The sequence below is a fragment of the Pseudomonas sp. A-R-19 genome (assembly GCF_019956575.1).
GTDB lineage: Bacteria > Pseudomonadota > Gammaproteobacteria > Pseudomonadales > Pseudomonadaceae > Aquipseudomonas.
Map to the genome: position 1 here is coordinate 1 of NZ_JAHBDR010000062.1, position 57,671 is coordinate 57,671.

Here is a 57,671-nt window from a genome sequence, read left to right on the forward strand (position 1 = left end):
GGCTTGCTCGCGAATGCGGTGTGTCAGTCAACATATACGTTGATTGTTACACCGCATTCGCGAGCAAGCCCGCTCCCACAGGAATTGGGTTCGATCGGTAAACCGCGACATGCCCAAGCCCCGCAAAATGGCGGTTATCTTAAAGCAAAACGGCGACCATTGGCCGCCGTTTAGTGCATCCGCAGAGATTTAGACCGCTGGTGCCGTTTCAGTCTCGACCGACGGTTTCGGCAGCGACGAGAGGAACGCCATGATCAGCGCCGCCAGGTACGGCAGCGACTGCACCAGCAGCATGGTCACCCAGAAGCGCATGTCATTGCTCGGCATGCCGTTCACCAGGAAGATCCCCAAGGCCGCGCTCCACAACAGCAGCATGATGAACATCTCTTCCCGGGCTTCCGAAATCGCCACCCAGAAGCCGTGGTTGTCGGCGTTTTTCGGTGTGCGGAAGAACGGAATGCTGCTGGTGAAGAAGCCGTACAGCACCGCTTTGGCGATGGTGTGGGACAACGCCAGGCCGGCCAGCGCCGCGCAGAAGGCATCTTTCAAGTTCACTCCAACCGCACGGCGGTAGAGGAAAATGATCTTGGCGACCTTGAACACGAACAGCGCCAGTGGCGGGATTGCGAAGATCAGCAGCGGCGGATCGACCCGTTGCGGCACGATGATCATCGCCGCCGACCACAACAGCGCGCCGACGGTAAAGAAGATGTTCATGCCGTCCGCGACCCACGGCAACCAGCCCGCGAGGAAGTGGTAACGCTGGCCCCGGGTCAGTTCGGTGTCCTTGCCGCGCAGCAGGCTGGCGGTATGGCGCTTGATGATCTGAATCGCTCCGTAGGCCCAGCGGAAACGCTGCTTCTTGAAGTCGATAAAGGTATCGGGCATCAGGCCCTTGCCATAGCTGGTGTGGTAATACGCCGCCGACAGGCCTTTCTCGAACACGCGCAGGCCCAGTTCGGCGTCTTCACAGATGCACCAGTCGGCCCAGCCCAGTTCCTCGAGCACCGAGCGACGGGTCATGGTCATGGTGCCGTGCTGGATGATCGCGTCGCGGTCGTTGCGGGTGACCATGCCGATGTGGAAGAAACCTTTGTATTCCGCGTAGCAGAGCTTCTTGAAGGTGCTTTCGTTCTGGTCGCGGTAATCCTGCGGCGACTGCACCACGGCGATTTTCGGGTCGGCGAAGTGCGGCACCATGTGCTTGAGCCAGTTACGGTCGACGCAGTAGTCCGAGTCGATCACGGCAATGACTTCGGCATCCTTGGCGGTGTGCGGGATCAAGTAGTTCAGCGCGCCACCCTTGAAGCCGGCCAGCGGTGCCACGTGGAAGAACTTGAAGCGCGGACCGAGGGTTGCGCAGTAGTCGCGCACCGGTTCCCAGACCGCCGGGTCCTTGGTGTTGTTGTCGATGATCAGGACTTCGAAGTCCGGATAGTCGAGGTTGGCCAGGGCGTTGAGGGTCTGTTTGACCATCTCCGGCGGCTCGTTGTAGCAGGGCACGTGAATCGACACTTTCGGGCGGTAGCTGGAATCGCCCTCCACCGGCAGGAATTCGCGGCGGCGCTTGTGCACCCACACCGCTTCGGCCAGTTCATGGGCTTCGGTCAGCAATACGATAAACACCCCGAGCGCGCCGAGGGCGAGCAAGAAGCCCACCGTCAGGCTGAACCAGGTGCTGTATTGCTGGCTGTAGTCGTAACCGATCCACACCAGCACCGAACCACACAGGAACGCAATGAAGGTCAGGAAGGTGCGGCCACGCTGGCGCAGGGCCGAGCCGTCGATCATCAGCAGGGTCAGCGACAACAGCGCCAGCACCACCGAACCGATGGCCAATACGCGCCACTGCGGAATCGCCACTACCGGGCCTTCGAAGTTGAACTTCTGCTGGCGCGCGGCGTTGAACACGCCCCAGTAGGCGCCGACGGAACCTTCGTCACTGGCCTTCCACGGCTGGTCAAACGCTTCGATCACGAAGTAGTTGAAGCCCTGGCGGTTGAGCTTGTTGACCAGGGTTCGCAGGTAGATCGCCTGGTCTGCCGGTGAGGCATCGGCGCCACCGCGCATGCGGCCGTTGCTCGGCCAGCCCACCTCGGACAGCAGCAGCGGCTTTTTCGGGAACATTTTTTTCAAGTCGCGGGCGCGGTCCAGAACGAACTGCTGGGCCTTGTCCACCGGGATAAATTCCCAGTACGGAAGGACGTGCGCGGCGATCAGGTCGACGTGCTTGGCCAGTTCCGGGTGTTCTTCCCAGACGTGCCACTGTTCGGACGTGGTGACCGGTACTTTCACGGCAGCACGGACACGGTCGAGCATCACGCTCAGTTCGGCGGCGGTGATTTCCTTGCGGAAGATCGCTTCGTTGCCGACCACCACACGCACGACGCTGCGCGAGGAATTGGCGATTTCAATGGCGCGGGTGATTTCCCGCTCGTTGCGTTCCTGGTCAGGGCTGATCCAGATGCCCAGGGTCACCCGTAAGCCGAACTCTTCGGCGAGTTTCGGGATGTCTTGCAGGGTGCCATCGACCGAGTAGATGCGGATGTTGTCCGTCAGCTTGCTCATGATCTCCAGGTCGCGACGCATTTGATCGTCGGTCGGGTACTGGTCTTTCTGCGGGAACTGGCCCTGCTGGAATGGCGAGTACGAGAAGCCGGAGATCTGTTCAGGCCAGTTGGGGGCGGTGACCGGGCGGTTGATCAGCGCCCAGAAGCCGGTAAACAAGGCAGCGATGGCGAGCACCACGACCAGGTTGAGTCCAAATTTACGCGATGACATGGCTATTTCGGGTTCCAAAGACTGTGGAACGAAGGAACGGTTGGCTGTCGCCAAGGGGCGCGCATCCTACACCGGGCATTCTCTGCTCGTACAGCGGACAGGGAATTGCACGACATTGGGCAGTTAACTTTCACATAAGTTCTTACACTTGCAGCTTGAAGCTTAAAACTTGTCGCTGCGTAGCCCTATAATGCGCGCCGGTTTTTGAGGTGTTGGTCATGAGTACAGAAGATCCGCGGTTTGCCGGCATCGCCCGTTTGTATGGCATCGAAGGCCTTGAGCGCCTGAGGGCGGCCCATGTGGCGATCGTCGGCGTCGGTGGCGTCGGTTCCTGGGCGGCGGAAGCCATGGCCCGCTGTGGCGTGGGCGAAATTTCGCTATTCGACCTGGACGACGTCTGCGTGAGCAACGCCAACCGCCAGTTGCACGCGCTGGACAGCACGGTGGGCAAGCCCAAGGTCGAGGTGATGGCCGAGCGTCTGCGTGGGATCAACCCGGACTGCACAGTGCACGCGGTGCCGGACTTCGTTACTCGCGACACCATGGCCGAGTACATCACGCCGAATATCGACTGCGTGATCGACTGCATCGACAGCGTCAACGCCAAGGCGGCGCTGATCGCCTGGTGCAAGCGTCGCAAGATCCAGATCATCACCACCGGCGGCGCGGGCGGGCAGATTGACCCGACGCTGATCCAGGTCTGCGACCTGAATCGCACGTTCAACGATCCGCTGGCTTCGAAAGTGCGCTCCACGCTGCGCCGCGACTACGGCTTCTCACGCACCGTGACCCGCCATTACAGCGTGCCGTGCGTGTTTTCCACCGAGCAGTTGCGCTACCCGAAACCAGACGGCAGCATTTGCCTGCAGAAGAGTTTTGTCGGCGATGGGGTGAAGCTTGACTGCGCCGGCGGGTTTGGCGCGGTGATGATGGTGACAGCGACGTTTGGCATGGTCGCGGCGACCAAGGCTGTGGACAAGATTGTCGCGGGCGTGCGGCGGCCGGCGGAGCGGGTGAAGCCTCAAGTTTGAGGTGGCTGCTGATGGCCTCTTCGCGAGCAAGCCCGCTCCCACATTTGATCTTCAGTGAATACAGTTTTTGTGTAGGACCGAAATCCAATGTGGGAGCGGGCTTGCTCGCGAAGGCGATTAACCAGCCAACTCATTCATCCGCTGAAGCACCGCATTCAAGCCATTGCTGCGCGACTCGGACAACTGCCGCCCCAGCCCAAGCTGATTGAACCAGTCCGGCAAATCCATCTGCTTCAACTCAATCGCCGACAAGCCGTTGACCCGCGCCAGCAGCAACGCCACCAACCCGCGAATCAACCGCGCATCGCTGTTGGCGCTGAACTGCCAATGGCCATCGCGCAACTCGCCCACCAGCCACACCTGGCTTTCACAGCCGTGCACCCGGTTGGCATCACACATCTGCGCATCGCTCAACGCGGGCAGGCGCTCGCCCCATTGCATCAGCAGGCGGGCGCGTTGTTCCCAGCCGGCGGCTTTCTGAAAGGTCTCGAGCGCCGTCACGGCATCGGCAGGCAAGCTCATCGCAATAGCTCCAGAGCCTGATCCAGGGCTTGAAAGAACCGCTCCAGGTCTTCGGAGTCGTTGTACAGCGCCAGCGACACCCGAATCGCCCCCGCCAGTTCAAAGCGTTTAAGCAGCGGCATGGCGCAGTGATGGCCGGCACGCACTGCGATCCCTTGTTCGGTCAGCAAATGCGCCAGGTCGGCGTTATGCACACCTTCGACGGTGAAGCTGGCCAGTGCCACCTGCGGCTTGCCCAGCAGGCGAATGCCGTTGCGCGCTTCAAGACCCTTGAGCAGGCAGGCATGCAGTGCCGCTTCATGGGCGGACACGGCGTCCTGATCGAGCCCGGCGAGGTAATCCAGGGTCGCTCCCAGGCCGATCACACTGGACACTGGCGGCGTCCCGGCCTCGAAACCCAGCGGGGCCGGGCGAAAGCGTGCGTCGTGATAATTGGCATCCAGCACCATCTCACCGCCGAACTGCCAGGGATGCAGCTGTTGCAGCGCGGTATTGCGCCCGAACAGCACGCCCAGGCCATCGGGACCGTAGAGCTTGTGGCTCGAGAACACATAGAAATCGCAGCCCAATGCTTGCACGTCGTGGCGGCCGTGGACCACGCCCTGGGCGCCGTCGATTACGGTCAGGGCGTTGTGCTCCTTGGCCAGTGCCAGCAATTCGGGCAGCGGCTGCCAGGCGCCAATCACGTTGGACAACTGGCTGACGGCCAACAGGCGTGTGCGTGGGCCGATCAAATCGGCGGCCGCTGCAAGGTCGATCACGCCGTCGGCATCCAGCGGCAGGATCACCAGTTTAAGGTCGCGACGGTGCGCCAGTTGCTGCCACGGCAGCAGGTTGGCGTGATGCTCCAGGGCGCTGATGACAATCTCGTCGCCCGGATTGAAAAGATGTTCCAGGCCGTAGGCCAGGAGATTCAGCGCGGACGTCGCGCCGTGGGTAAAAATGATCTGGCCACAATCGTCAGCATTGAGCCATTGCGCGACTTTGCGGCGACTGTCCTCGAAGGCCTGGGTGGCGTGGGCGCCGGGCAAATGCTGCGCCCGATGCACGTTGGCCGCGCCGTTGGCGTAGTAATGCGCCAAGGCATCCAGCAGGGCTTGAGGTTTTTGCGTGGTGGCGGCGTTGTCCAGATAGGTCTGGCCTTGCCGTTGCAGGGCGGCGATGGCCGGGAAATCGGCGCGCCAGGGGGAGAGCATCATCATGGTGTTCGCCTGTACGCCTGCCCCCTGTAGGAGCGAGCTTGCTCGCGATGGACGCGTGGACGACACGGGCTGTCTGATGCCGCGCGTTATCGTTGACGTCCATCGCGAGCAAGCTCGCTCCTACAGAGGTGCGGGTGGTCGTGTGGCTTAGTTGTGAGCGTGCAGCGCTTCGTTCAGTTCGATCGCCGATTTGTGGGTTTTGCATTCCACGGCACCGGTTTCCGAATTGCGACGGAACAGCAGGTCCGGCTGGCCAGCCAGTTCACGGGCCTTGACCACTTTGACCAGCTGATTGTTTTCGTCCAGCAGCGCGACTTTGGTGCCGGCGGTCACGTACAGGCCCGACTCGACGGTGTTGCGGTCGCCCAACGGAATGCCGATACCGGCATTGGCGCCGATCAGGCAGCCTTCACCGACCTTGATCACGATGTTGCCGCCGCCCGACAGGGTGCCCATGGTCGAGCATCCGCCGCCCAGGTCCGAACCCTTGCCGACGAATACGCCAGCGGATACGCGGCCTTCGATCATGCCCGGGCCTTCGGTGCCGGCGTTGAAGTTGATGAAGCCTTCGTGCATCACGGTGGTGCCTTCGCCCACGTAAGCGCCCAGGCGCAGACGCGCGGCGTCAGCGATACGCACGCCGGCCGGTACCACGTAGTCGGTCATTTTCGGGAACTTGTCCACCGAAAACACCTCCAGCAGCTCGCCGCGCAGGCGGGCTTCGAGTTGCAGCTCGGCCAGTTCGCTCAGGTCGACAGCGCCCTGGCTGGTCCAGGCCACGTTCGGCAGCAGCGGGAAGATCCCGGCCAGGTTCAGGCCGTGGGGCTTGACCAGGCGATGGCTCAGCAGATGCAGCTTGAGGTAGGCCTCGGGAGTGGACGACAGCTGTGCGTCTTCGGCCAGCAGGGTGGCGACCAGTGGCTTGTGGCTTTCGGCCAGGCGGGTCAGCAGGGCAGCCTGGGCAGCGTCGACGCCTTTGAGCGCTTCGGCCAGTTGCGAGGCTTGGGCAGTGCTGAACGCGATGGCCTGATTGCCTTCGGTGTAGCCCAGGATCGGGGCGATAGCGGCGATGACTTCAGCCGAAGGCTTGAGAACCGGGGCGGCGTAGAACACTTCCAGCCATGCGCCTTGACGGTTTTGAGTGCCGACGCCGAAGGCCAGGCTGAACAGGGTAGTAGACATGTTGATACCTCTAACAAAATGGAACGGGCTGCTTACTTGAGCGCGGCCGCGTAGATATCTGGCTTGAAGCCAATCAGGGTTCGGTCACCGAGATCGAGCACCGGGCGCTTGATCATCGAGGGTTGTGCGAGCATCAGTTCGATGGCTTTCGACTGGTCGAGATCGGCTTTACGTTCGTCTTCGAGCTTGCGAAAGGTCGTGCCTGCACGGTTCAACACCACTTCCCAGCCGTGCTCGTTGCACCATTGGGTCAGGTGTTCACGGTCGATACCGACCGCTTTGTAATCATGAAAGTCATAGCTGACAGCGTGTTCATCGAGCCAGGTGCGCGCCTTTTTCATGGTGTCGCAGGCTTTGATGCCGAAAAGGTGCAACGTTTTGCTTGAAACGGTCAAGGAATTGCCCCCTTTGCAGGTGCCGTAAATAAAAGGTGACGGATTATGCCATGGCCACTCGGGTAAAGCGCAAACCTGTGGGAGCGGGCTTGCTCGCGAAGACGGCGTGTCAGGCGATGCAGGTGTCGACGGGTACATCGTCTTCGCGAGCAGGCCCGCCCCCACAGGATGAAAACAGTGTTTCAGGGTGCGACATAGGTGCAAGGGCCACCGGCAGTCTAAGCGGCTAATATGGCACTTCAATGCGTCCGGGAATCCTGCTCAATGCAAACCGCTTACACCGTCCTGATCCTGTTGATGCTGGTCGGCGTTTCGCGCCTGATCGGACGGGTGATTCCGTTGCCGTTGCCGCTGGTGCAAATCGCCGCAGGGGCCTTGCTCGCCTGGCCGACGCTGGGGTTGCATGTGGCCCTGGATCCCGAGTTGTTCCTGTTTCTGTTCCTGCCGCCGCTGTTGTTCTCCGACGGCTGGCGCATGCCCAAGCGCGAATTCTGGCACCTGCGCGGCCCGATCCTGACCCTGGCGGTGGGCCTGGTGCTGTTTACCGTGGTCGGCGCCGGGTATTTCATTCATTGGCTACTGCCCGGCGTGCCGTTGCCGGTAGCGTTTGCCCTGGCGGCCGTGCTGTCGCCGACGGATGCGGTGGCGGTGTCGGCCATCTCCCGCAATAGGCTGCCCACGCCTTTGATGCACATCTTGCAGGGCGAGGCGCTGATGAACGATGCCTCGGGCCTGGTGACGTTCAAGTTTGCGCTGGTGGCGGCGGTGACCGGTGTGTTCTCGCTGGCCAATGCCAGCCTGACGTTTGTGCTGGTGGCGGTGGGCGGCCTGGCCGTGGGGGTGGCCTTGAGCTGGCTGGTTGGCCGTCTGCGGGCGTGGATGATTGCCCGTGGTTGGGATGATCCGGCGACGCACGTGGTGTTCATGTTGCTGCTGCCGTTTGCCGCCTACGTGCTGGCCGAACGCATGGAAGTGTCGGGCATCCTCTCGGCGGTGGCGGCGGGGATGATGCAGAGCTGGCTCGATCTGTTGCCGCGCCAGACCAATACGCGTTTGCTCAACCGAAGTGTCTGGTCACTGCTGGAGTTCGCCTTCAACGGCTTGATCTTCCTGCTGTTGGGCCTGCAGTTGCCGGACATCATCAAGGCCGTGGCCAGTCACGAAACCTCGCTATGGCCAACGTTGCTGTATCGCGGGCTGGACGTGGTGGCGATTTTCCTGGTGCTGCTGGCCTTGCGCTTCGTCTGGGTGCAGAGCATCTGGCGTTTGTCGGTGCTGCTGCGGCGTTTGCGCGGCAAGGGCGACGTGACCCAGGTGCCGACAGCGCGATCCTGTTGGTTGCTGACCGTGGGCGGCGTGCGCGGGGCCGTGACGCTGGCGGGTGTGATGTCGGTGCCGTTGTTGATGGGCGGGGAAGTGTTTCCTGAGCGCGACCTGCTGATCTTCATCGCTGCCGGGGTGATTCTTTTGTCGCTGATCGCTGCGTGCATCGCGTTGCCGATGTTGCTGCGGGGCATCGAAGCAAGTCCCGATGACAAGCGGCGCAATGAGGTGCGCGACGCCTGGCGCAAAACCGCCGAAGCGGCCATTCATGCCCTTGAGGCAGAAGAGGTCAACCCGCAGGACGCCGCTCAGTCCGCGCTGGCCGCTGAGCTAAAGGCACGGATAATGTCTGAATATCGGCACCAGTTGGAGGTGTTCAACGATTCCGCTGAAGCCCAGGCCCTGGCCTTTCAGATGGACTTGCTGGAGCGCCGTCTGCGTTTGAAGGCGTTGCGGGCGCAACGCCTGGAGTTGTACAGCCTCAGCCGTCATCACCAGATCGGCGATGACGTGTTGCGTGAGGTGTTGGGGGAACTGGATCTGAGTGAGGCGAAACTTGGCCAGGTGAAATAACTGCTGCTCTTGCAGGAGCCCGGCTTGCCGGCGATGGCGTCCTGCAAATGGCCATCGCCGGCAAGCCGGACGCCTACAGGTCTGCGGTTATTTGCGACGTTGAATGAAGTCGCGAATGCGCTCTGCAGCTTCGACACACTCGGCAAGCGGGGCAACCAGCGCCATGCGCACGCGCCCGGCACCCGGGTTGACGCCATCCACATCCCGCGACAGGTAAGAACCCGGTACCACGGTCACGTGTTCCTGTTCGAACAGGTCGCGGCAGAATGCAGCATCGTCCCCCGCCACATTCGGCCACAGGTAGAAACTGCCATCCGGCCGCTGTACGTCCATGACCGGGCTGAGGATTTCCAGCACCGCATCGAACTTCTCGCGATACAGCGCACGGTTGGCGCGCACGTGCACTTCGTCATTCCAGGCGGCAACGCTGGCCAGTTGCGTTTGAACCGGCATGGCGCAGCCGTGGTAGGTGCGGTAGAGCAGGAAACCCTTGAGGATGTCGGCGTCACCGGCGACAAAGCCCGAACGCAGGCCTGGCAGGTTCGAACGCTTGGACAGGCTGTGGAACACCACGCAGCGCTTGAAGTCCTTGCGGCCCAGTTCCGCGCAAGCGCTGAGCAGGCCTGGTGGCGGGGTTTGTTCGTCGAAGTACAGCTCGCTGTAGCACTCGTCCGCGGCGATCACGAAGTCGTGTTCATCGGCCAGGGCGATCAGCTTTTTCAGGGTTTCCACCGGAATCAATGCACCGGTCGGATTGCCTGGCGAGCACAGGAACAGGATCTGGCAGCGTTTCCAGATGTCCGGCGAGACGGCGTCGAAATCCGGATTGAAACCGTTTTCGTCCAGGCACGGCAGGTAATGCGGCTTGGCCCCGGCGAGGAACGCCGCGCCTTCGTAGATCTGGTAGAACGGGTTCGGGCTGACCGCCAGCGCGTCGTCGCCACGGTTGACCACGGTCTGGGTGAAGGCGAACAGCGCTTCGCGGGTGCCGTTGACCGGCAGCACGTTGCGCGCCGGATCGATCCAGCCGTTCGGCACGCCGAAACGACGCTCGCACCAGGCGGCAATGGCTTCACGCAGCTCCGGGATACCGAGGGTGGTCGGGTACACCGCCATTTTTTCCAGATTGCTGGCCAGGGCCTCGGCGACAAAGCTTGGCGAACGGTGTTTCGGCTCGCCGATGGACAGCGCGATCGGACGCTTATCCGGGTTGGGCGTGACGCTGCCGAGCAGGGCGCGGAGCTTTTCGAAGGGGTAAGGCTGGAGCTGGGACAGAGCGTTGTTCATCGGGGGCCTCTTTCAATGTGGGAGCAGTCTTGTGTGGCGAGGGGGCTTGCCCCCGTTCGGCTGCGTAGCAGTCGTAAAACCATGGTGTGCGGTGTACCTGATACACCGCGTGTGCAGGTTTTGGGGCCGCTTCGCGACCCAACGGGGGCAAGCCCCCTCGCCACAGGAAGTCCATTGCCACAGGGGGGAATGTGTTGGTTCAGATGCTGATGCGCGACAGTTTGATATCAGGTTCCTGGTTGACGCTCAGTTGTTCGACGATCGCATCCTGCAGGCGGCTGCACAGCAGGGGATCGGACAGCGGCTGATTGTTGGCGTCGGTAATGAAGAACACGTCCTCCACGCGCTCGCCGAGGGTGGCGATCTTGGCGTTTTGCAGCGACAGGTCGAACTCCAGGAAAATCGTGCCAATCCGCGCCAGCAAGCCCGGGCGGTCGGGGGCCGTGAGCTCCAGCACCGTCACCGGACGCTGGGCGTCGTTGTGGATCGTCACCTGCGGCGCAAAGGCGAAATGCTTGAGCTGGCGCGGCACCCGGCGCTGGATGATGGTCGGGTAGTCGTCCGGGTTGCGCAGGGCTTCGGTCAGGCCGTCGCGGATCTGTTTGACCCGCGCCGGGTTATCGCCAATCGAGTCGCCGTCGGTGTCGAGCACGATGTAGGTGTCGAGGGTGAACTGGCTGCTGGAGGTGATGACCCGGGCGTCATGGATGTTCAGGTTGAGCTGGTCCATCGCCGCCACGGTCACGGCAAAGAAATCGTGCTGGTCGGGGGCATAGATGAAGATCTGCGTGCCGCCCTCAAACTCGCGCTGGGTGGTTTCCTTGATCAGTACCAGCGGTCCGCCGTCGGCCGGTTGCTGGAGGATCGCATCGCTGTGCCAGGCCACGTCGCCGGCGGTGTGACGCAGGAAATAGTCATCACCCAGCTGCGCCCAGAGTTGCTCGACATCGTCCGGGTCGGTGCCGCCGCGCACCAGGATATCCAGGGCAGCGCTCTGGGTCTGGCGGATCTGCTCTTCGCGGTCCACCGGATTCTCCAGGCCTCGACGCAGGGCGCGCTTGGTCTCGGTGTAGAGCTGGCGCAACAGGCTGGCGCGCCAGGAGTTCCACAGCGTCGGGTTGGTGGCGTTGATGTCGGCGACGGTCAGTACATATAGATAGTCGAGGCGGGTTTCGTCGCCGACGATCTGGGCGAAATCGTGGATCACCTGCGGGTCGGACAAGTCCTTGCGCTGGGCGGTGGTCGACATCACCAGGTGGTTTTGCACCAGCCACACGATCAGGCGGCTGTCCCACACTGGCAGCTGATGGCGCTGGCAAAACGCCTCGGCGTCGACCGCGCCGATGTCCGAGTGGTCGCCATGCCGGCCTTTGCCGATGTCGTGGTACAGGCCGGCCATGTAGATCAGCTCGGGTTTGGGCAGCTTGCCCATGAGCTTGCTGGCCAGCGGGAATTTTTCCGACACCTGGGTGTACTGCAACTTACGCAGGTGTTTGATCAGGTTCAGGGTGTGCGCGTCGACGGTATAGATGTGGAACAGGTCATGCTGCATCTGCCCGACGATAAAGCCGAACTCGGGCAGATAACGCCCCAGGATGCCGTAACGGTTCATCCGCCGCAGGTTGCGGTGGATACCGATCTTGCATTTGAACAGTTCGATAAACAGGCTGGTGTTGCGAATATCGTTGCGGAAGTCGTCGTCGATCAGGTGACGGTTTTCCCGCAGCAGACGAATGGTGTCGGCGCGCACGCCCTTGATTTCCGGCTGTTGGGCCATCAATACGAAGATTTCCAGCATGGCGAACGGCGTGCGGCGGAACACGTTGTCGTTGCGTGCTTCGATGTAGCCGTCATGCAACTGGAAGCGCGAGTTGATCGGCTGCGCGGGCGCTTCGTCCTCCGGTGCGAGGATGACCTCTTCAAAGTGCTGGATGATCAGGTCGCTGAGCTGGGCGATGCTCATCACTACCCGATAATACTGTTGCATGAAGTTTTCGATGGCTTGCTTGGCGTCGTCGCCCTTGAAGCCCAGCAGCCCGGCAATGGTGCGCTGGTGATCGAACAGCAGGCGGTCTTCGGCACGACCGGCGAGCATGTGCAGGGCGTAGCGAACCTTCCACAGGAACTCCTGGGAGGAGGCGAGCAGGGCGTTTTCGCTCTCGACCAGGAACCCTTCGCCAGCCAGCGCCCGCAGGTTCAGGGTGCCGTACTGGCGACGGGCTACCCACAGGATCGTCTGGATATCCCGCAGGCCGCCGGGCGAGCCCTTGACGTTGGGTTCCAGGTTGTATTCGGTGTCGTTGTATTTGTGGTGGCGGGCCTTTTGTTCGGCACGCTTGGCCAGGAAGAAGTCCTTGCTCGGCCACATGTGTGCGGTGCTGGTGACATCCAGCATGCGCTGGCGCAAATGTTCGGGGCCAGCGATGGTGCGGCTTTCCATCAGGTTGGTGACAACCGTCAGGTCGGCGCGAGCCTCGACGGCGCACTCGTCGACCGAGCGAACGCTCTGACCGACCTCCAGGCCAATGTCCCACAACAGCGTCAGGAAACGCTCGATGGAATCGCGGAAAACTTCGTGGTCGGCGCTGTCCAGCAGGATCAGCAGATCGATATCGGAGTAAGGATGCAATTCACCACGGCCGTAGCCGCCGACCGCGACCAGGGCGATGTCGGCGTCCTCGCTCCAGTCGAACTGGTTCCAGGCCTTTTGCAGGATGTTGTCGACGAACCAGGCGCGATCCTCAATCAGCCGGCGAATGTCGCGGCCGCCGCGAAAGCGCGTGTCGAGCACTTCGCGGGCCTGGCGGATCGCCTTCTTGAAGGCCGCGATCGGGCTTGCCTTCAGGGCCAGTTCAGCCTGGAACTGGCCGCGGTCGAAGAGTTCGGGATCCACCTGCGGCATCGATTGGCTTTCCTTTCTATAGGCGATGTACGGTAACGGGATCAGGCCGAAACGCGAGGGATGGTGTCATCGGCGCGCAGGGTGAAGATCTCGTAGCCGGTTTCGGTCACCAGCAGGGTGTGTTCCCACTGGGCCGAGAGCTTGCGGTCCTTGGTGATCGCGGTCCAGCCGTCGCCCAGTACCTTGGTGTCGGCACGGCCCTGGTTGATCATCGGCTCGATGGTGAAGGTCATGCCGGCCTTGAGTTCCATGCCGGTGCCAGCGCGGCCGTAGTGCAGGATCTGCGGCTCTTCGTGGAACACCTTGCCGATGCCGTGGCCGCAGAATTCGCGAACCACCGAGAAGCCGTTCTTTTCAGCGTGCTTCTGGATGATTTCGCCGATGTCGCCCAGGCGGCAGCCGGGCTTGACGATTTCGATCGCCTTGTACATGCATTCCTGGGTCACCTGGGACAGGCGCTCGGCCCAGACCGGCACGCTGCCGACGTGGAACATGCGGCTGGTGTCACCGTGGTAACCGTCCTTGATGACGGTGACGTCGATGTTCAGGGTGTCGCCATCCTTGAGCGGCTTGTCGTTCGGGATGCCGTGGCAGACCACATGGTTGATCGACGTGCAGATCGACTTCGGATAGCCCTTGTAGTTGAGCGGGGCAGGGATGGCTTTCTGCTCATTGACGATGTAGTCGTGGCAGATCTGGTTCAGTTGATCGGTGGTAACGCCCGGCTTGACATGTTCGGCAATCATTTCCAGCACATCGGCGGCCAGTTTGCCGGCGATACGCATCTTGGCGATATCCTCGGGAGTTTTGAGGGTGACGGTCATACAGGCTCTCTCTGCGCCAGGCGGCGCTTTCTAAACGGAAAGGGCATTGCGCGATCGATCTTCGCGGCCCTGAAAAAAGCGATTCTACCAGACGATCAGCGCAAATCTGCGCCTGAGTGCATCGCTTCTCTCTATAGAATGGTGCATTCTTGGCGGATTCCAAGGGGTGGAGCAAAGCACTCGCCAGGATTTCAGAATCCGGGTTCCGTTTTGCCCTGCCTTATGGTATAAAATGCGCCGCTTTCCGGGGATGTCCCGAAAAGCCTAAATCCACACACGTGTCGACACGATGACCTGGGTGCCGGAAGCTTGATGCTGCTGGTTGGTCATTGGGATACGTGGAGGCCAAACCCGACTTATTAAGGAACTATCATGTCCCAAGTCAACATGCGCGATATGCTGAAGGCCGGTGTGCACTTCGGTCACCAGACCCGTTACTGGAACCCGAAAATGGGCAAGTACATTTTCGGCGCGCGTAACAAGATCCACATCATCAACCTTGAAAAAACCCTGCCAATGTTCAACGAAGCTCTGACTTTCGTAGAGCGTCTGGCCCAGGGCAAAAACAAGATTCTGTTCGTCGGCACCAAGCGTTCCGCTGGCAAGATCGTTGCTGAAGAAGCAGCACGTTGCGGTTCGCCGTACGTCGATCACCGCTGGTTGGGCGGCATGCTGACCAACTTCAAAACCATCCGTGCTTCCATCAAGCGTCTGCGTGACCTTGAAGTGCAAGCCGAAGACGGTACTTTCGCCAAGCTGACCAAGAAAGAAGCGCTGATGCGCTCCCGTGACCTGGAAAAGCTGGATCGTTCCCTGGGTGGTATCAAGGACATGGGCGGTCTGCCAGACGCTCTGTTCGTTATCGACGTTGATCACGAGCGCATCGCGATCACCGAAGCCAACAAGCTGGGCATCCCGGTTATCGGCGTGGTCGATACCAACAGCAGCCCGGAAGGCGTTGACTACATCATCCCAGGCAACGATGACGCAATCCGCGCTATCCAGCTGTACATGGGTTCGATGGCTGACGCTGTAATCCGTGGTCGCAACAATGTTGCCGGCGGCACCGTTGAATTCGTAGCTGAAGAAACTCAGGCTGCAGCTGAGTAATTGACGCCCTGGCGTTGACTCAGTAAGCAAAAAGGGGGCTTGGCCCCCTTTTTGCCACCTCGAAAACCATTTGTCGGCGCCCACTGCTCTATCTGTAACGTGCGGCAGCTAACAAGGGTGGTTCGGGAAGAATTGATCGCCCGTTCGATCGGGTGGAATGGTTGAAAACCTATCCAAGAGGAATTTTAAAATGGCAGCAATTACTGCAGCGTTGGTCAAAGAACTGCGCGAGCGTACCGGCGAAGGCATGATGGATTGCAAGAAAGCCCTGGAAAAGGCTGGCGGCGACATCGAAAAAGCCATTGATGACATGCGCGCTTCGGGCGCCATCAAGGCTGCCAAGAAAGCCGGCAACGTTGCCGCTGAAGGCGCTATCGCCATCAAGGCAGACGACAAGGTAGCCGTGCTGCTGGAAGTTAACTCGCAGACCGACTTCCTGGCCCTGCAAGACGACTTCAAGAACTTCGTTGCTGCCAGCGTAGAAAAAGCCTTCGACGAAAAACTGACCGACGCAGCTCCGCTGATCGCCGCTCAGGAATCGGCTCGTGAAGCCCTGGTGGCCAAAGTTGGCGAAAACGTCAACATCCGTCGCCTGGTACGCGTAGAGGGTGACGTTGTCGGCACCTACCTGCACGGTAACAAGATCGGTGTTGCTGTTGTTCTCAAGGGCGGCGATGTTCAGCTGGCCAAAGAGATCGCCATGCACGTGGCGGCAAGCAACCCTGAGTTCCTGCTGCCATCGCAGGTTTCGCCAGAAGCCATCGAGCGCGAGAAGGGCGTCTTCCTGACCCTGAACGAAGACAAGATGAAAGGCAAGCCAGCTGAAATCGTCGAGAAGATGATCGCTGGTCGTATCACCAAGTTCCTGGCTGAAGCCAGCCTGGTAGAGCAAGCTTTCGTCATGAACCCGGAAATCACCGTGGGTGCCCTGGCCAAGAAAGCCGGCGCTGAAATCGTTTCCTTCACTTACTTCAAAGTAGGCGAAGGCATCGAGAAGCCAGTGGACAACTTCGCCGAAGAAGTTGCTGCCCAGCTGGCTGCCGCCAAGCAATAAGACGGTTTTTAACTGTCGCCCAGAAGAGGCTGCCCGCTCACGCGCGCAGCCTCTTTTCAGATGGGGCATCAATTTTTAATTGGTTTCCCTTTGGAACTGGCTTACAAAGCCATGTTCCGATGGCGCTGAAGCAGCGCAACGCTAGAGTGAACGCCAGCTGTAAACAGCTCGCAAAGAATTTTTAAAATACGCCGCAGGAGAGATTCGCAATGGCTCAGCAGGGCAGTGGTTATCAGGCTCGCTATAAACGCATTCTACTCAAGCTTAGCGGCGAGGCCCTGATGGGCTCGGAAGAGTTCGGGATCGACCCGAAAGTTCTGGATCGCATGGCATTGGAAGTTGGCCAACTGGTCGGCATCGGTGTTCAGGTTGGTCTGGTTATCGGTGGTGGCAACCTGTTCCGCGGTGAAGCGCTGAGCAAGGCTGGCATGGACCGGGTCACCGGCGACCACATGGGCATGCTGGCCACTGTGATGAACGCCCTGGCCATGCGCGACGCCCTTGAGCGCGCCAACATCTCGGCCATCGTGATGTCCGCTATTTCCATGGTTGGCGTGACCGATCACTACGATCGTCGCAAGGCCATGCGCCACTTGAACTCCAAGGACGTGGTGATTTTCGCGGCCGGTACCGGCAACCCGTTCTTTACGACGGATTCGGCAGCCTGCCTGCGTGCAATCGAAATCGATGCCGATGTCGTGCTCAAGGCGACCAAGGTCGATGGCGTCTATACCGCCGACCCGTTCAAAGACCCGCATGCCGAGAAGTTCGATCATCTGACCTACGATGAAGTGCTGGATCGCAAGCTGGGTGTGATGGATCTGACGGCCATTTGCCTGTGCCGCGACCACAAGATGCCGCTACGCGTATTTAACATGAACAAGCCCGGCGCCCTGCTGAACATCGTACATGGCGGCGCTGAAGGAACCCTGATCGAGGAAGGCCAACAATGATCAACGAAATCAAGAAAGACGCTCAAGAGCGCATGCAGAAGTCGGTGGAATCGCTGGCGCACAACTTCGGCCGCATCCGTACCGGCCAGGCGCACCCAAGCATCCTGGAAGGCGTGATGGTTCCTTATTACGGTTCCGACACCCCGATCAAGCAAGTGGCCAATATCACCGTTAAAGACGCCCGTACCCTGCAAGTTGTCGCGTTCGAGCGCAACATGCTGGGTGCCGTCGACAAGGCGATCGGCAGTGCAGGTCTGAACCTGAACCCGACCAACCTCGGTGAGCTGCTGTTGATCTCCATGCCTGCCCTGACCGAAGAAACCCGTAAGGGCTTCACCAAGCAGGCGCGTGACGTGGCTGAAGACGCCCGTGTTGCCGTGCGCAACATCCGTCGTGATGCCAACAGCTCGCTGAAGGATCTGGTCAAGGAAAAAGAAATCAGCGAAGACGAAGAGCGTCGCGCCACGGGTGAAATCGACGATCTGACCAAGAAGTTCGTGGCTCAAATCGACGCGAATCTGGCGCAGAAAGAAAAAGACCTGATGGCCGTATAAGGGTCGAGCTTTAAATGGAAAAGACCAAGCAGACTGCACCGTCCGCGGTGCCGCGCCATGTCGCGATCATCATGGATGGTAACAATCGCTGGGCGAAAAAACGCTTTATGCCAGGTGTCGCCGGGCATAAAGCGGGCGTGGATGCTGTACGTGCGGTCATTGAAGTCTGTGCCGAGGCCAAGGTCGAGGTGCTGACCCTGTTCGCCTTTTCCAGCGAGAACTGGCAACGCCCGGCCGATGAGGTCAGCGCCTTGATGGATCTGTTCTTCAAGGCGCTGCGTCGTGAGGCCAAGCGCCTCAACGACAACAACATCTGCCTGCGCATCATTGGTGACCGCTCGCGGTTTCATCCCGAGCTGCAGGCCGCCATGCGCGAAGCCGAGACCATGACCGCTGGCGCCAATCGTTTTGTCCTGCAGATCGCCGCCAATTACGGTGGTCAGTGGGATATCGCGCAAGCTGCGCAACGACTGGCGCGAGAGGTTCAGGCCGGGCATTTGCGACCGGAAGACATCACGCCTGATCTGCTACAGACCTGCCTGGCCACGGGCGATCTGCCGTTGCCGGACCTGTGTATCCGTACCGGTGGCGAGCACCGCATCAGCAACTTCCTGCTCTGGCAACTGGCCTATGCCGAGTTGTACTTCTCCGACCTGTTCTGGCCGGACTTCAAACACGATGCCATGCGCAATGCGCTGGCAGATTTCGCTTCCCGCCAGCGCCGCTTCGGTAAAACGAGCGAGCAGGTCGAGGCTGGAGCCCGGGTTTAATGCTTAAACAACGAATCATCACCGCGTTGATCCTGCTGCCGATTGCCCTGTGCGGGTTTTTCCTGCTCGAGGGCTCCGGTTTTGCGCTGTTCATCGGGCTGGTCGTAACCCTGGGTGCCTGGGAATGGGCGCGCCTGGCGGGTTTCGCTGCCCAGTCCATGCGGGTTGCCTATGCCGCGGTCGTCGCGTTGATGCTGTTTGTCATGCACATACTTCCGGGCCTGGCGCCTTGGGTCCTGGGCGCGTCGGTGCTCTGGTGGGGGGTTGCGACCTATCTGGTGTTGACGTACCCGCGTTCGAGCGAGCATTGGTCCAATGCGGCGACCAAGTTGGTGATCGGCTTGCTGATTCTCCTGCCGGCCTGGCAAGGTCTGGTGCAGATCAAGCAATACCCGCTGGGTAACTTGCTGATCCTGGCTGTGATGGTGCTGGTCTGGGGTGCCGATATTGGTGCCTACTTCTCCGGCCGGGCCTTCGGCAAGCGCAAGCTTGCACCGCAGGTCAGTCCGGGTAAAAGCTGGGAAGGCGTGTACGGTGGCCTGGCGTTGAGCCTGGTCATTACCACGCTCGTTGCCCTGGTGCGCGACTGGACAGTGGCCGAGCTGTTCAAGGGGCTGATCTGTGCCGCTCTGATCGTGTTTATCTCGGTGGTGGGCGACCTCACTGAAAGCATGTTCAAGCGCCAGTCCGGCATCAAGGACAGCAGCAACCTGCTTCCGGGTCACGGTGGCGTGCTGGATCGTATCGACAGCCTGACGGCAGCGATTCCGGTGTTTGCCGTGCTGTTGTGGATGGCGGCCCCATGAGCCGCCCGCAACAGATTACCGTCCTGGGGGCGACCGGCTCTATTGGCCTGAGTACGCTCGACGTCATCGCCCGCCATCCGGATCGTTATCAGGTCTTTGCCCTGAGTGGCTTCACTCGCTTGAGTGAATTGCTGGCGCTCTGCGTGCGCCATGTTCCGCGATTTGCCGTGGTGCCTGAGGTCGCTGCTGCCCGCACCTTGCAGGACGATCTGCGCGCGGCGGGTCTTGCGACCCGTGTCCTGGTGGGCGAGGAAGGTTTGTGTCAGGTCGCTTCCGATCCGGAAGTCGATACCGTCATGGCGGCCATCGTCGGTGCAGCGGGATTGCGCCCGACACTGGCGGCGGTCGAAGCTGGCAAGAAGATCCTCCTGGCCAACAAGGAAGCGCTGGTGATGTCCGGCGCGCTGTTCATGCAGGCGGTGCGCAAGAGCGGTTCGGTGTTGCTGCCGATCGATAGCGAGCACAACGCGATTTTTCAGTGCATGCCGCACGATTATGCCCGTGGCCTTGAGGCTGTTGGCGTACGGCGGATTTTGCTGACGGCTTCCGGCGGTCCGTTCCGCCAGACGCCAATGGCTGAACTGGCGAGTGTTTCGCCGGACCAGGCCTGTGCGCATCCGAACTGGTCCATGGGGCGGAAAATCTCCGTTGATTCGGCCAGCATGATGAACAAGGGGCTTGAGTTGATCGAGGCCTGCTGGCTGTTCGATGCCAAGCCGTCCCAGGTCGAAGTGGTGATTCACCCGCAAAGTGTGATCCATTCGCTGGTCGACTACGTCGATGGTTCTGTCCTGGCGCAGCTGGGTAATCCGGACATGCGCACACCCATCGCCAATGCCCTGGCCTGGCCCGAGCGGATTGACTCGGGTGTGGCGCCGCTGGATCTGTTTGCCATTGCCCGGCTGGATTTCCAGGCGCCTGATGAAGAGCGTTTCCCTTGTCTGCGTCTGGCTCGTCAGGCGGCCGAGGCGGGTAACAGCGCGCCGGCGATGCTCAATGCGGCGAACGAAGTGGCGGTGGCGGCATTTCTCGACGAACGGGTTCGTTACCTGGAAATCGCGAGTATCATCGAGGAAGTACTGAGTCTGGAGCCCGTTGTGGCCGTGGATGATCTTGAGGCAGTGTTCACGGCAGACGCGAAGGCGCGATTGCTGGCCGAACAATGGTTGAGCCGCCACGGGCGGTAAATGCTGCGGATAGTTGACCCAGGCAGCAGCAGATAGGAATGCGGAGAAAGTAGATGAGCGCGCTCTATATGATTGTCGGCACCCTGGTCGCTCTGGGTGTGCTGGTTACCTTCCACGAGTTCGGCCATTTTTGGGTCGCGCGTCGCTGTGGGGTCAAAGTGCTGCGCTTCTCCGTAGGCTTCGGCATGCCTTTGCTGCGCTGGCACGACAAACAAGGTACCGAATTTGTCGTTGCCGCCATCCCGTTGGGCGGCTACGTGAAAATGCTCGACGAGCGCGAAGGTGAAGTACCGCTCGATCAGGTTGATCAATCCTTCAATCGCAAATCCGTTCGTCAGCGCATTGCCATCGTGGCAGCGGGGCCGATCGCCAATTTCCTGCTGGCAATGGTGTTCTTCTGGGCATTGGCGATGCTCGGCAGTGAGCAGGTGCGCCCGGTCATCGGCGCTGTCGAGTCCGGCAGTCTGGCGGCCAAGGCGGGTTTGAGCCCAGGCCAGGAAATCGTGGCCATCGATGGCGAGGCGACTTCCGGCTGGGCGGCAGTGAATTTGCAACTGGTTCGTCGCCTGGGCGAAAGCGGTGCGTTGCAGATAATGGTTCGCGAGCAAGGCTCCACCGCTGATTCTCCCCGTGAACTTGCATTGGACAAATGGCTCAAAGGGGCTGATGAGCCCGACCCGATTCATTCGTTGGGGATTCGTCCGTGGCGTCCGGCATTGCCGCCGGTCCTGGCTGAACTCGACCCAAAGGGGCCGGCCCAGGCTGCTGGCCTGAAGACCGGTGACCGGTTGCTGGCGCTCGATGGGCGTGCGCTGGATGACTGGCAGCAGGTTGTCGATACCGTGCGTATGCATCCCGATACCAAAATCATGCTGCGGGTTGAGCGTGACGGTGCTCAAATCGATGTTCCGGTTACGCTTGCCGCTCGCGGCGAGAGCAAGTCACCCAGCGGCTATTTGGGGGCAGGGGTGAAGGCTGTCGATTGGCCACCGGAGATGATCCGCGAGGTCAGTTACGGGCCATTGGCAGCGATTGGCGAGGGGGCTCGACGCACCTGGACCATGAGCGTGCTGACCCTCGATTCACTGAAGAAAATGTTGTTCGGCGAGCTCTCGGTAAAAAACTTGAGTGGACCGATAACCATTGCTAAAGTGGCGGGCGCTTCGGCCCAGTCGGGTGTTGCTGATTTCCTGAATTTCCTTGCTTATCTGAGTATTAGCCTGGGGGTTCTGAATTTGCTGCCCATTCCTGTGCTGGATGGGGGGCATTTGTTGTTTTATCTGATTGAGTGGGCGCGTGGTCGCCCCTTGTCGGATCGGGTGCAAGGTTGGGGGATACAGATTGGTATCAGTTTGGTGATCGGAGTGATGTTGCTTGCTCTGGTCAATGATCTGGGTCGTCTGTAACGTCGCTGAATTGCGAATCTGCCGCATTTTGCGGCAGTTTGTTTATTGCCAGTTGGAATAAGAAAGGACTTCATGAAACGTCTGCTGCTAACTGCGGTTCTCACCGTATTGATGATCGCCGAAGTTCACGCCGAGTCCTTCACTATCTCTGATATTCGCGTCAATGGCCTCCAGCGGGTCTCCGCGGGTAGCGTCTTTGGTGCTTTGCCGTTGAACGTCGGTGAACAGGCGGATGATCGTCGCCTGGTGGAATCCACTCGTGCGTTGTTCAAAACCGGTTTCTTTCAAGATATCCAGCTGGGCCGCGATGGCAACGTCCTGGTCATCACGGTAGTCGAGCGCCCGTCTGTTGCCAGTATCGAGATCGAAGGTAACAAGGCGATCTCTACCGAAGACCTGATGAAAGGCCTCAAGCAATCCGGTCTGGCCGAAGGCGAGATCTTCCAGCGTGCCACCCTTGAAGGTGTGCGTAACGAACTGCAGCGCCAGTACGTCGCCCAGGGTCGCTACTCGGCTACCGTCGACACCGAAGTGGTGCCGCAGCCGCGTAACCGCGTTGGCCTGAAGGTCAACATCAACGAAGGTACCGTTGCCGCTATCCAGCACATCAACGTGGTGGGCAACACGGTCTTCCCCGATGAAGACCTGATCGACCTTTTCGAACTCAAGACCACCAACTGGTTGTCGTTCTTCAAGAACGATGACAAGTACGCCCGTGAAAAACTGTCCGGTGACCTGGAGCGCCTGCGTTCCTACTACCTGGACCGTGGCTATATCAACATGGATATCGCTTCGACCCAGGTTTCCATTACCCCGGACAAGAAGCACGTCTACATCACCGTCAACGTCAACGAAGGCGAGAAATACACCGTTCGTGACGTCAAGCTCAGCGGCGACCTGAAAGTCCCTGAAGACCAGGTCAAGTCCCTGCTGCTGGTGCAAAAAGGCCAGGTGTTCTCGCGCAAGCTGATGACCACCACCTCCGAACTGATCACCCGTCGCCTGGGTAACGAAGGTTATACCTTCGCCAACGTCAACGGCGTGCCTCAACCGCACGATGAAGATCACACCGTAGACATCCTGTTTGCGGTCGATCCGGGCAAACGTGCCTACGTGAACCGCATCAACTTCCGTGGCAACACCAAGTCCGAAGACGAAGTGCTGCGTCGTGAAATGCGTCAGATGGAAGGCGGCTGGGCTTCGACCTACCTGATCGACCAATCCAAGACCCGTCTGGAACGCCTGGGCTTCTTCAAGGAAGTCAACGTCGAGACTCCGGCCGTGCCGGGTGTCGATGACCAGGTGGACGTCAACTACAGCGTTGAAGAGCAAGCCTCCGGTTCGATTACCGCCAGCGTCGGTTTTGCCCAGAGTGCCGGTCTGATCCTCGGTGGTTCGATCACCCAGAACAACTTCCTGGGTACTGGTAACAAGGTCAGCGTCGGTTTGACCAAAAGTGAATACCAGAGTCGTTACAACTTCGGTTATGTCGACCCCTACTGGACTGCTGATGGCGTGAGCCTGGGTTACAACGCCTTCTACCGCACTACCGACTACAAAGACCTCGACGTCGATGTAGCGAGCTATGCCGTGGACAGCCTGGGTGCAGGCGTGAGCGTCGGCTACCCGATCAGCGAGACTTCGCGACTGACCTTCGGCCTGACTGCACAGCAGGACAAGATCAAGACCGGCGTTTACACCGTTGACGAGATTTTCGACTTCGTTAACAAGGAAGGCGACCAGTACTTGAACTTCAAGGCTTCGGCCGGCTGGTCCGAGTCCACCCTGAACAAGGGCGTGCTCGCCACCCGTGGTCATTCCCAGAGCCTGGTGCTGGAATCCACGATTCCAGGCAGCGACCTGTCGTTCTTCAAGCTCGATTACCGTGGCCAGTTGTTCCAGCCGTTGTCCGAGAACTACACCATGCGCCTGCACACCGAGCTGGGTTATGGCGATGGTTACGGTTCGACCGACGGTTTGCCTTTCTATGAAAACTACTATGCTGGTGGTTTCAACTCGGTCCGTGGTTTCAAGGACAGCACCCTGGGTCCTCGCAGTACGCCAAGTACCGGCAAGAACCCTGGTACAGCGACAGACCCGGACCAGGATCCGCTGCCGTTCGGTGGTAACGTCCTGATCCAGGGCGGTGTGGAGGTTCTCTTCCCTCTGCCGTTCGTCAAGGATCAACGCTCCCTGCGTACCTCGGTATTCTGGGATGTGGGTAACGTGTTCGATTCCTCGTGCTCGGATACCACAAACGCTGATGGCACGAAGTCCAACACCAAGTGCAACGACATCAGCCTGAGCAACATGGCCAGTTCTGTTGGTGTGGGTGTGACCTGGGTCACCGCACTGGGTCCTTTGAGTTTCGCATTGGCCATGCCGGTCAAGAAACCGGATGACGCCGAGACTCAAGTGTTCCAATTTTCCCTCGGCCAGACGTTCTAAGCGTCTGACCCAAGATAACGACAATGAATTTTGTAGGAGTGCATCGTGCGTAAGTTGACTCAATTGGTTCTCCTGGCCAGCGTACTGGTCGCTGGTCCGGCATTTGCCGACATGAAAATTGCAGTTCTGAACTATCAGATGGCTTTGCTGGAGTCCGACGCGGCCAAGAAATACGCCGTGGATGCCGAGAAGAAATTCGGTCCTCAGCTGACCAAGCTCAAGACGCTGGAAAGCAGCGCCAAGGGTATTCAGGACCGTCTGATGGCTGGTGGCGACAAAATGCAGCAAGGCGAGCGCGAGCGTCTGGAGCTTGAATTCAAGCAAAAGGCCCGTGACTTCCAGTTCCAGTCCAAGGAGCTGAATGAAGCCAAAGCCGTTGCCGACCGTGAAATGCTGAAGCAGCTCAAGCCGAAACTGGACAGCGCTGTGGAAGAAGTCATCAAGAAAGGTGCTTTTGACCTGGTCTTCGAGCGTGGCGCAGTGATTGATGTCAAGCCTCAGTACGACATCACTCGCCAGGTTATCGAGCGCATGAATCAGCTGAAGTAATCCATGACAGTGACCATTAAGCTCGGCCAGCTGGCCGAGTTCCTCGGCGCCACGCTACGTGGCGACCCCGAGAAAGCAATTACTGGGCTAGCCACCTTGCAGGAGGCTGGCCCAGCTCAGTTGAGCTTTCTCGCAAATCCCCAATACCGCAAGTACCTGGCAGGCAGTCAGGCGGCAGCCCTGTTGCTCAAGGCCGCTGACGCCGAAGGTCATAACGGGGATGTGCTGGTGGTGCCGGATCCGTACGCGGCCTACGCGCGCGTTTCTCACCTGTTCGATCCCAAGCCCAAGGCCGCGGCCGGCATACATCCGACGGCGGTGATCGCGGCGGATGCGGTAGTCGATCCAACGGCAAGTATCGGTGCTTTTGTGGTGATCGAAAGCGCAGCCCAGGTTGGCGCCGGTACGACTGTCGGCGCGCATTGCTTCATCGGCGCTCGCAGCGTGGTGGGTGAGGGTGGCTGGCTCGCGCCGCGCGTGACCTTGTATCACGATGTCCGCGTCGGCAAACGGGTTGTCATTCAGTCCGGCGCGGTGCTCGGCGGCGAAGGTTTTGGCTTTGCCAATGAAAAGGGTATCTGGCAGAAAATCGCCCAGGTCGGTGGTGTGCTGATCGGCGATGATGTGGAAATTGGCGTGAATACCGCTATTGACCGCGGTGCTTTGGCCGATACCATCATCGGCAACGGCGTGAAGCTCGATAACCAGATCCAGATTGCCCATAACGTTCAGGTGGGTGATCACACCGCCATGGCGGCCTGTGTCGGGATCTCCGGCAGCACCAAGATCGGCAAGCATTGCATGCTCGCCGGTGGCGTAGGCCTGGTGGGGCATATCGAGATTTGCGACAACGTTTTCCTCACCGGGATGACCATGGTGACCCACTCGATTACCGAGCCAGGTGCCTATTCTTCCGGTACGGCTATGCAGCCGGCAGCCGAGTGGCGCAAAAGCGCGGCACGCATTCGTCAGCTCGATGACATCGCGCGGCGTCTGCGCCAGCTGGAAAAGCAAGTAGGGGAAGTGACCCCTGACGGTAATGCTTCATCAGATGGCTGATACCATTTCCATATCAAGTGTGCACAGCCGCTAGACTGCCTCCTTGATTTGCTAGCGGAACGTGCGTCAGTCGCGCGCTCCCAATCTTTACATAGGCTTCCCCCCGAAATGATGGACATCAACGAGATTCGCGAATACCTGCCTCACCGTTACCCGTTCCTGCTGGTGGACCGGGTAGTGGAGCTGGATGTTGAAGGCAAGCGCATTCGCGCCTACAAGAATGTCAGCATCAACGAACCGTTCTTCAATGGTCACTTCCCTGCGCATCCAATCATGCCGGGCGTATTGATCATCGAAGCAATGGCTCAGGCTGCCGGGATCCTTGGTTTCAAAATGCTCGACGTGAAACCGGCCGACGGCACGCTTTATTACTTCGTCGGTTCCGACAAGCTGCGCTTCCGCCAGCCCGTTCTGCCAGGCGATCAGTTGATCCTTGAAGCCAAGTTCATCAGCTGCAAGCGTCAGATCTGGAAATTCGAATGCCAGGCTTCGGTCGATGGCAAACCGGTCTGCTCCGCTGAAATCATCTGTGCGGAACGCAAGCTATGAGTTTGATTGACCCTCGTGCAATCATCGATCCGACAGCCGTTCTGGCTGACGGCGTCGAGGTCGGCCCGTGGTCGATCGTCGGCGCAGGTGTGGAAATCGGCGAGGGGACAGTCATCGGGCCGCACGTGATCCTCAAGGGCCCGACCCGAATTGGTAAGCACAATCGCATCTACCAGTTTTCCTCGGTGGGTGAAGACACGCCTGACCTGAAGTACAAGGGCGAGGAAACCCGCCTTGTGATCGGTGATCACAACGTCATCCGTGAAGGCGTGACGATTCACCGTGGCACCATCCAGGACCGTTCGGAAACGACCCTGGGCGATCACAACCTGATCATGGCGTATGCCCATATTGGCCATGACAGCGTTATCGGCAACCACTGCATCCTGGTGAACAACACCGCCTTGGCGGGCCATGTGCACGTGGAAGACTGGGCAATCCTCTCCGGCTTTACCCTGGTTCACCAGTATTGCCACATCGGTGCCCACAGCTTTTCAGGCATGGGTACGGCAATCGGCAAGGATGTTCCTGCGTATGTCACGGTGTTCGGCAACCCGGCTGAAGCCCGGAGCATGAACTTCGAGGGCATGCGCCGTCGCGGTTTCAGCGAAGAGGCGATCCACGCGCTGCGTCGTGCCTACAAGGTGGTTTACCGCCAGGGCCTGACCGTGGAGCAGGCACTCGCCGAGCTGGCCGAGTCGTCGGCCCAGTATCCGGAAGTGGCGGTGTTCCGTGACTCCATCCAGTCTTCGACTCGCGGCATCACTCGCTAACCATGGCCAATCTGCGTATTGCGCTGGTAGCGGGCGAGGCTTCCGGTGACATTCTGGGTGCGGGTCTCATGCGCGCGCTCAAGGCACGTCATCCGGCCGTCGAGTTCATTGGTGTTGGCGGTCCGCTGATGCAGGCCGAGGGCATGATCCCGTACTTCCCGATGGAGCGTCTGTCGGTGATGGGGCTGGTGGAAGTCCTGGGGCGCCTGCGTGAGTTGTTGGCACGGCGCAAGAAACTGGTCGCCGACCTGATTGCCGCGGAGCCCGATGTGTTCATCGGTATCGATGCGCCGGACTTCAACCTCAATATCGAACTCAAACTGCGCCAGGCCGGGATCAAGACCGTGCATTACGTCAGCCCGTCGGTCTGGGCCTGGCGGCAGAAACGCGTGCTGAAGATTCGCGAAGGCTGCGACCTGATGCTCACGCTGTTCCCGTTCGAAGCCAAGTTCTATGAAGAGAAAGGCGTGCCGGTGCGGTTCGTCGGCCATACGCTGGCCGATGCCATTCCACTGCAAGCCGATCGCGCTGCTGCACGAGCCGAACTCGGTTTACCCGACGGGCCGCTGGTGGCGTTGATGCCTGGCAGCCGTGGCGGTGAAGTTGGCCGGCTCGGTGCGTTGTTTCTCGATACCGCGCAACGCTTGCGGGCGTTGCGCCCGGGTGTGCGGTTTGTTGTTCCGTGTGCCAACCCGCAACGTCGCGCACAGCTTGAAGAGCTGTTGGCCGGTCGCGATCTGCCGCTGACCCTGCTCGACGGCCAGTCCCATCTGGCCTTGGCGGCTTGCGATGCGGTGCTGATCGCCTCCGGCACCGCGACGCTTGAAGCGTTGCTGTACAAGCGGCCGATGGTGGTCGCCTACCGCCTGGCGCCACTGACGTTCTGGATACTCAAGCGCATGGTCAAGAGTCCGTACGTTTCGCTACCGAACTTGTTGGCCCAGCGTCTGTTGGTACCCGAATTGTTGCAGGACGATGCCACGGTCGAAGCGCTGGCCCAGACTTTGTCGCCGCTGATCGAGGGTGGGGAAGAGCAGACTCGTGGTTTTGACGAAATTCACCGGACCCTGCGTCTGGATGCCTCCAACCAGGCTGCGGACGCAGTGCTGAACCTGATCGGCCAAGTTAAATGAGTAAAACAAGCATGCAGATGGGGCTGGATTTCACTTTGGTGGCTGAAGTCGAGGAGTTGGTTGCCGGCGTCGATGAAGTCGGTCGCGGCCCGCTCTGTGGCGCGGTGGTGACGGCGGCGGTGATTCTTGACCCGAACCGCCGGATCCTCGGGCTGAACGACTCGAAGAAACTCACCGAGGCCCGTCGCGAGAAGCTCTACGACGAAATCTGCGAAAAAGCCCTGAGCTGGTGCATCGCTCGCGCCGAAGTCGAAGAAATCGATGAACTGAATATCCTCCACGCCACCATGTTGGCCATGCAGCGTGCGGTCGCGGGGCTGCATGTCCAGCCGAAGCTGGCGATGATCGACGGCAACCGCTGCCCGAAGCTGCCGATGCGCTCCGAGGCCGTGGTCAAGGGCGATAGCAAGGTCCCCGCCATCGCTGCCGCATCGATTCTGGCCAAGGTCAGCCGTGATCGTGAAATGGCCGCGTTCGAATTGATCTACCCGGGTTACGGCATCGGCGGCCATAAAGGCTACCCGACGCCCGTTCATCTGGAAGCGCTGGCACGGCTTGGGCCGACCCCGATTCATCGGCGTTCGTTTGCCCCTGTGCGGCTGGCATATGAGGCTCGCGAAGGATTGATCGAGAGTTAGTCGCAAGGCTGATGTTTTACTCAAGGCCCGGTACAATCCGGGCCTTGTTGTTTTCACGTTCACAGACAGGATCACTATGCCGGCTTCATTCGTTCACCTACGCCTGCACACTGAATACTCCCTGGTCGACGGTCTGGTGCGGATCAAGCCGCTGGTCAAGACCCTGGTCGGCATGAACATGCCTGCCGTAGCGGTCACCGACCAGAACAACATGTGTTCCCTGGTCAAATTCTATAAAAACGCCATGGGTGCCGGGATCAAGCCGATCTGCGGCGCTGACCTGTGGCTGTCGAACAAGGATCCGGACAACCCGCTGAGCCGGATCAGCCTGCTGGTGATGAATGCTGAAGGCTATCGCAACCTTACCGAGCTGATTTCCCGCGGCTTTATCGATGGTCAGCGCAATGGCGCGGTCATCATCGAGCGCGAATGGGTGGCTGAAGCCAATGCTGGCTTGATCATGCTGTCGGCGGCAAAAGAGGGCGAGATCGGCCAGGCCATGCTCAGCGGCAACCCCGCCGAGGCCGAAACCCTGGCCCGCGAATGGATGGACGTGTTTCCGGATCGTTTCTACCTGGAAATCCAGCGCACCAGCCGCCCCAACGATGAAGAGCAGCTGCACGGCGCCGTGGCGTTGGCCGAGAAGCTCGGTGCGCCGCTGGTGGCGACCAACGATGTGCGCTTCATCAAGCAGGAAGACTTCGCCGCCCACGAAACCCGCGTTTGTATCGGTGAGGGCCGTGCCCTCGACGATCCGCGGCGTTCGAAGAATTACAGCGATCAGCAGTACCTCAAAAGCGCCGATGAAATGGCTGAGCTGTTCAGCGACATTCCCGAAGCGCTGGAAAACACCGTCGAGATCGCCAAGCGCTGCAACATCGAAGTGAAGCTGGGCACGCACTTCCTGCCCAACTTCCCGATCCCCGATGGCATGACCATCGACGAGTACTTCCGCAAGGTCTCGTTCGACGGTCTGGAGGAACGGCTGGCAGTACTGTGGCCCAAAGACACCACCGAAGACTACGAGGCCAAGCGTCAGGTCTATGTCGACCGGCTGAATTTCGAGCTGGATATCATCATCCAGATGGGCTTCCCCGGTTACTTCCTGATCGTGATGGACTTTATCCAGTGGGCCAAGAACAACGGCGTGCCGGTAGGTCCTGGCCGTGGATCGGGTGCCGGGTCGCTGGTGGCCTATGTGCAGAAGATCACCGACCTCGACCCGCTGGAATATGACCTGCTGTTCGAACGTTTCCTCAACCCGGAACGGGTATCGATGCCCGACTTCGACGTCGACTTCTGCATGGACGGTCGTGACCGGGTGATCGACTACGTGGCCGAGAAGTATGGCCGTAACGCGGTAAGCCAGATCATCACCTTCGGTTCCATGGCGGCGAAGGCTGTGGTCCGCGACGTGGCGCGGGTGCAGGGCAAGTCCTATGGCCTGGCGGACCGTCTGTCGAAGATGATTCCGTTCGAAGTCGGCATGACCCTGGAAAAGGCCTACGAACAGGAAGAGATCCTGCGCGACTTCATCAAGGTCGATGAAGAAGCCGCGGAAATCTGGGAAATGGCGCGCAAGCTCGAAGGCGTTGTGCGTAACGTCGGCAAGCACGCCGGTGGTGTGGTGATCGCGCCGACCAAGCTGACCGACTTCTCGCCGATCTATTGCGACGAGGCCGGCGACGGCCTGGTAACCCAGTTCGACAAGGATGACGTTGAGGCTGCCGGCCTGGTGAAGTTCGACTTCCTCGGCCTGCGAACCCTGACGATCATCGACTGGGCGCTGAAAACCATCAACCGCGACCGCGCCAAGGTCAACGAACCGCCGCTGGATATCGCGTTCATCCCGCTGGACGACAAGCCGACCTATACACTGTTGCAGAAAGCCGAAACCACGGCGGTGTTCCAGCTTGAATCCCGGGGCATGAAGGAGCTGATCAAAAAGCTCAAGCCCGACTGCCTGGAAGACTTGATCGCACTGGTAGCACTGTTCCGTCCGGGCCCGCTGCAATCGGGCATGGTGGACGACTTCATCAACCGTAAGCACGGTCGCGCCGAGCTCGCGTACCCGCACTCGGACTACCAGTACGAAGGCCTCAAGCCAGTACTGGCACCGACTTACGGCATCATCCTGTATCAGGAACAGGTGATGCAGATTGCCCAGGTCATGGCCGGTTACACCCTCGGTGGTGCGGACATGCTGCGTCGAGCCATGGGTAAGAAAAAACCCGAGGAAATGGCCAAGCAGCGCGGTGGCTTCATTGAAGGTTGCGCGACCAACAATATCGACGCCGACCTCGCCGGTAACATTTTCGACCTGGTGGAAAAATTCGCCGGTTACGGCTTCAACAAATCCCACTCTGCCGCCTATGGCCTGGTGTCGTACCAGACCGCGTGGCTGAAGACGCACTACCCGGCGCCGTTCATGGCCGCGGTACTTTCGGCGGATATGCACAACACCGACAAGGTCGTGACCTTGATCGAAGAAGTGCGGACCATGAAGCTGCGTCTCGACGCGCCCGACGTGAACACGTCCGAATTCAAGTTCACGGTGAACGACGAAGGCCGGATCATCTACGGCCTGGGCGCGATCAAGGGCGTGGGCGAGGGGCCGGTCGAGGCCATCACCGAGGCGCGTCTGGCCGGTCCGTTCAAGGATCTGTTCGATTTCTGCGCACGAGTCGATCTCAAGCGCATCAACAAGCGCACCCTCGACGGTTTGATCCGCAGCGGTGCGCTGGATCGCCTCGGGCCGTATTTCCACGATGAGCAGAAGGCCTACCAGGCCAACATCGACCGCAATCGCGCGGTGCTGCTGACGGCCATGGAAGAAGCGATCAAGGCGGCCGAACAGACTGCGCGCACCCAGGACAGCGGTCACTCCGACCTGTTTGGCGGTCTGTTCGTCGAAGCAGACGCCGACGTCTACGCCAACCACCGCAAGGCCAAGGAACTGACCCTCAAGGAACGCCTGAAAGGGGAGAAAGATACCCTCGGCCTGTACCTGACCGGTCACCCGATCGACGAATACGAAGGTGAAATCCGTCGTTTTGCCCGTCAGCGCATCATCGATCTGAAACCGGCGCGCGATACCCAGACTGTCGCCGGGATGATCATCGCCTTGCGGGTGATGAAGAACAAAAAGGGCGACAAGATGGGGTTCATCACCCTTGACGACCGCTCTGGACGGATCGAGGCCTCGCTGTTTTCCGAGTCGTTCCATGCTGCGCAGTCGCTGTTGCAGACCGACGCCATGGTGGTGGTCGAAGGCGAGGTCAGCAATGACGACTTCTCCGGTGGCCTGAAGTTGCGGGTCAAGCGGGTGATGAGCATGGAGGATGCGCGCACCAACCTGGCCGAAAGCCTGCGCCTGAAGTTGCATGCCAAGGACCTCAAGGGCGATCAGCTACGCTGGCTGGGTGAGCTGTTGAAGCGTCACCGCGGTGCGTGCCCGGTCACCATGGACTACACCAGCCCCGATGCGAAGGCCATGTTGCAGTTCGGCGAAGGCTGGCGAATCGATCCGGCGGATGCGTTGATTCAAGCCCTGCGTGACCAGTTCGGGCGAGACAACGTCTTCCTCCAATACCGTTGAGCGGCAGGTGATATCAGAACGCCTGCCCGCAACCTGAATTTTTAATCTCGACCTCAACGCACCTGTCCCTTAAGGTAGGGCGCGAATAGACAACCGGCCGGCCCAAGAACCCTTGGGACTCGACCCAAGACGGACGCCTATGAACCCGAATTTTCTAGATTTCGAACAGCCGATCGCCGACCTGCAAGCCAAGATCGAAGAGTTGCGCTTGGTCGGTAATGACAATTCGCTGAATATCGGCGATGAGATCTCCCGCCTGCAGGACAAGAGCAAAACGCTGACCGAAGACATCTTCGGCAAGCTGACCAGCTGGCAGATCGCACGTCTGGCGCGTCACCCGAAACGTCCTTATACCCTGGACTACATCGAACACATCTTCACCGAGTTCGACGAATTGCACGGTGATCGTCACTTCTCCGACGACGCGGCTATCGTGGGCGGTATTGCCCGCCTGGACGACCAGCCGGTGATGATCATCGGTCACCAGAAAGGCCGTGAAGTGCGCGAGAAGGTTCGCCGCAACTTCGGCATGCCGCGTCCGGAAGGCTACCGCAAGGCTTGCCGCCTGATGGAAATGGCCGAGCGTTTCAAGATGCCGATCCTGACCTTCATCGACACCCCGGGCGCTTATCCTGGCATCGACGCTGAAGAGCGTAACCAGAGCGAGGCGATTGCCTGGAACCTGCGTGTCATGGCCCGCCTGAAAACCCCAATCATCGCCACCGTGATCGGTGAGGGTGGTTCCGGTGGTGCACTGGCGATTGGTGTCTGCGACCAGTTGAACATGCTGCAATACTCGACCTACGCGGTGATTTCGCCGGAAGGTTGCGCGTCGATTCTGTGGAAAACCGCCGAAAAAGCGCCGGATGCCGCTGAAGCGATGGGCATCACCGCCGAGCGCCTCAAAGGCCTGGGCATCGTCGACAAGGTGATTGGCGAGCCATTGGGTGGCGCGCACCGTGACCCGGCCGCCGCCGCTGCATCGATCCGCGCCGAGCTGAGCTCGCAACTGGCGATGCTGAAGAAGTTCGATAACGATGCGTTGTTGAAGCGCCGTTATGATCGACTGATGAGCTACGGTCTCTGATCTGACCTCGGTTTGAATGTGGGAGCGGGCTTGCTCGCGAAAGCGGTATAACAGTCAACTGATGTGTTGAATGTTCGGCCGCCTTCGCGAGCAAGCCCGCTCCCACATTTGATTTGTGCAAAGGGAAAGATATGGATCGGCCCGCGATTGATTTGCCTTCCAGGCTTTTGCTGAATCTGAAACCGTGGCGCAACGCTCCGGCCTGGCGCATTGCTTTCTCCGGCGGCCTCGACTCCACTGTCCTGCTGCACCTGCTTGCACACCTCGCAAAAACCCAATCCCTGCCGGCGCTGAGCGCCATCCACGTGCATCACGGCCTGCAAGCCGTGGCTGATGCGTGGCCGGAACATTGTCGTTCTGTATGCGCTGCGCTGGGGGTCTCGTTACAGGTCGTTCGTGTGCAGGTGCAGCCCGGCGCCAGTCTGGAGCGGGCGGCCCGGGATGCGCGTTATCTCGCGTTCAGCGATGCGGTTCAGGCCGGTGAGGTGCTGCTGACGGCCCAGCACCGCGACGATCAGGCGGAAACCCTGCTGTTCCGATTGCTGCGTGGGGCCGGTGTGCGCGGACTATCGGGTATGCCGCGTCAACGCCCATTGGGTGTGGGGCATTTGCTGCGGCCATTGCTCGACGTCACGCGGGCTGAGCTGGAGGCCTATGCCATTGAGCAAGGCTTGAGCTGGATCGAAGATCCTTCGAACGAGGATCGGCAGTACTCGCGCAACTACCTGCGGCATCAGGTGTTTCCTGGGTTGACCTCGCGCTGGCCGCAAGCGGTGGCGACCATGGCTCGCAGCGCTGCGCACTTGAGTGAGGCGCAGGCATTGCTCGATGATCTGGCGGACATCGATTTGAGCCTGGCGAGTACGGTCAGTGATTTCGAGTGGCTGGGCTTGCCGTCTCTGGAGCTGGCAGCACTGGAAAAACTCTCGGTCGCACGCCAGCGAAATGCACTCAGTCGCTGGTTGGAACCACGCACGCGACTGCCGGACAGTGACCACTGGTCGGGTTGGGAGGATTTGCGTGATGCCACCGGTGATGCCCGACCGATCTGGCGCTTGGCGCAGGGCGAGTTGCATCGGGCCGGCGGGCGTGTCTGGTGGTTGTCCGGTGCCTGGCTGAATTCGTTGCCCGTTGCAGGAACATGGCTGGACCCCGCTCTGCCGCTGGTGTTGCCAGGCAACGGCGCTCTCACGCTCAGAGGCAAAATCCCCGATGGCCCTGTGCAGATCCGCTATCGTGAAGGCGGTGAGGTAATGGATTTGCCGAACCGCGGGCATCGGGACCTGAAACGTTTGCTCAATGAAAGCGGTGTGCCGTCCTTCGTGCGCGGCAGATTGCCGCTGCTCTACAAAGACGGCCAGTTGCTGGCGGTAGCGAACCTCAAGGGGCTCGATGGTGGTGCGCTCGGCGACTGGCATTTGCATTGGCAGCCACTGAACGAAGATCAAGGTTTGAGCTGAAAGGGGCTTTCCGGTAGACTACGCTCCCTTCTTGATACAACTTCTGTGGATTCGCCTGAATTGCAGGAGTTGCCGATTACCAAGCAGTCTTTGCTGGGCGATTCCAAAAAATGTGTAGCGAGCAACGAACCGGTGATTCATTTCCCGGTCTGTCCCAACGCGGCGGTTTTTTTGAAAGGTGCACTGTGATTAATGCAGGTGATCGGGGGCTTCGGCCTTCCTTCGCTTTCCCCGGCGGCTCGGACCGCTTTAACGCAGACTTCTAGGGTTTTTCATGACGCGCTACATATTCGTCACGGGCGGTGTTGTTTCTTCATTGGGGAAAGGCATTGCATCGGCATCATTGGCGGCCATCCTGGAGGCGCGGGGACTTAAGGTCACCATGCTGAAGCTGGACCCGTACATCAACGTCGACCCGGGCACCATGAGCCCGTTCCAGCACGGTGAAGTGTTCGTCACCCACGACGGCGCCGAGACCGACCTGGACCTGGGCCACTACGAGCGGTTCATCCGCACGACCATGACCCAGAACAACAACTTCACCACCGGCCGTGTCTACGAACACGTCCTGCGCAAGGAGCGCCGTGGTGACTACCTGGGTGCAACCATCCAGGTGATCCCGCACATCACCGACGAAATCAAGCGCCGCATCATCAAGGGTGCCGGCGACGCTGACGTGGCAATGGTCGAGATCGGTGGCACCGTGGGTGACATCGAGTCGCAACCGTTCCTCGAAGCCATCCGCCAGTTGCGTTTCGAAGTCGGCGCCAAGCGCGCGATGCTGATGCACCTGACCCTGGTTCCGTACATCGCCACTGCCGGCGAAACCAAGACCAAGCCAACCCAGCACTCGGTCAAGGAACTGCGTTCCATCGGCCTGCAACCAGACGTGCTGGTGTGCCGCTCCGATCACCCGATCGATGTCTCGTCGCGTCGCAAGATCGCGCAATTCACCAACGTTGAAGAACGTGCGGTGATCGCGCTGGAAGACGCCGATACCATCTACAAGATCCCGGGCATCCTGCACTCCCAGGGCCTGGACGATTTCGTCGTCGAGCGCTTCGGCCTGCAATGCGGCGGTGCCGACCTGTCCGAGTGGGAAGCCGTGGTCGACGCCAAGCTCAACCCTGAGCACGAAGTCACCATCGCCATGGTCGGCAAGTACATGGAGCTGCTGGATGCGTACAAGTCGCTGATCGAAGCGATGAGCCACGCCGGCATCAGCAACCGTACCAAGGTCAACCTGCGCTACATCGATTCCGAAGACATCGAGAACCAGGGCACCGCGCTGCTCGAAGGCGTCGACGCCATCCTGGTGCCTGGCGGCTTCGGTCTGCGTGGCGTTGAAGGCAAGATCACCGCCGTTCAATACGCTCGCGAAAACAAGGTTCCGTACCTGGGCATCTGCCTGGGCATGCAAGTGGCCGTTATCGAGTTCGCACGTAACGTGATGGGCTGGAAAGACGCCAACTCCACCGAGTTCGATCGTGCCAGTGGCCACCCGGTCGTGGGCCTGATCACCGAGTGGGAAGATGCCACCGGCGCTGTCGAAACCCGTACCGAAACCTCCGACCTGGGCGGCACCATGCGCCTCGGCGCGCAGGATTGCCTGCTGGAGCCGGGTTCCCTGGTCCACGGCTGCTACGGCAAGGACGTGATCGTCGAGCGTCATCGTCATCGCTACGAAGTGAACAACAACCTGCTGCCGCAAATCATGGAAGCCGGTTTGAAAATCTCCGGTCGTTCCGGTGATGGCGCGCTGGTTGAAGTGGTTGAAGCACCGGATCATCCATGGTTCGTCGCTTGCCAGTTCCACCCTGAGTTCACTTCGACACCGCGTGACGGTCACCCGCTGTTCAGCGGTTTCGTCAAGGCAGCGTTGACTCAACACCAGAAGAAGGCGTAACCCCCGATGGCACAGAAGATCATCCGCGTCGGCGACATCGAGATTGCCAACGACAAACCCATGGTGCTGTTCGGCGGCATGAACGTGCTGGAAAGCCGTGACATGGCCATGCAGGTTTGCGAAGAGTATGTGAAGGTCACCGAAAAGCTCGGTATCCCTTACGTGTTCAAGGCCAGTTTCGACAAGGCCAACCGGTCTTCTGTGACCTCCTATCGTGGTCCTGGCCTGGAAGAAGGCATGCGCATCTTCCAGGACATCAAGCAAGCCTTCGGCGTGCCGGTCATCACCGACGTCCACGAGCCTGAGCAGGCCGCGGTCGTCGCTGAAATCTGCGACATCATCCAGTTGCCGGCCTTCCTGTCGCGCCAGACCGACCTCGTGGTCGCGATGGCCAAGACGGGCGCAGTGATCAACATCAAGAAAGCCCAGTTCCTCGCGCCACAGGAAATGAAGCACATCCTGAACAAGTGCGTGGAAGCGGGTAACGATCAGTTGATCCTCTGCGAGCGCGGTTCAAGCTTTGGCTACAACAACCTGGTCGTCGACATGCTCGGCTTCGGCATCATGAAGCAGTTCCAATACCCGGTGTTCTTCGACGTGACCCACGCCCTGCAAATGCCGGGTGGTCGCGCCGATTCCGCTGGCGGTCGTCGTGCCCAGGTCCTCGACCTGGCGAAGGCCGGCATGAGCCAGTCGCTGGCAGGCCTGTTCCTGGAAGCCCACCCGGATCCGGACAACGCCAAATGCGACGGTCCTTGCGCCTTGCGCCTGGACAAACTGGAGCCATTCCTGGCCCAGCTCAAGGCTTTGGACGAACTGGTGAAGAGTTTTCCGACGGTAGAAACCGCGTAACATCAGAATCCGGTTGTAGGAGCCGGCTTGCTGGCGATAGCGTCCTCACGGGCGCCATCGCCAGCAAGCCGGCTCGTACAGATGTGACCTACAAGTTATAAATCGAGCAGTAGCGTTTTCGTCAACTTTGGAGTGTTTACAACAATGGCTAAAATCGTCGACATCAAAGGTCGTGAAGTTCTCGACTCCCGTGGCAATCCCACCGTGGAAGCGGACGTGCTTCTCGACAACGGCATCATCGGCAGTGCCTGCGCGCCGTCCGGTGCTTCCACTGGCTCGCGTGAAGCGCTCGAGCTGCGTGATGGCGACAAGAGCCGTTACCTGGGCAAGGGTGTTCTGAAGGCCGTAGCCAACATCAACGGTCCGATCCGCGACCTGTTGAAAGGCATGGACCCAAGCGACCAGAAAGCACTCGATCTGGCAATGATCAAGCTCGACGGTACTGAAAACAAAGGTTCCCTGGGCGCCAACGCGATCCTCGCCGTTTCCCTGGCCGCGGCCAAGGCAGCAGCACAGGACCAGGACCTGCCGCTGTACGCTCACATCGCCAACCTGAACGGCACCCCGGGTGTCTACTCGATGCCGGTTCCGATGATGAACATCATCAACGGCGGCGAGCACGCCGATAACAACGTCGACATCCAGGAATTCATGGTTCAGCCGGTTGGCGCCAAGTCTTTCTCGGAAGGTCTGCGCATGGGCACCGAGATTTTCCACCACCTCAAAGCCGTGCTGAAGGCCCGTGGCCTGAGCACTGCCGTCGGTGACGAAGGTGGTTTCGCGCCGAACCTGGCTTCCAACGAAGACGCTTTGAAAGTGATCTCCGAAGCCGTGGCCAACGCCGGTTACAAGCTGGGCACCGACGTGACCCTGGCCCTGGACTGCGCGGCCAGCGAATTCTACGAAGACGGCAAGTACAACCTGTCCGGCGAAGGCCAGGTGTTCACCGCCGAAGGTTTTGCTGACTACCTCAAAGGCCTGACCGAGCGTTACCCGATCATCTCCATCGAAGATGGCCTGGACGAGTCCGACTGGGCTGGCTGGAAAATCCTCACCGACAAGATCGGCGAGAAAGTCCAACTGGTAGGCGACGACCTGTTCGTGACCAACACCAAGATCCTGAAAGAAGGCATCGACAAAAAGATCGCCAACTCGATCCTGATCAAGTTCAACCAGATCGGCACCCTGACCGAAACCCTGGAAGCCATCCAGATGGCCAAGGCTGCCGGTTACACCGCCGTGATCTCGCACCGCTCCGGCGAAACCGAAGATTCGACCATTGCCGACCTGGCCGTGGGCACTTCGGCTGGCCAGATCAAGACCGGCTCCCTGTGCCGTTCCGACCGCGTTTCCAAGTACAACCAACTGCTGCGTATCGAAGAGCAGTTGAACGGCAAAGCCAAGTACAACGGTCGCGGCGAGTTCCGCGGTTGAGCGATTGCTGGTAAAAAGTCAGCGGATTGTGTCGGAAAAATCGCTACAGCGACGTTTTTGCCACTAATCTGATGCCTTATAAGCACAAGCCTGGTTCTTCCAGGCTTCGTGCTATCAGAAGCTTCACGTTTGGCATGGCTGTCTTTTTTCACTGGATACCTGATATTCGATGCGCAGTCCCAATTGGTTGTTCCTCATCCTGCTTTTGTTGCTGGCTGGCCTGCAGTACCGCCTGTGGGTGGGAAATGGCAGCCTGGCGCAAGTGGCCGAGTTGAATCAGCAGATTGCGGACCAGCAAGCTGAGAACCAGGTGTTGCTTGAGCGCAATCGGGTGATGGACGCCGAAGTCAGTGAGTTGAAAAAAGGCATGGAGACCGTTGAAGAGCGGGCTCGCCATGAGTTGGGCATGGTCAAGGACGGTGAAACCCTTTACCAGTTGGCCCAATGATTAATTCGTTACCGGCCTTCTGGGCCGTGATTCCTGCCGCGGGCGTCGGTGCCCGTATGGCTGCGGACCGTCCCAAGCAATACTTGCAACTGGGCGGGCGCACTATTCTCGAACACAGCCTCGGCTGTTTCCTCGATCATCCAGGCCTGAAAGGTTTGGTAGTCAGTGTTGCTGTTGACGATCCTTATTGGCCGAACCTGGCGTGTGCCAGTGATCCGCGTATTGCCCGGGTCGAGGGCGGTTCCGAACGTTCAGGGTCGGTGCTCAACGCCTTGCTGCATTTGCATGCGCAGGGCGCCGATGATGAGGATTGGGTACTGGTTCACGATGCCGCACGGCCGAATCTGGCCCGTGATGATCTCGATAAATTGTTGGGCGAACTGGCGGATGATCCGGTCGGTGGTTTGTTGGCGGTTCCGGCGCGGGATACGCTCAAGCGGGTCGACAAGCACGGTCGTGTGGTCGAAACCGTGGATCGCAGCGTGATCTGGCAGGCTTATACGCCGCAGATGTTTCGCCTCGGGGCGTTGCATCGGGCTTTGGCGGACAGTCTGGTGGCGGATGCGGTGGTCACCGATGAAGCCTCGGCCATGGAGTGGGCCGGTTCCGCACCGCGGCTGATCGAAGGGCGATCCGACAACCTCAAGGTGACGCGTCCTGAGGATTTGGAGTGGTTGCGTCAGCGTTGGGCCAATCGTCGCTGATTGCTGTGGCGTCTGTCGTATAGCTTTCGCGAGCAAGCCCGCTCCCACATTTGATCGGTGTTGGCGCAATGTTTGTGGGCAACACTGTACCCCCTGTGGGAGCGGGCTTGCTCGCGAAAGCGGTGTCTAATTCAACCAATCCTGCACTGAATCACACTCGGGTTCTAACCCCGATACTCTGGCCTTTCCGCCAACCCCTCCTTCAAATAATCCACCAGCTTTCTCACCTTCGGCGACAAATGCCGTTGCTGTGGATACAACGCCCAAACCGCGGTGTTCGGCGGCTGATGCGCCTCCAGCAACGAAATCAACGCACCGCTTTTCAAGTGCTCCAGCACGTAATAATCCGGCAACTGACACAACCCCACGCCCTGTAGCGCGGCATCCAGTACCGCTTGCCCACTGTTGCAACGCCAGTTTCCCTGCACCCGTTGCGAAAATTCCCGCCCGTTCTGCTCCAGTTGCCATAAGTCCGAGCTGCCAATGAGGCAGTTGTGGCGGCTGAGCTCCGACAGGCTGTGCGGCCGGCCATAGTGTTCAAGGTAAGAAGGGGATGCGCAGAGAAACATGCGCCGTGGCGCGAGGCGGGCGGCGACCAGCCGTGAATCCTGCAGGCGTCCGAGGCGGATCGCCAGATCAAGGCCGTCATGGACCAGGTCGAGTTGGCGGTTGGTCAATTCGATGTCGACTCGCAGTTGCGGATACAGCCCCATGAAACGCGTCACCAGCGGCACGATGAAGCGTTCACCGTAAGCCACGGCACACGTCATGCGCAGCATGCCTTTGGGTTCGCTGGTCAAGTCACCCACTGCTCGCAGCGCTTCTTCGCGACCGTCCTGCAAGCGTTGGCAATGTTGCAGGAAGGTTTGCCCAGCCTCGGTCAGCGTGACACGGCGGGTACTGCGGTAGAGCAAGCGGGTTTGCAGGCGCTCTTCGAGGCGTACGATTTGTCGACTGATATGGGAGGAAGAAACCCCCAGGCGTTCCGCAGCCGCGGTGAACTGGCTGCACTCGGCAACGGCGACAAACTCGTCGATCCCTTCCCAGCGATTTTCGGACATGAATGATTATCCCTGTACGGCAATAATATTTTGCATTTGACTCGATTATTCATCGTTGAGCCGTGTATTACACTCCCAGTCTCGTTTTTATTCACTGGAGAACCACCATGATCAAGTCGCGCGCCGCCGTTGCCTTCGAGGCCAAGAAACCTCTGGAGATCGTTGAAGTCGATGTTGCCATGCCCAAGGCGGGTGAAGTGTTGCTGCGCGTGGTGGCCTCCGGTGTTTGCCATACCGATGCCTATACACTGTCCGGCGCTGATCCGGAGGGCATCTTCCCGTCGATCCTCGGCCATGAAGGTGGCGCGATCGTGGAAGCGATTGGCGAGGGCGTAACGTCCGTCGCGGTCGGCGACCATGTGATCCCGCTGTACACCCCGGAATGCCGCCAGTGCAAATTCTGTCTGTCGGGCAAAACCAACCTCTGCCAGGCGATTCGCGCGACCCAGGGCAAGGGCTTGATGCCGGACGGCACATCGCGTTTTTCCTACAAGGGCGAAACGATTTTCCACTACATGGGGACGTCCACGTTTTCCGAGTACACGGTCCTGCCGGAAATCTCCGTAGCGAAGATCGCTAAAGAAGCGCCACTGGAAAAAGTCTGCCTGCTGGGCTGTGGCGTCACCACCGGCATTGGTGCGGTGCTCAACACCGCCAAGGTGAAACCGGGTGATACCGTGGCCATTTTCGGCCTCGGCGGCATCGGTCTGTCGGCGGTGATTGGCGCGGTGAAAGCCAAGGCAGCGCGCATCATTGCCATCGACATCAACCCGGCGAAATTCGAAATCGCCAAACAGTTGGGTGCAACCGATTGCGTGAACCCGAAAGACTTCGATCGTCCGATCCAGGAAGTCATCGTCGACATGACGGATGGTGGCGTCGATTTTTCCTTTGAGTGCATCGGCAACGTGCAACTGATGCGCGCGGCGCTGGAATGCTGCCACAAGGGCTGGGGCGAGTCGGTCATCATCGGTGTTGCCGGTGCCGGCCAGGAAATTGCTACCCGTCCGTTCCAACTGGTCACCGGCCGCGTCTGGCGCGGTTCGGCGTTCGGTGGCGTACGTGGCCGTACCGAGTTGCCGAGCTATGTGGAAATGGCCGAGACCGGTGAAATTCCGCTGGATACCTTCATCACCCACACCATGGGCCTGGAAGATATCAACAAGGCGTTTGACCTGATGCATGAAGGAAAAAGCATCCGTTCCGTCATCCATTTCTGAGAAGCAGCTGCAAGCTACAAGCTTCAAGCGGCAAGCAGATCGTATCGGCCTGGCGCTTGAGGGTTTGGTTTTCAGTGAGGAGTTTGCAATGAGTTTGGAAAACATCTCCTGCCAGAAAAGTTTTGGCGGCTGGCACAAGCGCTATCGCCATCGCTCGGAAGTGCTTGGTTGCGACATGGTGTTCGCCGTCTACCTGCCGCCGCAGGCGGAGCAGGGCGGCAAGCTGCCGGTGTTGTACTGGTTGTCCGGCCTGACCTGCACCGACGAGAACTTCATGCAAAAGGCTGGAGCCATGCGCATGGCCGCCGAGTTGGGGTTGATCATCGTCGCACCGGACACCAGCCCTCGCGGTCCTGATGTGCCGGGCGATCCGGACGGCGCCTGGGACTTCGGCCTCGGTGCCGGGTTTTATCTGAATGCCACCCAGGAACCTTGGTCGCGTCACTATCGGATGCACGACTATGTCGTGCAGGAATTGCCGACATTGGTCGAAGCCCATTTCCCTGCGTCGGACAAACGCGGCATCAGCGGTCACTCCATGGGCGGCCACGGTGCGCTGGTCTGCGCCTTGCGCAATCCGGGGCGCTATCTGTCGGTGTCGGCGTTCTCGCCCATCAACAATCCGATGGATTGCCCGTGGGGACACAAAGCCTTCTCCCGCTATCTGGGCGAGGACCGTTCGAAGTGGCGCGAATGGGATGCCTGTGTATTGATTGCCGAGGCCGAAGAAAAGCTGCCGTTGTTGGTCGACCAGGGTGATCGCGACGATTTCCTTGCCAACCAACTCAAACCGGACGCCTTGCAGCAGGCGGCCAAACTGGCCGGTCACCCGCTGACGTTGCGCCTGCAACCGGGCTATGACCACAGCTATTTCTTCATCGCCAGTTTCATTGACGACCACTTGCGGCATCACGCGCATGCTCTGGTTGGCTAATGCAGGTAGAATCACGCCCTGACAAAAATCGGGGCGTTTTTTTATGCGTATTGGCCACGGCTATGATGTGCACCGTTTCGCTGAAGGCGATTTCATCACTCTGGGCGGCGTGCGCATTGCACACAGCTTCGGGCTGCTCGCTCACTCTGACGGTGACGTCCTCTTGCACGCCTTGAGCGATGCCTTGCTCGGCGCCGCTGCGCTGGGTGACATCGGCAAGCACTTCCCGGATACCGACCCACAATTCAAGGGCGCCGACAGCCGTGTGCTGTTGCGTCACGTCGTCGCGCTGGTCCAGGCCAAAGGCTGGAAAGTCGGCAACGTCGATAACACCATCGTCGCCCAGGCGCCGAAAATGGCCCCGCATATCGAATCGATGCGCGCGCTGATTGCCGCGGATCTTCAAGTAGAGTTGGATCAAGTGAACGTGAAAGCTACCACCACCGAAAAGCTCGGCTTTGTCGGTCGCGAAGAAGGCATTGCCGTGCACTCCGTTGCCTTGTTGCTGCGCGCATGAACGAACTGCAATTGCTCGGCCCGCGGGCTTATGGTGAAGCCCTGGGTACTGCGGTACTCAAAGCCATCGCGGAAGATTTCCAGGTCGACGAAGTTCTCGACATTCCCCTGAGTGGCGAAGGCGAACACCTGTGGATCTGGGTGGAAAAGCGCGGTCTGAACACAGAGGAAGCGGCGCGGCGGATTGCCAAGGCCGCGGGTGTGCCATTGCGCACCGTCAGTTATGCCGGGCTCAAGGATCGTCAGGCGTTGACTCGCCAGTGGTTCAGCGTGCAGTTGCCGGGCAAGGCCGACCCAGATCTGTCGGCCGCGGAAAACGATACGCTGAAGATCCTCAAGACCGCCCGCCACAAGCGCAAGCTGCAACGCGGTGCGCACTCGGCCAACGGCTTTACCTTGCGCCTGACGCAGTTCGCTGGCGACAAGGCTGCACTTGAAGAGCGTCTGCAACTGATCGCCAAACACGGCATCCCCAATTATTTCGGCGCCCAGCGGTTCGGCCATGACGGCGGCAACGTCGTCGATGCTCGCGCCTGGGCCGCGCGCAAGGCCTTGCCGGAGCAGCGCAACGTGCGCTCGCGCCTGCTTTCCACAGCGCGCAGTTTTCTGTTCAATCAAGTGCTGGCCGCACGTGTCGCCGATGGCACCTGGCAGCGTGCCCAGGTGGGCGATCTGCTGGCGTTTACCGACAGCCGCAGCTTTTTCCCGGCAGGCGAAGCCGAGTGCAGCGACCCGCGCCTGGCGATTCTCGATCTGCACCCGACCGGTCCGCAGTGGGGCGAAGGTGACTCGCCGGCCACGGGCGTTGTCCATGAACTGGAGCAGGCGATTGCTGCACGCGAAGCGGACCTTCGCGATTGGTTGATCAGCGCCGGAATGAGCCACGAACGTCGCATCCTGCGGCTGCCCATTGGTGGGTTGACGTGGCATTATCCTTCGCTGGACATTCTGCAACTGGAATTCGTCCTGCCGGCCGGATGCTTCGCCACCGTATTGGTGCGCGAGCTTGTTGATCTGGTGCCGGTGGGGCAGACGGACAGCCCATGCGTATTCTGATTTCTAACGACGATGGGGTAACCGCACCCGGTCTCGCCGCGCTTTATGCTGCGCTGGCGGATTACACCGAATGCGTGGTTATCGCCCCGGACCAGGACAAAAGCGGCGCCAGCAGCTCGCTGACGCTCGACCGTCCGTTGCACCCGCAAACCCTGGCCAACGGCTTTATCAGCCTCAACGGCACGCCAACCGATTGTGTGCACCTGGGCCTCAACGGCCTGCTGGAGCGCGAAGCGGACATGGTGGTTTCCGGTATCAACCTGGGCGCGAACCTGGGGGACGATGTGCTGTATTCCGGTACGGTGGCGGCGGCCCTCGAGGGGCGTTTCCTGAAACACCCTTCGTTTGCCTTTTCGCTGGTCTCACGCCAGGTAGATAACCTTCCCACAGCTGCCTATTTCGCGCGCAAACTGGTCGAAGCCCATGCTGACCTGGATCTGCCACCGCGTACGGTACTGAACGTGAACATTCCCAATTTGCCGCTGGACCGTATCCGCGGCATCCAGCTGACTCGCCTGGGCCATCGCGCCCGAGCCGCGGCACCGATGAAAGTGGTGGATCCGCGCGGCAAGTCCGGTTACTGGATCGCGGCGGCCGGGGATGCCGAAGACGGTGGCCCGGGTACCGATTTCCACGCAGTGATGCAGGGTTATGTTTCGATCACGCCGCTGCAACTGGATCGCACGTTCAATGACGCCTTCAGAAATCTGGACGGCTGGCTGGAGGGACTGCGCTGATGGGTCGCGAACAAGACGATATGCTGCGTCGCGGCATTGGCATGACCTCCCAGCGAACCCGGGAGCGGCTGATCCAGCGCCTGTACGAGGAAGGCATCTCCAACGCCAGGGTGCTGGAGGTCATCCGCCGGACCCCGCGTCACCTGTTCGTCGACGAAGCGCTGGCGCACCGTGCCTATGAAGACACGGCGCTGCCGATCGGCAATAACCAGACCATCTCCCAGCCTTATATGGTGGCGCGCATGAGCGAGCTGCTGCTGGAAGCCGGTCCCCTCGACAAGGTGCTGGAAATCGGCACCGGGTCGGGCTATCAGACGGCGGTGCTGTCGCAACTGGTCGAGCGTGTGTTCTCGGTCGAACGCATCAAGGTCCTGCAGGATCGGGCCAAGGAACGCCTGGTCGAATTGAACCTGCGCAACGTGGTGTTCCGTTGGGGCGATGGTTGGGAAGGTTGGCCGGCACTGGCGCCGTACAACGGGATTATCGTCACCGCAGTTGCAACCGATGTGCCCCAGGCACTACTGGACCAGTTGGCACCGGGAGGTCGAATGGTGATCCCCGTCGGGGCCGGCGAAGTCCAGCAATTGATGCTGATCATCCGCGAGGAACAGGGTTTTTCCAGGCATGTTCTGGGGGCTGTGCGCTTCGTGCCATTGCTCAATGGGCCACTGGCCTGAGCATTTGTTTCGGCACGCTGAATTCTCTTCGATTGCCTTTGTCTTACAGCGGCATCGTTGTGTTAAACGGGATTCATCGTCAGGCAGCAAACGTGTGCGCGACGCCAATTCGCCACTTTAAAGGTAAAGCGTGCACGGCCCGTTATACTTGCGACAGATCATGCCGGACTCCGGCATTTCACATTTTCAGCCACCACAGAGGGAGCGGCGGGTGAGTCTCACAGTCATTGCGCAGCGTATGAGTAAAACGAGCTTTCAGCGCCTGGTGACTGGCCTTGTATTGAGCACGTTGCTGGTCGGTTGTTCCAGCAACAAATCCAGCGATGTTCGTGTCGTGGATCGCAACAATGCCGCGCCTCAGCGCCCGGCCGTGACCACGGGACAATACGTCGTCCGTCCCAAGGACACCCTGTTCTCCATCGCTTTCCGTTATGGCTGGGACTACAAGGCCCTGGCGGCACGCAACAACATTCCAGCGCCTTACACCATTCACCCGGGACAGACGATTCGCTTTGATGGTCGCACCGATTCAACGTCGACGGCAGTGGTCAGTTCTTCCAGTTCAACCCCTTCGTCGTCGAGTAAAACCACGGTCATCCGTCGTTCGGCAAACGGTACGACCACCAGTACAACGACGGTTGTACCGTCCGTCGCGAACAAGCCTGCACCCGCTCCATTGCCCCCTCCCGGGCCAGCCCCAACCGGCTGGGGATGGCCATCTAATGGCATTCTGATTGGAAAATTCTCTTCAAACGGTAGTTTGAATAAAGGAATTGATATCGCCGGGGATTTGGGACAGCCTGTTTTAGCTGCGTCTGATGGGACGGTGGTATACGCCGGGAGTGGCTTAAGGGGCTACGGCGAATTAGTGATCATCAAACACAGTGAAACCTACGTCAGTGCCTACGGACATAACCGCAGGCTGTTGGTTCGGGAGGGGCAGCAGGTCAAAGTCGGACAGACAATTGCCGAAATGGGGTCAACGGGTACAGACCGGGTGAAACTGCATTTTGAGATTCGCCGCCAAGGTAAACCTGTAGATCCGCTGCAATTCCTGCCACGTCGTTGATTGCTTACCAGCCTGTTCCTCGCGTAGAGGGGACAGGCTCCAGCGTTGCCAGGGAGAAAGGCGCCGCTTGAGCTTGAGGTCGAACTCACCAAAGGACTATAACAATGGCTCTCAGTAAAGAAGTGCCGGAGTTTGACATCGACGATGAGGTTCTCCTGATGGAGAGCGGCATCGATACGGATTCGATGTCGAATGATGAAGGGGCGGCTCCACCTTCCGTTCGTGCCAAATCCAAACACTCCGCATCCTTGAAACAACACAAGTACATTGACTACACGCGGGCACTCGATGCCACGCAGCTGTATCTCAATGAAATTGGTTTCTCTCCCCTGTTGTCACCCGAAGAAGAAGTTCATTTTGCGCGCCTGTCGCAAAGTGGCGATCCGGCCGGGCGCAAACGCATGATTGAAAGCAACCTGCGGCTGGTGGTGAAAATCGCCCGACGCTACGTCAATCGTGGGCTATCGCTGCTGGACCTGATCGAAGAGGGCAACCTCGGCTTGATCCGGGCGGTGGAGAAGTTCGACCCGGAACGCGGTTTCCGCTTCTCGACCTACGCGACCTGGTGGATTCGCCAGACCATCGAACGCGCAATCATGAATCAGACCCGGACCATCCGGTTGCCGATCCATGTGGTCAAAGAGCTGAACGTGTACCTGCGGGCCGCGCGGGAGCTGACGCAAAAACTCGACCATGAACCCTCACCCGAAGAAATCGCCAACCTGCTGGAAAAACCGGTGGGAGAGGTCAAGCGCATGCTCGGCCTTAACGAACGGGTCTCTTCGGTCGACGTCTCGCTGGGTCCGGATTCGGATAAAACCCTGCTTGATACCCTGACTGACGATCGCCCAACCGATCCATGCGAACTGTTGCAGGACGACGACCTGTCCCAGAGCATCGATCAGTGGCTCTCGGAACTGACCGACAAGCAACGCGAGGTGGTTGTACGCCGCTTCGGCCTGCGCGGTCATGAAAGCAGCACCCTTGAAGACGTAGGCCTGGAAATCGGCCTGACCCGTGAGCGGGTCAGACAGATTCAGGTGGAAGGCTTGAAGCGGCTGCGCGAGATCCTCGAAAAAAATGGTCTGTCGAGTGAGTCGCTGTTCCAGTAAAGCGCTCACGGCGATGGCAAGAAAAACCCCGACTGGTTCGGGGTTTTTTATTGCCTGGCATTGGTGGGCAACCAGGCACAGATCCAAATGTGGGAGCGGGCTTGCTCGCGAAGAGGCCAGCAGCTTCAACAATACAGTTGCCTGATACACCGCCTTCGCGAGCAAGCCCGCTCCCACGGGGTGGTGATTTGTCTGGCAGGTCCATTTCGCGTTATCTCGGGATTTTGGTTTTGTGTTGTAAGCCCAGGTTTACTCTTGCGTAAGTGTTCGTTATTTTTACACCCTGCTATTCGTCTATTCAGAACGTCTATCAGGTCTATCTTTTTGATTTATATGACTATTTTCTATTATTTATGATGTGTGACAGTTGGATTTCGCACCAAAGGGCGATTGATCGCCAGGGGAAAAGCTCTAGTATTCAGCTGGTGTCGACGGATAGACGCGCCCTTCAAGGATGAGGGGAATGGACATCGCAGGACGCGATTCATCAGGACGATGAAAAGGAACACAGGGAATAGGGAAAAAATGTGGGCGGGTCAAACCGCCCCTTTTTTTGCCCGCAGAAAAGCAAAAAGGCCCTTGTGGGGCCTTTTTCGTGAACGCGGGGGTAATCAGCGTTCGAGGTCAGCGATCTTTCCTGGCTTGCCATCCCACTCTTCAGCGTTGGGCATCGAATCTTTCTTCTCGGTGATGTTCGGCCAGATATCGGCCAACTCAGCGTTCAGCTCGATGAAGTTTTCCATGCCGGCCGGAACCTCATCTTCGGAGAAGATAGCCACGGCAGGGCATTCAGGTTCGCACAGCGCGCAATCGATGCACTCATCCGGGTGAATCACCAGGAAATTCGGGCCTTCGTAAAAGCAGTCCACCGGACAGACTTCTACGCAGTCGGTGTACTTGCACTTGATGCAGTTGTCGGTGACGACGAAGGTCATTTCTAATTTTCTCCTCAGGCGCGGCTTGCTGCGCCCCTTCTCGTAGGGGTCGCCAGGTTCGGGAGCGATAGTCTGCTGGCCAGGCTATTAGCCAGCAGCATCCCAAACCGCGCGAGATTCTAACAGCTTGCAAGCCTATGCGTTAGATCCGTGTCTTTAGTGTATAGAGCATTTCGAGAGCACGACGTGGCGTCATGTCGTCCAGATCGAGCTTGGCCAGGTCATCCAGCACCGGGTGCGGCAGGCTGGCAAACATGTCGCTTTGCTGTGGAGCAGCCGGTTTGCCTTTGGCAGGTGCTGGCGACTCATGGGGCAGGGCGGTGTCTTCCAGGCGGCTCAAATGCTCACGGGCACGGGTGATCACCTCGGTCGGTACGCCTGCCAGTTGCGCAACGGCCAGGCCGTAACTCTGGCTGGCCGGGCCGGGCAGCACGTGGTGCAGGAACACGATGCGCTCGTTGTGCTCGGTGGCGTTGAGGTGCACGTTGGCTACCAGCGGCTGGGCCTCCGGCAGGACGGTCAGTTCAAAGTAGTGGGTAGCGAACAGCGTGTAGGCACGCAGATGCGCCAGGCGTTCGGCCGCCGCCCAAGCCAGCGACAGACCATCGAAGGTGCTGGTGCCGCGTCCGACTTCGTCCATCAGTACCAGGCTGCGCTCGGTGGCGTTGTGCAGAATGTTCGCGGTTTCGCTCATTTCCACCATGAAGGTCGAGCGCCCGCCGGCCAGGTCATCGCTGGAACCGATCCGGGTGAAGATGCGGTCGACCAGCGACAGCTCGCAACTGGCTGCCGGCACGAAGCTGCCGATGTGCGCCAGGAGCACGATCAATGCGGTCTGACGCATGTAAGTGGATTTACCGCCCATGTTCGGACCGGTAATCACCAGCATGCGTGTATTGTCGTCCAGGCTCAGGTCGTTGGCCACGAATGGCGTGGTCAGCACTTGCTCGACCACCGGGTGACGACCCTGGCTGATGCGCATGCAAGGCTCGCTGACGAAGCGCGGGCAGTTCAGGTCGAGGTTCAGCGCACGCTCGGCCAGGTTGCTCAAGACGTCCAGTTCGGCCAGGGCACCGGCGGTGTCCTGCAGGGGGGGCAACTGGCTGATCAGGTCTTCGAGCAGCGCTTCGTAAAGCATCTTCTCGCGGGCCAGGGCGCGGCTCTTGGCTGACAATGCCTTGTCTTCGAACGCCTTGAGTTCTGGCGTAATGAAGCGCTCGGCGCCTTTGAGCGTCTGGCGGCGAACATAGTCGGCCGGTGCCGATTCCGCCTGCTTGCTTGGCAGCTCGATAAAGTAACCGTGGATGCGGTTGTAACCGACCTTCAGGTGCGACAGGCCGGTGCGAGCCTTTTCCCGTGCTTCGAGGTCGATCAGGAATTGCCCGGCGTTTTCGCTCAGCGACTGCAGTTCGTCGAGTTCGTTGTCGTAGCCGGTTTTCAGCACGCCGCCGTCACGAATGACTGCCGGCGGGTTGTCGATGATGGCCTTTTCCAGGAGTGCCGCCAGTTCCGGGTAGGTACTGGTGATGTTGGCGAGTTGCTGGATATGCGGGGCTTCGAGTTCCGTCATTGCCACTTGCAGCTCGGGCAGTGCACCGAGGGCGTCACGCAAGCGTGCGAGGTCGCGCGGGCGGGCGTTGCGCAAACCGATCCGCGCAAGGATCCGCTCGATGTCGCCGATTTCCTTGAGCTGCGGTTGCAGCCTTTCAAAGCGGTAACCGTCGAGCAGGCACGTGATCGAAGTCTGACGCGCCAACAGCACGGTCAAATCCCGTAGCGGGCGATTCAGCCAGCGGGTCAGCAGGCGACTGCCCATGGCGGTCTGGCAGCGGTCCACCACCGATTGCAGGGTGTTGTCGCGGCCACCGGCCAGGTTGGTGTCGAGTTCCAGGTTGCGACGGCTGGCGCCATCGAGCACCACGGTGTCGTCCAGGCGCTCATGACGCAGGCTGCGCAAATGGGGCAGGGCGGTCCGTTGGGTTTCCTTGGCGTAGGCCAGCAGGCAACCGGCGGCGCCGATCGCCAGGGTCAGGTTTTCGCAACCAAAGCCCTTGAGGTCCTGGGTCGAGAATTGCTGGCACAGGCTTTTGAGCGCCGAATCGCGTTCGAAATCCCACGGCGCACGGCGACGCACACCACGGCGTTTTTCCGCCGGCAGATCCTTGGGCCAGTCATCCGGGATCAGCAGCTCCACCGGGTTGACCCGCTCCAGTTCCGCCAGCAGGTTTTCCCAGCCCTTGATTTCCAGCACGCTGAAGTTGCCGCTGGTGATGTCCAGCACCGCCAGGCCGAAAAGACGCTCATCTCCCAGCACGGCAGCAATCAGGTTGTCGCGACGTTCATCCAGCAGCGCCTCGTCACTCACTGTCCCTGGCGTGATGATCCGCACCACCTGCCGTTCCACCGGCCCTTTGCTGGTGGCCGGGTCGCCGACCTGCTCGCAGATCACCACCGACTCGCCAAGCTTCACCAGTTTTGCCAGGTAACCCTCGGCGGCATGGTAAGGAATCCCGCACATCGGAATCGCCTGCCCGGCCGACTGCCCGCGAGCGGTCAGGGTGATGTCCAGCAACTTGGCGGCCTTCTTCGCGTCTTCATAGAAGATCTCGTAGAAGTCGCCCATGCGGTAGAACATCAGCTGGTCCGGATGCTGGTTTTTCAGGCGCCAGTACTGCTGCATCATGGGGGTGTGGGAGGACAGGTCGGAGACGGCTTTATTCATCGGATTGTCAGGAAGCTCGTTGAAAGAGGTGGGGCAAAAGCGGGGCAACGGCCGGGCTTTTCCGCGATGGGCGCAAGGTTACCATGGGCGCTCTTCTCGACGCAGGCACCACGGTCGGATGGCATCCTTTACGATGCAAAAAACATGTTATGCGTCGACTATGCAATTCTGCATTTGTTTTCTTCGATAAGAACAAGCACTATGCGTGTTATGCAAAAACGCAACGTTTCAACTGTCTTAAGAGCATTGCTCGATCAGCACGGGATCTCCCCCACGGAGCTTCACCGTCGTACCGGCGTGCCTCAATCCACGCTCTCGCGCATTCTCAGCGAGAAGATCGTCGACCCTTCGGATAAACATATTTCGAAGATCGCCGAGTATTTCTCCGTGAGCACCGACCAGTTGCGTGGCCGCGCGGACGTAGCTTCTGCTGCTAATGCCGGGCGCGCTCCCGTGCATTCGGAACTCAAGGATATAAGTCTGTGGGACGACGATACCCCTGTCGATGACGACGAGGTATCGGTCCCCTTTCTTCGTGAGGTTGAATTGGCTGCTGGATCCGGAAGATTCGTCATCGAAGAAAGCGAGCGCTCTAGCCTGCGCTTTGGCAAGCGAAGCCTGCGCCATAACGGCGTGCAGTTCGACCAGGCCAAGTGCGTGACAGTGCGAGGCAACAGCATGTTGCCGGTACTGCGCGATGGCGCCACGGTCGGGGTCAATGCCGGCAAGTGCGGCATTGGCGATATCGTTGACGGCGACCTTTATGCAATCAATCACAATGGTCAATTGCGGGTGAAGCAGCTGTATCGGCTGCCGACCGGGATTCGTCTGCGCAGTTTCAATCGCGACGAGCATCCGGATGAAGATTACACCTTTCAGCAAATCCAGGAGGAGCCGATTGTTATCCTCGGGCATGTCTTCTGGTGGGGTATGTACGCCCGTTAATTCCCTTGCGTTCAGATAAAACCCGCTTATCGAGCGGGTTTTTTTCGTGTGCTGAAAGCATTGGACTGTCTTTTTTGATGCGTTTGTGCATTGACTAAATATGCATTGATGCATAGTCTTGCTGCCTGCCCACTCAAGAATGCGGTGTGGCCGTTCACTCAAGGAGGCATGAAATGACCGCTGAGCAATATGCGTTGCTGGACATGCCTCTTTGGCTACTCATTATCTTGCCAATTCTCGGTGGTGTTGCCGGTGAAATGTGGCGTGCCGACAAAGAGGGCGTTCATGGCTGGCCCCTTGTCCGGCGCCTGAGCCTGCGGTCTGGCTCCAGCATGATCTGCGGCGCTTCGGTCATCATGCTGCTGCATGCCGCCAATGTTTCCATTTGGGCTGCTTGTGCGGGTGGCTGTTTAACGGCGATGGTCGGGACAGACGTAGTTTTAGGGTTGTATGAGCGTTGGGCAGCCAAGCGCCTGGGGATCGGTCATGTCCCGTCCGGTGACGTCGAGGATTGATTCCCCGACAGGCCTTTTCCAGAGCCTCTGGTTCTTTACATTTTGATCGATCCAGTCGCTTGCAAGTGCGGTCTGCTCGTGTACGGTTAACCTCATCCCGCCCGATCAGGAGATGACCGTGAACGAAATCACCCAACTCGCCGCCGAACTCGGCAGACGCCTGCAGGTTCTCAATGCCCACGTCACCACGGCGGAGTCCTGCACCGGCGGAGGCATCGCCGAGGCAATCACCCGTATCCCCGGGAGTTCGGCCTGGTTCGAGGCCGGTTATGTCACTTACTCCAACCGGCAGAAAACCCTGCAACTGGATGTCCCGGTTGAGTTGTTCACTACCGTGGGCGCGGTCAGCCGCGAGGTGGTCGAGGCCATGGTCCGGGGGGCGCAGAAGAAAAACAGCGCGTATTTCTCCGTGGCTGTCAGTGGCATCGCCGGTCCGGATGGTGGAACGGCGAACAAACCGGTGGGCACGGTATGGCTGGCCTGGGGCGTCGGAGACCAGGTGTTCTGTGAGCGGCAGCAGTTCCCGGGTAATCGCGATGACGTCCGCCGACAAACGGTGAAGGCCGCGCTAGAGGGGCTGCTGCGGTATGCCGCGGCAGAAATCTCAAATCAGGGGTAGGCGATCCGGAATCGCTGTGGAATAATACTGGCTACTTATACAGGTGTTGGCCGTCAGGCCTTATTGATTACGTGAGGACTTTAATGGACGACAACAAGAAGAAAGCCTTGGCTGCGGCCCTGGGTCAGATCGAACGTCAATTCGGCAAGGGTGCCGTAATGCGTATGGGCGATCAGGACCGTCAGGCGATCCCGGCTATTTCCACTGGCTCTCTGGGTCTGGACATCGCTCTCGGCATCGGCGGTCTGCCAAAAGGCCGTATTGTTGAAATCTACGGTCCTGAATCTTCCGGTAAAACCACGCTGACCTTGTCCGTGATCGCCCAGGCTCAAAAAGCCGGCGCGACCTGCGCATTCGTCGACGCAGAACACGCCCTCGACCCTGAATACGCCGGCAAGCTGGGCGTCAACGTCGATGACCTGCTGGTTTCCCAGCCGGACACTGGCGAGCAGGCCCTGGAAATCACCGACATGCTGGTGCGTTCCAACGCGGTTGACGTGATCATCGTCGACTCCGTGGCCGCCCTGGTGCCAAAGGCTGAAATCGAAGGCGAAATGGGTGACATGCACGTGGGCCTGCAAGCCCGTCTGATGTCCCAGGCGCTGCGTAAGATCACCGGTAACATCAAGAACGCCAACTGCCTGGTGATCTTCATCAACCAGATTCGCATGAAAATCGGCGTGATGTTCGGCAGCCCGGAAACCACCACCGGTGGTAACGCACTGAAGTTCTACGCATCGGTTCGCCTGGACATCCGTCGTACTGGCGCGGTGAAAGAAGGTGATGAAGTCGTCGGTAGCGAAACCCGCGTCAAGGTTGTGAAGAACAAAGTGGCTTCGCCGTTCCGTCAGGCCGAGTTCCAGATTCTTTACGGCAAGGGCATCTACCTCAACGGTGAGATGATCGACCTGGGTGTTCTGCACGGTTTCGTAGAGAAGTCCGGCGCCTGGTATGCCTATGAAGGCACCAAGATCGGTCAAGGCAAGGCCAACTCGGCCAAGTTCCTGGCGGACAACCCGGAAATCGCGGCAAAGTTGGAGAAACAACTGCGTGACAAGCTGCTGTCGCCTTCGTCGGTGGCAGACGCCAAAGCTTCTGCGGTCAAAGAGACCGAAGACGACCTGGCTGACGCTGATATCTGATCGAAGCGATGACCGCCGTACTTGATACACTCGTCGCGGTGCGGCGAACCGCAATGGACCTGCTCGCTCGACGCGAGCACGGTCGTGTCGAGCTGACGCGTAAACTGCGTCAGCGCGGCGCCCTCCCTGAAATGATCGAAACAGCACTCGACCGGTTGACGGAAGAGGGGTTGTTGTCCGAATCCCGTTATCTCGAAAGTTTCGTTTCCTATCGCGCCCGTTCCGGTTATGGCCCTTTACGCATTCGTGAAGAGTTGAGCCAACGCGGCCTGCAACGCAGCGATATCGAACTCGCCCTGCGTGAGAGCGGTATCGACTGGCAGGAGCAACTGGCCGATACCTGGCGACGCAAGTTCTCCGGGCAATTGCCGGCGGATGTCCGGGAGCGAGCCAAGCAGGGCAGGTTCCTGGCGTATCGGGGGTACTCCATGGAAATGATCAACCGCCTGTTCAGCGGGCGAGGGATGGACGATTGAGCTGAAACGGCCCGCTATTTCGATAGCGGGCCGTTTTTTTTGCTTTCACTGAATTGGAGATCACCTGTAGGAGCCGGCTTGCTGGCGATGGTCGTTAACAAAAGCGCGTCTGAACTGGATAAACGTGGCGCGCTTGGGTCCATCGCCGGCAAGCCGGCTCCTACAGGTACCGCGTTACCGGGGTGCTTCCCGGGATTGCGTGAAGAACCTTTTTTATCCCTCACGTAACCTTTGACGGCTCCCGCGTGCGTTGTTGCACCTGGGGTTTTGATTGTGCCCAGTTTTCCGGCAGGTTGATGTAGTCCACAAGCTCGCGCAGGCGGCCGTGATTGCGGGCATTGAAGTTGAAGACCAGTCGCGCCAGATGGCTGAACTCGGCTTCATCGTGTTCTTCGCCGTTGTAGGTGTGCTGATGGAAGTGATCGCTCAGGCGCAGGTCGGCGAAAGCTTCCTGCATATGTTCCAGTGCGTGATCGCTGAGTGTGTGATTCATGCGAATCAGGAACTGGTGCTTGAGCCAGCGACTGGAGTGGAAGTTGCTGTAGAACTGGTTGATGTGCTCTACCGCTTCCTCGACGTTGTAGACCAGTTTCACCAGCTTCATGTCAGTGGGCAGGATGTAGTGGTTTTCCTCCAGTTGCTGATGAATGAAGTCCAGTGCGCCTTGCCAGAATTTGCCACCCGGCGCGTCCAATAGCACCACTGGCACCAATGGGCTCTTGCCAGTCTGGATCAATGTCAGCACTTCCAGCGCTTCATCCAGGGTGCCGAAGCCACCCGGGCACAGCACCAGGGCGTCGGCTTCCTTGACGAAGAACAGCTTGCGGGTGAAGAAGAAGTGGAAGGGCAGCAGGTTGGTCGTGCCATCGACAGTGGGGTTGGCATGCTGCTCGAAAGGCAGGGTGATGTTGAACCCCAGGCTGTGTGTCAGGCCTGCTCCTTCGTGTGCGGCGGCCATGATGCCGCCGCCGGCGCCGGTAATGACCATCATGTCCGAGCGCGCCAGCGCAGCACCGAGCTCCCGGGCCATGCTGTAGAGCGGATGTTCCATGGGGGTGCGGGCCGAGCCAAAAACAGTGACCTTGCGTCGCCCCTTGAATTGTTCGAGCACGCGGAAAGCCTGTTCCAGTTCGCGCAGGGCTTGCAGGGTAATTTTGGCATTCCAGCGGTTGTGGTCTTCCTGGGCCATGCGCAGCACGGTCAGGATCATGTCGCGGTAGATCGGGATGTTCGGGCTGTTGGGTGAAATCAGCTTGAGTTGTTCTTCGACCTTGCTGATGAGGTCGTGGCCGCTTTCTTCAAAATGACGGCTCAAGAGGTCATTCGGTTGGTAAGGCATTCAACTTCTCCTTCTGCACAGAACCCTTGGCCCGACAACGTACGTCGATGCCGCGACACTCCATGTGTCGCTGTCTGCCCAGGCCCATGCCTGGGC

50 protein-coding genes are annotated in these 57,671 nt (G+C 59.6%); 38 read left to right on the top strand and 12 right to left on the bottom strand.

Annotated elements, in window-relative coordinates; all coding sequences use genetic code 11:
- Window positions 1-189 precede the first annotated feature (189 nt).
- The gene (locus KGA88_RS17825; protein ID WP_223593183.1) at window positions 190-2,781 is read right to left on the bottom strand and encodes a glycosyltransferase; all 2,592 of its coding nucleotides are present in this window, start codon (window positions 2,779-2,781) and stop codon (window positions 190-192) included.
- Window positions 2,782-2,993: 212 nt separating this feature from the next.
- On the opposite strand from KGA88_RS17825, the gene tcdA reads away from it, so the two are divergent.
- Window positions 2,994-3,812, top strand: a complete 819-nt coding sequence (gene tcdA / locus KGA88_RS17830; protein WP_223593185.1) for a tRNA cyclic N6-threonylcarbamoyladenosine(37) synthase TcdA — start codon at window positions 2,994-2,996, stop codon at window positions 3,810-3,812.
- Between the two features lie 117 nt (window positions 3,813-3,929).
- On the opposite strand, the gene KGA88_RS17835 is transcribed toward tcdA, so the two are convergent.
- The 4 genes from KGA88_RS17835 to KGA88_RS17850 all read right to left on the bottom strand — a co-directional run bounded on the left by KGA88_RS17835 (window position 3,930) and on the right by KGA88_RS17850 (window position 7,113).
- Entirely contained in the window at window positions 3,930-4,334 is a 405-nt protein-coding gene (locus tag KGA88_RS17835; protein ID WP_110661474.1) for a SufE family protein, read from the bottom strand.
- The gene (locus KGA88_RS17840; protein ID WP_223593187.1) at window positions 4,331-5,536 is read right to left on the bottom strand and encodes an aminotransferase class V-fold PLP-dependent enzyme; all 1,206 of its coding nucleotides are present in this window, start codon (window positions 5,534-5,536) and stop codon (window positions 4,331-4,333) included. The genes KGA88_RS17835 and KGA88_RS17840 overlap by 4 nt, the downstream gene beginning before the upstream one ends.
- A gap of 147 nt (window positions 5,537-5,683) precedes the next feature.
- On the bottom strand, window positions 5,684-6,718 hold the full coding sequence (gene dapD / locus KGA88_RS17845) for a 2,3,4,5-tetrahydropyridine-2,6-dicarboxylate N-succinyltransferase (RefSeq protein WP_223593197.1): 1,035 nt from the start codon (window positions 6,716-6,718) through the stop codon (window positions 5,684-5,686).
- 32 nt (window positions 6,719-6,750) lie between these two features.
- Entirely contained in the window at window positions 6,751-7,113 is a 363-nt protein-coding gene (locus KGA88_RS17850; protein ID WP_110661468.1) for an ArsC family reductase, read from the bottom strand.
- A gap of 264 nt (window positions 7,114-7,377) precedes the next feature.
- Between KGA88_RS17850 and KGA88_RS17855 the strand changes: the two genes are divergently transcribed.
- Window positions 7,378-9,009 carry a Na+/H+ antiporter gene (locus KGA88_RS17855; protein ID WP_223593207.1) on the top strand — a complete coding sequence of 544 codons (1,632 nt, stop codon included), beginning with the start codon at window positions 7,378-7,380 and terminating at the stop codon, window positions 9,007-9,009.
- A gap of 87 nt (window positions 9,010-9,096) precedes the next feature.
- On the opposite strand, the gene dapC is transcribed toward KGA88_RS17855, so the two are convergent.
- The 3 genes from dapC to map all read right to left on the bottom strand — a co-directional run bounded on the left by dapC (window position 9,097) and on the right by map (window position 14,022).
- Window positions 9,097-10,296: a succinyldiaminopimelate transaminase gene (gene dapC, locus KGA88_RS17860; protein WP_223593209.1), complete on the bottom strand. Its 1,200-nt coding sequence runs from the start codon at window positions 10,294-10,296 to the stop codon at window positions 9,097-9,099.
- Between the two features lie 199 nt (window positions 10,297-10,495).
- Window positions 10,496-13,198, bottom strand: coding sequence for a [protein-PII] uridylyltransferase (locus tag KGA88_RS17865; RefSeq protein WP_223593212.1), 2,703 nt, complete (start codon window positions 13,196-13,198; stop codon window positions 10,496-10,498).
- A gap of 41 nt (window positions 13,199-13,239) precedes the next feature.
- Window positions 13,240-14,022, bottom strand: coding sequence for a type I methionyl aminopeptidase (gene map, locus KGA88_RS17870; protein WP_110657502.1), 783 nt, complete (start codon window positions 14,020-14,022; stop codon window positions 13,240-13,242).
- Window positions 14,023-14,394: 372 nt separating this feature from the next.
- Here map and rpsB point away from each other — a divergent pair, with 372 nt between their 5' ends.
- From rpsB to ispD, 23 genes are all read left to right on the top strand, one after another.
- Window positions 14,395-15,132: a 30S ribosomal protein S2 gene (gene rpsB / locus KGA88_RS17875; protein ID WP_019581025.1), complete on the top strand. Its 738-nt coding sequence runs from the start codon at window positions 14,395-14,397 to the stop codon at window positions 15,130-15,132.
- Window positions 15,133-15,322: 190 nt separating this feature from the next.
- Window positions 15,323-16,186 (top strand): translation elongation factor Ts, encoded by an 864-nt coding sequence (tsf, locus tag KGA88_RS17880; protein WP_110657500.1) that lies wholly within the window; start codon window positions 15,323-15,325, stop codon window positions 16,184-16,186.
- A 209-nt stretch (window positions 16,187-16,395) separates the two neighbouring features.
- Complete coding sequence (gene pyrH, locus KGA88_RS17885; RefSeq protein WP_003222124.1) at window positions 16,396-17,139, top strand: UMP kinase; 744 nt, start codon at window positions 16,396-16,398, stop codon at window positions 17,137-17,139.
- On the top strand, window positions 17,136-17,693 hold the full coding sequence (gene frr, locus KGA88_RS17890; RefSeq protein ID WP_110657498.1) for a ribosome recycling factor: 558 nt from the start codon (window positions 17,136-17,138) through the stop codon (window positions 17,691-17,693). Before pyrH ends, frr begins: the two co-directional genes overlap by 4 nt.
- Window positions 17,694-17,707: 14 nt before the next feature.
- Window positions 17,708-18,463: a polyprenyl diphosphate synthase gene (uppS, locus tag KGA88_RS17895; RefSeq protein ID WP_110657496.1), complete on the top strand. Its 756-nt coding sequence runs from the start codon at window positions 17,708-17,710 to the stop codon at window positions 18,461-18,463.
- Complete coding sequence (locus KGA88_RS17900; protein ID WP_110657494.1) at window positions 18,463-19,269, top strand: phosphatidate cytidylyltransferase; 807 nt, start codon at window positions 18,463-18,465, stop codon at window positions 19,267-19,269. The genes uppS and KGA88_RS17900 overlap by 1 nt, the downstream gene beginning before the upstream one ends.
- Window positions 19,266-20,456: a 1-deoxy-D-xylulose-5-phosphate reductoisomerase gene (gene ispC / locus KGA88_RS17905; RefSeq protein ID WP_110657492.1), complete on the top strand. Its 1,191-nt coding sequence runs from the start codon at window positions 19,266-19,268 to the stop codon at window positions 20,454-20,456. The genes KGA88_RS17900 and ispC overlap by 4 nt, the downstream gene beginning before the upstream one ends.
- A gap of 53 nt (window positions 20,457-20,509) precedes the next feature.
- Entirely contained in the window at window positions 20,510-21,862 is a 1,353-nt protein-coding gene (rseP, locus tag KGA88_RS17910) for a sigma E protease regulator RseP (RefSeq protein ID WP_110657490.1), read from the top strand.
- A gap of 72 nt (window positions 21,863-21,934) precedes the next feature.
- Window positions 21,935-24,310: an outer membrane protein assembly factor BamA gene (gene bamA / locus KGA88_RS17915; protein WP_223593223.1), complete on the top strand. Its 2,376-nt coding sequence runs from the start codon at window positions 21,935-21,937 to the stop codon at window positions 24,308-24,310.
- 45 nt (window positions 24,311-24,355) lie between these two features.
- Window positions 24,356-24,859, top strand: coding sequence for an OmpH family outer membrane protein (locus KGA88_RS17920; protein ID WP_007990260.1), 504 nt, complete (start codon window positions 24,356-24,358; stop codon window positions 24,857-24,859).
- Window positions 24,860-24,862: 3 nt separating this feature from the next.
- A complete protein-coding gene (gene lpxD / locus KGA88_RS17925; RefSeq protein ID WP_110657487.1) occupies window positions 24,863-25,918 on the top strand; it encodes a UDP-3-O-(3-hydroxymyristoyl)glucosamine N-acyltransferase in 1,056 nt (351 codons plus the stop codon).
- Window positions 25,919-26,026: 108 nt separating this feature from the next.
- On the top strand, window positions 26,027-26,467 hold the full coding sequence (gene fabZ, locus KGA88_RS17930) for a 3-hydroxyacyl-ACP dehydratase FabZ (protein WP_007978374.1): 441 nt from the start codon (window positions 26,027-26,029) through the stop codon (window positions 26,465-26,467).
- Window positions 26,464-27,240 carry an acyl-ACP--UDP-N-acetylglucosamine O-acyltransferase gene (gene lpxA / locus KGA88_RS17935; RefSeq protein ID WP_110657485.1) on the top strand — a complete coding sequence of 259 codons (777 nt, stop codon included), beginning with the start codon at window positions 26,464-26,466 and terminating at the stop codon, window positions 27,238-27,240. Before fabZ ends, lpxA begins: the two co-directional genes overlap by 4 nt.
- A gap of 2 nt (window positions 27,241-27,242) precedes the next feature.
- On the top strand, window positions 27,243-28,373 hold the full coding sequence (gene lpxB / locus KGA88_RS17940) for a lipid-A-disaccharide synthase (protein WP_110657483.1): 1,131 nt from the start codon (window positions 27,243-27,245) through the stop codon (window positions 28,371-28,373).
- An 11-nt stretch (window positions 28,374-28,384) separates the two neighbouring features.
- A complete protein-coding gene (gene rnhB, locus KGA88_RS17945) occupies window positions 28,385-29,011 on the top strand; it encodes a ribonuclease HII (RefSeq protein ID WP_223593244.1) in 627 nt (208 codons plus the stop codon).
- Window positions 29,012-29,087: 76 nt separating this feature from the next.
- Complete coding sequence (gene dnaE, locus KGA88_RS17950) at window positions 29,088-32,609, top strand: DNA polymerase III subunit alpha (RefSeq protein ID WP_110657479.1); 3,522 nt, start codon at window positions 29,088-29,090, stop codon at window positions 32,607-32,609.
- A gap of 139 nt (window positions 32,610-32,748) precedes the next feature.
- Entirely contained in the window at window positions 32,749-33,696 is a 948-nt protein-coding gene (locus KGA88_RS17955; RefSeq protein WP_103394434.1) for an acetyl-CoA carboxylase carboxyltransferase subunit alpha, read from the top strand.
- 131 nt (window positions 33,697-33,827) lie between these two features.
- Window positions 33,828-35,156 (top strand): tRNA lysidine(34) synthetase TilS, encoded by a 1,329-nt coding sequence (tilS, locus tag KGA88_RS17960; protein ID WP_223593225.1) that lies wholly within the window; start codon window positions 33,828-33,830, stop codon window positions 35,154-35,156.
- Between the two features lie 274 nt (window positions 35,157-35,430).
- On the top strand, window positions 35,431-37,062 hold the full coding sequence (locus KGA88_RS17965) for a CTP synthase (RefSeq protein WP_110657475.1): 1,632 nt from the start codon (window positions 35,431-35,433) through the stop codon (window positions 37,060-37,062).
- Window positions 37,063-37,068: 6 nt separating this feature from the next.
- A complete protein-coding gene (kdsA, locus tag KGA88_RS17970) occupies window positions 37,069-37,914 on the top strand; it encodes a 3-deoxy-8-phosphooctulonate synthase (RefSeq protein WP_223593227.1) in 846 nt (281 codons plus the stop codon).
- Window positions 37,915-38,058: 144 nt separating this feature from the next.
- On the top strand, window positions 38,059-39,348 hold the full coding sequence (gene eno, locus KGA88_RS17975) for a phosphopyruvate hydratase (protein ID WP_103394437.1): 1,290 nt from the start codon (window positions 38,059-38,061) through the stop codon (window positions 39,346-39,348).
- A gap of 169 nt (window positions 39,349-39,517) precedes the next feature.
- Entirely contained in the window at window positions 39,518-39,796 is a 279-nt protein-coding gene (ftsB, locus tag KGA88_RS17980) for a cell division protein FtsB (RefSeq protein WP_110662812.1), read from the top strand.
- On the top strand, window positions 39,793-40,500 hold the full coding sequence (gene ispD, locus KGA88_RS17985) for a 2-C-methyl-D-erythritol 4-phosphate cytidylyltransferase (protein WP_110662814.1): 708 nt from the start codon (window positions 39,793-39,795) through the stop codon (window positions 40,498-40,500). The genes ftsB and ispD overlap by 4 nt, the downstream gene beginning before the upstream one ends.
- 164 nt (window positions 40,501-40,664) lie before the next feature.
- Here the strand turns inward: ispD and KGA88_RS17990 are convergent, their stop codons facing one another.
- Entirely contained in the window at window positions 40,665-41,561 is an 897-nt protein-coding gene (locus KGA88_RS17990; protein ID WP_110658027.1) for a LysR substrate-binding domain-containing protein, read from the bottom strand.
- 107 nt (window positions 41,562-41,668) lie between these two features.
- On the opposite strand from KGA88_RS17990, the gene KGA88_RS17995 reads away from it, so the two are divergent.
- The 8 genes from KGA88_RS17995 (at window position 41,669) to rpoS (ending at window position 48,882) form a co-directional block, all read left to right on the top strand.
- Window positions 41,669-42,781 (top strand): S-(hydroxymethyl)glutathione dehydrogenase/class III alcohol dehydrogenase, encoded by a 1,113-nt coding sequence (locus KGA88_RS17995; RefSeq protein WP_060541048.1) that lies wholly within the window; start codon window positions 41,669-41,671, stop codon window positions 42,779-42,781.
- A gap of 88 nt (window positions 42,782-42,869) precedes the next feature.
- Window positions 42,870-43,715: an S-formylglutathione hydrolase gene (gene fghA, locus KGA88_RS18000; RefSeq protein WP_110658029.1), complete on the top strand. Its 846-nt coding sequence runs from the start codon at window positions 42,870-42,872 to the stop codon at window positions 43,713-43,715.
- A 43-nt stretch (window positions 43,716-43,758) separates the two neighbouring features.
- Window positions 43,759-44,232 (top strand): 2-C-methyl-D-erythritol 2,4-cyclodiphosphate synthase, encoded by a 474-nt coding sequence (ispF, locus tag KGA88_RS18005; protein WP_110658031.1) that lies wholly within the window; start codon window positions 43,759-43,761, stop codon window positions 44,230-44,232.
- Window positions 44,229-45,287: a tRNA pseudouridine(13) synthase TruD gene (gene truD, locus KGA88_RS18010; protein WP_223593229.1), complete on the top strand. Its 1,059-nt coding sequence runs from the start codon at window positions 44,229-44,231 to the stop codon at window positions 45,285-45,287. Before ispF ends, truD begins: the two co-directional genes overlap by 4 nt.
- Entirely contained in the window at window positions 45,275-46,024 is a 750-nt protein-coding gene (gene surE / locus KGA88_RS18015; RefSeq protein ID WP_110658035.1) for a 5'/3'-nucleotidase SurE, read from the top strand. The genes truD and surE overlap by 13 nt, the downstream gene beginning before the upstream one ends.
- Window positions 46,025-46,065: 41 nt before the next feature.
- The gene (locus tag KGA88_RS18020) at window positions 46,066-46,701 is read left to right on the top strand and encodes a protein-L-isoaspartate(D-aspartate) O-methyltransferase (protein ID WP_172435346.1); all 636 of its coding nucleotides are present in this window, start codon (window positions 46,066-46,068) and stop codon (window positions 46,699-46,701) included.
- 211 nt (window positions 46,702-46,912) lie between these two features.
- Window positions 46,913-47,770, top strand: a complete 858-nt coding sequence (locus KGA88_RS18025; RefSeq protein WP_223593231.1) for a peptidoglycan DD-metalloendopeptidase family protein — start codon at window positions 46,913-46,915, stop codon at window positions 47,768-47,770.
- A 104-nt stretch (window positions 47,771-47,874) separates the two neighbouring features.
- Window positions 47,875-48,882 (top strand): RNA polymerase sigma factor RpoS, encoded by a 1,008-nt coding sequence (gene rpoS / locus KGA88_RS18030; protein ID WP_007970728.1) that lies wholly within the window; start codon window positions 47,875-47,877, stop codon window positions 48,880-48,882.
- Between the two features lie 611 nt (window positions 48,883-49,493).
- On the opposite strand, the gene fdxA is transcribed toward rpoS, so the two are convergent.
- Both fdxA and mutS read right to left on the bottom strand, forming a co-directional pair.
- Window positions 49,494-49,817, bottom strand: coding sequence for a ferredoxin FdxA (fdxA, locus tag KGA88_RS18035; protein ID WP_223593233.1), 324 nt, complete (start codon window positions 49,815-49,817; stop codon window positions 49,494-49,496).
- Between the two features lie 142 nt (window positions 49,818-49,959).
- Window positions 49,960-52,539: a DNA mismatch repair protein MutS gene (gene mutS, locus KGA88_RS18040; protein ID WP_223593236.1), complete on the bottom strand. Its 2,580-nt coding sequence runs from the start codon at window positions 52,537-52,539 to the stop codon at window positions 49,960-49,962.
- Window positions 52,540-52,749: 210 nt separating this feature from the next.
- Between mutS and KGA88_RS18045 the strand changes: the two genes are divergently transcribed.
- The 5 genes from KGA88_RS18045 to recX all read left to right on the top strand — a co-directional run bounded on the left by KGA88_RS18045 (window position 52,750) and on the right by recX (window position 56,236).
- Window positions 52,750-53,484 (top strand): helix-turn-helix transcriptional regulator, encoded by a 735-nt coding sequence (locus tag KGA88_RS18045; protein ID WP_223593246.1) that lies wholly within the window; start codon window positions 52,750-52,752, stop codon window positions 53,482-53,484.
- 173 nt (window positions 53,485-53,657) lie between these two features.
- On the top strand, window positions 53,658-53,999 hold the full coding sequence (locus KGA88_RS18050; RefSeq protein WP_223593238.1) for a phage holin family protein: 342 nt from the start codon (window positions 53,658-53,660) through the stop codon (window positions 53,997-53,999).
- 118 nt (window positions 54,000-54,117) lie between these two features.
- Window positions 54,118-54,618 carry a CinA family protein gene (locus KGA88_RS18055; protein ID WP_110658059.1) on the top strand — a complete coding sequence of 167 codons (501 nt, stop codon included), beginning with the start codon at window positions 54,118-54,120 and terminating at the stop codon, window positions 54,616-54,618.
- Between the two features lie 83 nt (window positions 54,619-54,701).
- Window positions 54,702-55,760 carry a recombinase RecA gene (gene recA, locus KGA88_RS18060; protein ID WP_060541059.1) on the top strand — a complete coding sequence of 353 codons (1,059 nt, stop codon included), beginning with the start codon at window positions 54,702-54,704 and terminating at the stop codon, window positions 55,758-55,760.
- Window positions 55,761-55,768: 8 nt separating this feature from the next.
- Window positions 55,769-56,236, top strand: a complete 468-nt coding sequence (gene recX, locus KGA88_RS18065; RefSeq protein ID WP_223593240.1) for a recombination regulator RecX — start codon at window positions 55,769-55,771, stop codon at window positions 56,234-56,236.
- 220 nt (window positions 56,237-56,456) lie between these two features.
- On the opposite strand, the gene KGA88_RS18070 is transcribed toward recX, so the two are convergent.
- On the bottom strand, window positions 56,457-57,575 hold the full coding sequence (locus KGA88_RS18070; protein WP_110658046.1) for a TIGR00730 family Rossman fold protein: 1,119 nt from the start codon (window positions 57,573-57,575) through the stop codon (window positions 56,457-56,459).
- Window positions 57,576-57,671: the final 96 nt, after the last annotated feature.

Coding starts and splice junctions, on each gene's coding strand:
- KGA88_RS17825 (WP_223593183.1), bottom strand. CDS start 2,781: ATGTCATCGCGTAAATTTGGACTCAACCTGGTCGTGGTGCTCGCCATC.
- KGA88_RS17835 (WP_110661474.1), bottom strand. CDS start 4,334: ATGAGCTTGCCTGCCGATGCCGTGACGGCGCTCGAGACCTTTCAGAAA.
- KGA88_RS17840 (WP_223593187.1), bottom strand. CDS start 5,536: ATGATGATGCTCTCCCCCTGGCGCGCCGATTTCCCGGCCATCGCCGCC.
- dapD (WP_223593197.1), bottom strand. CDS start 6,718: ATGTCTACTACCCTGTTCAGCCTGGCCTTCGGCGTCGGCACTCAAAAC.
- KGA88_RS17855 (WP_223593207.1), top strand. CDS start 7,378: ATGCAAACCGCTTACACCGTCCTGATCCTGTTGATGCTGGTCGGCGTT.
- dapC (WP_223593209.1), bottom strand. CDS start 10,296: ATGAACAACGCTCTGTCCCAGCTCCAGCCTTACCCCTTCGAAAAGCTC.
- KGA88_RS17865 (WP_223593212.1), bottom strand. CDS start 13,198: ATGCCGCAGGTGGATCCCGAACTCTTCGACCGCGGCCAGTTCCAGGCT.
- map (WP_110657502.1), bottom strand. CDS start 14,022: ATGACCGTCACCCTCAAAACTCCCGAGGATATCGCCAAGATGCGTATC.
- rpsB (WP_019581025.1), top strand. CDS start 14,395: ATGTCCCAAGTCAACATGCGCGATATGCTGAAGGCCGGTGTGCACTTC.
- tsf (WP_110657500.1), top strand. CDS start 15,323: ATGGCAGCAATTACTGCAGCGTTGGTCAAAGAACTGCGCGAGCGTACC.
- pyrH (WP_003222124.1), top strand. CDS start 16,396: ATGGCTCAGCAGGGCAGTGGTTATCAGGCTCGCTATAAACGCATTCTA.
- frr (WP_110657498.1), top strand. CDS start 17,136: ATGATCAACGAAATCAAGAAAGACGCTCAAGAGCGCATGCAGAAGTCG.
- uppS (WP_110657496.1), top strand. CDS start 17,708: ATGGAAAAGACCAAGCAGACTGCACCGTCCGCGGTGCCGCGCCATGTC.
- KGA88_RS17900 (WP_110657494.1), top strand. CDS start 18,463: ATGCTTAAACAACGAATCATCACCGCGTTGATCCTGCTGCCGATTGCC.
- ispC (WP_110657492.1), top strand. CDS start 19,266: ATGAGCCGCCCGCAACAGATTACCGTCCTGGGGGCGACCGGCTCTATT.
- rseP (WP_110657490.1), top strand. CDS start 20,510: ATGAGCGCGCTCTATATGATTGTCGGCACCCTGGTCGCTCTGGGTGTG.
- bamA (WP_223593223.1), top strand. CDS start 21,935: ATGAAACGTCTGCTGCTAACTGCGGTTCTCACCGTATTGATGATCGCC.
- lpxD (WP_110657487.1), top strand. CDS start 24,863: ATGACAGTGACCATTAAGCTCGGCCAGCTGGCCGAGTTCCTCGGCGCC.
- fabZ (WP_007978374.1), top strand. CDS start 26,027: ATGATGGACATCAACGAGATTCGCGAATACCTGCCTCACCGTTACCCG.
- lpxA (WP_110657485.1), top strand. CDS start 26,464: ATGAGTTTGATTGACCCTCGTGCAATCATCGATCCGACAGCCGTTCTG.
- lpxB (WP_110657483.1), top strand. CDS start 27,243: ATGGCCAATCTGCGTATTGCGCTGGTAGCGGGCGAGGCTTCCGGTGAC.
- rnhB (WP_223593244.1), top strand. CDS start 28,385: ATGCAGATGGGGCTGGATTTCACTTTGGTGGCTGAAGTCGAGGAGTTG.
- dnaE (WP_110657479.1), top strand. CDS start 29,088: ATGCCGGCTTCATTCGTTCACCTACGCCTGCACACTGAATACTCCCTG.
- KGA88_RS17955 (WP_103394434.1), top strand. CDS start 32,749: ATGAACCCGAATTTTCTAGATTTCGAACAGCCGATCGCCGACCTGCAA.
- tilS (WP_223593225.1), top strand. CDS start 33,828: ATGGATCGGCCCGCGATTGATTTGCCTTCCAGGCTTTTGCTGAATCTG.
- KGA88_RS17965 (WP_110657475.1), top strand. CDS start 35,431: ATGACGCGCTACATATTCGTCACGGGCGGTGTTGTTTCTTCATTGGGG.
- kdsA (WP_223593227.1), top strand. CDS start 37,069: ATGGCACAGAAGATCATCCGCGTCGGCGACATCGAGATTGCCAACGAC.
- eno (WP_103394437.1), top strand. CDS start 38,059: ATGGCTAAAATCGTCGACATCAAAGGTCGTGAAGTTCTCGACTCCCGT.
- ftsB (WP_110662812.1), top strand. CDS start 39,518: ATGCGCAGTCCCAATTGGTTGTTCCTCATCCTGCTTTTGTTGCTGGCT.
- ispD (WP_110662814.1), top strand. CDS start 39,793: ATGATTAATTCGTTACCGGCCTTCTGGGCCGTGATTCCTGCCGCGGGC.
- KGA88_RS17990 (WP_110658027.1), bottom strand. CDS start 41,561: ATGTCCGAAAATCGCTGGGAAGGGATCGACGAGTTTGTCGCCGTTGCC.
- KGA88_RS17995 (WP_060541048.1), top strand. CDS start 41,669: ATGATCAAGTCGCGCGCCGCCGTTGCCTTCGAGGCCAAGAAACCTCTG.
- fghA (WP_110658029.1), top strand. CDS start 42,870: ATGAGTTTGGAAAACATCTCCTGCCAGAAAAGTTTTGGCGGCTGGCAC.
- ispF (WP_110658031.1), top strand. CDS start 43,759: ATGCGTATTGGCCACGGCTATGATGTGCACCGTTTCGCTGAAGGCGAT.
- truD (WP_223593229.1), top strand. CDS start 44,229: ATGAACGAACTGCAATTGCTCGGCCCGCGGGCTTATGGTGAAGCCCTG.
- surE (WP_110658035.1), top strand. CDS start 45,275: ATGCGTATTCTGATTTCTAACGACGATGGGGTAACCGCACCCGGTCTC.
- KGA88_RS18020 (WP_172435346.1), top strand. CDS start 46,066: ATGACCTCCCAGCGAACCCGGGAGCGGCTGATCCAGCGCCTGTACGAG.
- rpoS (WP_007970728.1), top strand. CDS start 47,875: ATGGCTCTCAGTAAAGAAGTGCCGGAGTTTGACATCGACGATGAGGTT.
- fdxA (WP_223593233.1), bottom strand. CDS start 49,817: ATGACCTTCGTCGTCACCGACAACTGCATCAAGTGCAAGTACACCGAC.
- mutS (WP_223593236.1), bottom strand. CDS start 52,539: ATGAATAAAGCCGTCTCCGACCTGTCCTCCCACACCCCCATGATGCAG.
- KGA88_RS18045 (WP_223593246.1), top strand. CDS start 52,750: ATGCAAAAACGCAACGTTTCAACTGTCTTAAGAGCATTGCTCGATCAG.
- KGA88_RS18050 (WP_223593238.1), top strand. CDS start 53,658: ATGACCGCTGAGCAATATGCGTTGCTGGACATGCCTCTTTGGCTACTC.
- recA (WP_060541059.1), top strand. CDS start 54,702: ATGGACGACAACAAGAAGAAAGCCTTGGCTGCGGCCCTGGGTCAGATC.
- recX (WP_223593240.1), top strand. CDS start 55,769: ATGACCGCCGTACTTGATACACTCGTCGCGGTGCGGCGAACCGCAATG.
- KGA88_RS18070 (WP_110658046.1), bottom strand. CDS start 57,575: ATGCCTTACCAACCGAATGACCTCTTGAGCCGTCATTTTGAAGAAAGC.